This is a genomic window from Vibrio sp. 10N.222.52.C3, assembly GCF_041474195.1.
Lineage (GTDB): Bacteria > Pseudomonadota > Gammaproteobacteria > Enterobacterales > Vibrionaceae > Vibrio > Vibrio crassostreae_C.
The window spans coordinates 1-57,671 of the sequence record NZ_JBFRTQ010000118.1; the positions used below are offsets into that span (position 1 = coordinate 1).

Annotated in this window: 46 protein-coding genes (1 of these 46 running past the window's edge); 22 read left to right on the plus strand and 24 right to left on the minus strand. The window is 44.4% G+C overall.

Annotated elements, in window-relative coordinates:
• Nucleotides 1–103: 103 nt before the first annotated feature.
• Both AB4517_RS17435 and AB4517_RS17440 read right to left on the minus strand, forming a co-directional pair.
• Complete coding sequence (locus tag AB4517_RS17435) at nucleotides 104–634, minus strand: 3'-5' exonuclease (protein WP_017060438.1); 531 nt, start codon at nucleotides 632–634, stop codon at nucleotides 104–106.
• A gap of 87 nt (nucleotides 635–721) precedes the next feature.
• Nucleotides 722–2,260 carry a sensor domain-containing diguanylate cyclase gene (locus AB4517_RS17440; protein ID WP_208774093.1) on the minus strand — a complete coding sequence of 513 codons (1,539 nt, stop codon included), beginning with the start codon at nucleotides 2,258–2,260 and terminating at the stop codon, nucleotides 722–724.
• Between the two features lie 348 nt (nucleotides 2,261–2,608).
• Here AB4517_RS17440 and AB4517_RS17445 point away from each other — a divergent pair, with 348 nt between their 5' ends.
• The 3 genes from AB4517_RS17445 (at nucleotide 2,609) to AB4517_RS17455 (ending at nucleotide 8,223) form a co-directional block, all read left to right on the plus strand.
• Nucleotides 2,609–3,241: a DUF2760 domain-containing protein gene (locus AB4517_RS17445; RefSeq protein WP_017060436.1), complete on the plus strand. Its 633-nt coding sequence runs from the start codon at nucleotides 2,609–2,611 to the stop codon at nucleotides 3,239–3,241.
• Complete coding sequence (locus AB4517_RS17450; RefSeq protein ID WP_372148977.1) at nucleotides 3,241–5,229, plus strand: Hsp70 family protein; 1,989 nt, start codon at nucleotides 3,241–3,243, stop codon at nucleotides 5,227–5,229. The genes AB4517_RS17445 and AB4517_RS17450 overlap by 1 nt, the downstream gene beginning before the upstream one ends.
• Before the next feature lie 153 nt (nucleotides 5,230–5,382).
• Nucleotides 5,383–8,223 (plus strand): Hsp70 family protein, encoded by a 2,841-nt coding sequence (locus tag AB4517_RS17455; RefSeq protein ID WP_372148979.1) that lies wholly within the window; start codon nucleotides 5,383–5,385, stop codon nucleotides 8,221–8,223.
• A 171-nt stretch (nucleotides 8,224–8,394) separates the two neighbouring features.
• Here the strand turns inward: AB4517_RS17455 and AB4517_RS17460 are convergent, their stop codons facing one another.
• From AB4517_RS17460 to AB4517_RS17495, 8 genes are all read right to left on the minus strand, one after another.
• Nucleotides 8,395–8,610 carry a hypothetical protein gene (locus AB4517_RS17460; RefSeq protein WP_017065431.1) on the minus strand — a complete coding sequence of 72 codons (216 nt, stop codon included), beginning with the start codon at nucleotides 8,608–8,610 and terminating at the stop codon, nucleotides 8,395–8,397.
• Nucleotides 8,611–8,878: 268 nt separating this feature from the next.
• Nucleotides 8,879–9,352, minus strand: coding sequence for a DUF2947 domain-containing protein (locus AB4517_RS17465; protein WP_017060433.1), 474 nt, complete (start codon nucleotides 9,350–9,352; stop codon nucleotides 8,879–8,881).
• 152 nt (nucleotides 9,353–9,504) lie between these two features.
• Nucleotides 9,505–10,092, minus strand: coding sequence for a ribosomal protein S5-alanine N-acetyltransferase (gene rimJ, locus AB4517_RS17470; RefSeq protein ID WP_017060432.1), 588 nt, complete (start codon nucleotides 10,090–10,092; stop codon nucleotides 9,505–9,507).
• An 18-nt stretch (nucleotides 10,093–10,110) separates the two neighbouring features.
• Nucleotides 10,111–11,655, minus strand: a complete 1,545-nt coding sequence (gene tyrR, locus AB4517_RS17475; protein ID WP_136974821.1) for a transcriptional regulator TyrR — start codon at nucleotides 11,653–11,655, stop codon at nucleotides 10,111–10,113.
• A gap of 123 nt (nucleotides 11,656–11,778) precedes the next feature.
• Complete coding sequence (locus tag AB4517_RS17480) at nucleotides 11,779–12,831, minus strand: YcjF family protein (RefSeq protein WP_102333205.1); 1,053 nt, start codon at nucleotides 12,829–12,831, stop codon at nucleotides 11,779–11,781.
• A 14-nt stretch (nucleotides 12,832–12,845) separates the two neighbouring features.
• Nucleotides 12,846–14,219, minus strand: coding sequence for a YcjX family protein (locus AB4517_RS17485; protein ID WP_017067718.1), 1,374 nt, complete (start codon nucleotides 14,217–14,219; stop codon nucleotides 12,846–12,848).
• Nucleotides 14,220–14,418: 199 nt separating this feature from the next.
• Nucleotides 14,419–14,604, minus strand: coding sequence for a hypothetical protein (locus tag AB4517_RS17490; RefSeq protein WP_004734731.1), 186 nt, complete (start codon nucleotides 14,602–14,604; stop codon nucleotides 14,419–14,421).
• A 163-nt stretch (nucleotides 14,605–14,767) separates the two neighbouring features.
• Nucleotides 14,768–16,285, minus strand: coding sequence for a fumarate hydratase (locus AB4517_RS17495; RefSeq protein ID WP_017068776.1), 1,518 nt, complete (start codon nucleotides 16,283–16,285; stop codon nucleotides 14,768–14,770).
• A gap of 254 nt (nucleotides 16,286–16,539) precedes the next feature.
• On the opposite strand from AB4517_RS17495, the gene pabB reads away from it, so the two are divergent.
• Nucleotides 16,540–17,919 (plus strand): aminodeoxychorismate synthase component I, encoded by a 1,380-nt coding sequence (gene pabB / locus AB4517_RS17500; protein WP_372148981.1) that lies wholly within the window; start codon nucleotides 16,540–16,542, stop codon nucleotides 17,917–17,919.
• Between the two features lie 145 nt (nucleotides 17,920–18,064).
• Here the strand turns inward: pabB and AB4517_RS17505 are convergent, their stop codons facing one another.
• Both AB4517_RS17505 and AB4517_RS17510 read right to left on the minus strand, forming a co-directional pair.
• Nucleotides 18,065–19,783 carry an ATP-binding protein gene (locus AB4517_RS17505; RefSeq protein WP_372148984.1) on the minus strand — a complete coding sequence of 573 codons (1,719 nt, stop codon included), beginning with the start codon at nucleotides 19,781–19,783 and terminating at the stop codon, nucleotides 18,065–18,067.
• 1 nt (nucleotide 19,784) lies between these two features.
• Nucleotides 19,785–20,327 (minus strand): heme NO-binding domain-containing protein, encoded by a 543-nt coding sequence (locus AB4517_RS17510; RefSeq protein ID WP_017060423.1) that lies wholly within the window; start codon nucleotides 20,325–20,327, stop codon nucleotides 19,785–19,787.
• Nucleotides 20,328–20,630: 303 nt separating this feature from the next.
• Between AB4517_RS17510 and AB4517_RS17515 the strand changes: the two genes are divergently transcribed.
• The 3 genes from AB4517_RS17515 to AB4517_RS17525 all read left to right on the plus strand — a co-directional run bounded on the left by AB4517_RS17515 (nucleotide 20,631) and on the right by AB4517_RS17525 (nucleotide 24,289).
• Nucleotides 20,631–21,230, plus strand: a complete 600-nt coding sequence (locus tag AB4517_RS17515) for a CoA pyrophosphatase (RefSeq protein ID WP_372148987.1) — start codon at nucleotides 20,631–20,633, stop codon at nucleotides 21,228–21,230.
• A gap of 309 nt (nucleotides 21,231–21,539) precedes the next feature.
• A complete protein-coding gene (locus AB4517_RS17520; RefSeq protein WP_048609200.1) occupies nucleotides 21,540–22,793 on the plus strand; it encodes an aromatic amino acid transport family protein in 1,254 nt (417 codons plus the stop codon).
• A 134-nt stretch (nucleotides 22,794–22,927) separates the two neighbouring features.
• Nucleotides 22,928–24,289: an L-serine ammonia-lyase gene (locus AB4517_RS17525; RefSeq protein ID WP_017060420.1), complete on the plus strand. Its 1,362-nt coding sequence runs from the start codon at nucleotides 22,928–22,930 to the stop codon at nucleotides 24,287–24,289.
• A gap of 119 nt (nucleotides 24,290–24,408) precedes the next feature.
• Here the strand turns inward: AB4517_RS17525 and AB4517_RS17530 are convergent, their stop codons facing one another.
• A complete protein-coding gene (locus tag AB4517_RS17530) occupies nucleotides 24,409–25,551 on the minus strand; it encodes an amino acid permease (RefSeq protein ID WP_017065421.1) in 1,143 nt (380 codons plus the stop codon).
• Between the two features lie 81 nt (nucleotides 25,552–25,632).
• Nucleotides 25,633–25,830, minus strand: coding sequence for a hypothetical protein (locus tag AB4517_RS17535; RefSeq protein ID WP_048611631.1), 198 nt, complete (start codon nucleotides 25,828–25,830; stop codon nucleotides 25,633–25,635).
• A gap of 501 nt (nucleotides 25,831–26,331) precedes the next feature.
• Between AB4517_RS17535 and AB4517_RS17540 the strand changes: the two genes are divergently transcribed.
• Complete coding sequence (locus AB4517_RS17540) at nucleotides 26,332–27,954, plus strand: methyl-accepting chemotaxis protein (RefSeq protein ID WP_372148990.1); 1,623 nt, start codon at nucleotides 26,332–26,334, stop codon at nucleotides 27,952–27,954.
• A 94-nt stretch (nucleotides 27,955–28,048) separates the two neighbouring features.
• Here the strand turns inward: AB4517_RS17540 and AB4517_RS17545 are convergent, their stop codons facing one another.
• The gene (locus tag AB4517_RS17545; RefSeq protein WP_372148994.1) at nucleotides 28,049–29,539 is read right to left on the minus strand and encodes a SulP family inorganic anion transporter; all 1,491 of its coding nucleotides are present in this window, start codon (nucleotides 29,537–29,539) and stop codon (nucleotides 28,049–28,051) included.
• A gap of 558 nt (nucleotides 29,540–30,097) precedes the next feature.
• Between AB4517_RS17545 and asnS the strand changes: the two genes are divergently transcribed.
• On the plus strand, nucleotides 30,098–31,498 hold the full coding sequence (asnS, locus tag AB4517_RS17550; RefSeq protein ID WP_017060416.1) for an asparagine--tRNA ligase: 1,401 nt from the start codon (nucleotides 30,098–30,100) through the stop codon (nucleotides 31,496–31,498).
• Between the two features lie 133 nt (nucleotides 31,499–31,631).
• Here asnS and AB4517_RS17555 read toward each other — a convergent pair whose 3' ends face one another.
• Entirely contained in the window at nucleotides 31,632–31,838 is a 207-nt protein-coding gene (locus AB4517_RS17555) for a hypothetical protein (protein WP_004734707.1), read from the minus strand.
• A gap of 127 nt (nucleotides 31,839–31,965) precedes the next feature.
• Nucleotides 31,966–33,327 (minus strand): PLP-dependent aminotransferase family protein, encoded by a 1,362-nt coding sequence (locus tag AB4517_RS17560; protein WP_372149013.1) that lies wholly within the window; start codon nucleotides 33,325–33,327, stop codon nucleotides 31,966–31,968.
• 260 nt (nucleotides 33,328–33,587) lie between these two features.
• Here AB4517_RS17560 and AB4517_RS17565 point away from each other — a divergent pair, with 260 nt between their 5' ends.
• The 3 genes from AB4517_RS17565 (at nucleotide 33,588) to AB4517_RS17575 (ending at nucleotide 37,072) form a co-directional block, all read left to right on the plus strand.
• On the plus strand, nucleotides 33,588–33,887 hold the full coding sequence (locus AB4517_RS17565) for a hypothetical protein (RefSeq protein WP_017060414.1): 300 nt from the start codon (nucleotides 33,588–33,590) through the stop codon (nucleotides 33,885–33,887).
• A gap of 250 nt (nucleotides 33,888–34,137) precedes the next feature.
• The gene (locus tag AB4517_RS17570) at nucleotides 34,138–35,679 is read left to right on the plus strand and encodes an HD-GYP domain-containing protein (protein WP_372148997.1); all 1,542 of its coding nucleotides are present in this window, start codon (nucleotides 34,138–34,140) and stop codon (nucleotides 35,677–35,679) included.
• A gap of 202 nt (nucleotides 35,680–35,881) precedes the next feature.
• On the plus strand, nucleotides 35,882–37,072 hold the full coding sequence (locus AB4517_RS17575) for an amino acid aminotransferase (protein WP_372149000.1): 1,191 nt from the start codon (nucleotides 35,882–35,884) through the stop codon (nucleotides 37,070–37,072).
• Between the two features lie 124 nt (nucleotides 37,073–37,196).
• Here AB4517_RS17575 and AB4517_RS17580 read toward each other — a convergent pair whose 3' ends face one another.
• Nucleotides 37,197–37,838 (minus strand): outer membrane beta-barrel protein, encoded by a 642-nt coding sequence (locus AB4517_RS17580; protein ID WP_372149002.1) that lies wholly within the window; start codon nucleotides 37,836–37,838, stop codon nucleotides 37,197–37,199.
• 150 nt (nucleotides 37,839–37,988) lie between these two features.
• Between AB4517_RS17580 and AB4517_RS17585 the strand changes: the two genes are divergently transcribed.
• Together AB4517_RS17585 and AB4517_RS17590 are read left to right on the plus strand one after the other, a co-directional pair.
• Nucleotides 37,989–39,878, plus strand: a complete 1,890-nt coding sequence (locus tag AB4517_RS17585; protein ID WP_372138985.1) for a DUF294 nucleotidyltransferase-like domain-containing protein — start codon at nucleotides 37,989–37,991, stop codon at nucleotides 39,876–39,878.
• Between the two features lie 5 nt (nucleotides 39,879–39,883).
• Nucleotides 39,884–40,600: a 3'-5' exonuclease gene (locus tag AB4517_RS17590; RefSeq protein ID WP_017060409.1), complete on the plus strand. Its 717-nt coding sequence runs from the start codon at nucleotides 39,884–39,886 to the stop codon at nucleotides 40,598–40,600.
• Nucleotides 40,601–40,810: 210 nt separating this feature from the next.
• Here AB4517_RS17590 and AB4517_RS17595 read toward each other — a convergent pair whose 3' ends face one another.
• From AB4517_RS17595 to AB4517_RS17610, 4 genes are all read right to left on the minus strand, one after another.
• Entirely contained in the window at nucleotides 40,811–42,700 is a 1,890-nt protein-coding gene (locus AB4517_RS17595; protein ID WP_372149015.1) for a GGDEF domain-containing protein, read from the minus strand.
• Between the two features lie 20 nt (nucleotides 42,701–42,720).
• Nucleotides 42,721–43,869: an extracellular solute-binding protein gene (locus AB4517_RS17600; RefSeq protein ID WP_029235305.1), complete on the minus strand. Its 1,149-nt coding sequence runs from the start codon at nucleotides 43,867–43,869 to the stop codon at nucleotides 42,721–42,723.
• Nucleotides 43,870–44,220: 351 nt separating this feature from the next.
• Complete coding sequence (gene serC, locus AB4517_RS17605; RefSeq protein WP_017065411.1) at nucleotides 44,221–45,315, minus strand: 3-phosphoserine/phosphohydroxythreonine transaminase; 1,095 nt, start codon at nucleotides 45,313–45,315, stop codon at nucleotides 44,221–44,223.
• Nucleotides 45,316–45,478: 163 nt separating this feature from the next.
• Nucleotides 45,479–46,741, minus strand: coding sequence for a DUF945 family protein (locus tag AB4517_RS17610; RefSeq protein ID WP_017060405.1), 1,263 nt, complete (start codon nucleotides 46,739–46,741; stop codon nucleotides 45,479–45,481).
• 183 nt (nucleotides 46,742–46,924) lie between these two features.
• Between AB4517_RS17610 and AB4517_RS17615 the strand changes: the two genes are divergently transcribed.
• The 3 genes from AB4517_RS17615 (at nucleotide 46,925) to AB4517_RS17625 (ending at nucleotide 50,187) form a co-directional block, all read left to right on the plus strand.
• Complete coding sequence (locus AB4517_RS17615) at nucleotides 46,925–48,868, plus strand: ATP-binding protein (protein ID WP_017060404.1); 1,944 nt, start codon at nucleotides 46,925–46,927, stop codon at nucleotides 48,866–48,868.
• Complete coding sequence (locus AB4517_RS17620) at nucleotides 48,861–49,358, plus strand: response regulator (RefSeq protein WP_372149006.1); 498 nt, start codon at nucleotides 48,861–48,863, stop codon at nucleotides 49,356–49,358. Before AB4517_RS17615 ends, AB4517_RS17620 begins: the two co-directional genes overlap by 8 nt.
• A 286-nt stretch (nucleotides 49,359–49,644) precedes the next feature.
• Nucleotides 49,645–50,187, plus strand: a complete 543-nt coding sequence (locus AB4517_RS17625) for a hypothetical protein (RefSeq protein ID WP_017065409.1) — start codon at nucleotides 49,645–49,647, stop codon at nucleotides 50,185–50,187.
• A gap of 149 nt (nucleotides 50,188–50,336) precedes the next feature.
• Here AB4517_RS17625 and AB4517_RS17630 read toward each other — a convergent pair whose 3' ends face one another.
• The gene (locus tag AB4517_RS17630) at nucleotides 50,337–50,918 is read right to left on the minus strand and encodes a TfoX/Sxy family DNA transformation protein (RefSeq protein WP_017060401.1); all 582 of its coding nucleotides are present in this window, start codon (nucleotides 50,916–50,918) and stop codon (nucleotides 50,337–50,339) included.
• Between the two features lie 357 nt (nucleotides 50,919–51,275).
• Here AB4517_RS17630 and AB4517_RS17635 point away from each other — a divergent pair, with 357 nt between their 5' ends.
• The 5 genes from AB4517_RS17635 (at nucleotide 51,276) to AB4517_RS17655 (ending at nucleotide 56,832) form a co-directional block, all read left to right on the plus strand.
• Nucleotides 51,276–52,196: an HDOD domain-containing protein gene (locus AB4517_RS17635; RefSeq protein WP_372149009.1), complete on the plus strand. Its 921-nt coding sequence runs from the start codon at nucleotides 51,276–51,278 to the stop codon at nucleotides 52,194–52,196.
• 54 nt (nucleotides 52,197–52,250) lie between these two features.
• Nucleotides 52,251–53,156, plus strand: coding sequence for a lysine exporter LysO family protein (locus AB4517_RS17640; RefSeq protein WP_017071961.1), 906 nt, complete (start codon nucleotides 52,251–52,253; stop codon nucleotides 53,154–53,156).
• Between the two features lie 173 nt (nucleotides 53,157–53,329).
• Nucleotides 53,330–53,857 (plus strand): hypothetical protein, encoded by a 528-nt coding sequence (locus AB4517_RS17645; RefSeq protein WP_017065407.1) that lies wholly within the window; start codon nucleotides 53,330–53,332, stop codon nucleotides 53,855–53,857.
• 118 nt (nucleotides 53,858–53,975) lie between these two features.
• On the plus strand, nucleotides 53,976–55,619 hold the full coding sequence (gene panP / locus AB4517_RS17650) for a pyridoxal-dependent aspartate 1-decarboxylase PanP (RefSeq protein WP_017060397.1): 1,644 nt from the start codon (nucleotides 53,976–53,978) through the stop codon (nucleotides 55,617–55,619).
• Between the two features lie 358 nt (nucleotides 55,620–55,977).
• On the plus strand, nucleotides 55,978–56,832 hold the full coding sequence (locus AB4517_RS17655; RefSeq protein WP_004734686.1) for a MurR/RpiR family transcriptional regulator: 855 nt from the start codon (nucleotides 55,978–55,980) through the stop codon (nucleotides 56,830–56,832).
• A gap of 124 nt (nucleotides 56,833–56,956) precedes the next feature.
• Here the strand turns inward: AB4517_RS17655 and AB4517_RS17660 are convergent, their stop codons facing one another.
• Nucleotides 56,957–57,671, minus strand: partial view of an iron-containing alcohol dehydrogenase gene (locus AB4517_RS17660; RefSeq protein WP_372149011.1) — the 3' portion only. 578 nt of this gene lie beyond the right edge of the window; only the last 715 of its 1,293 coding nucleotides appear in the window; its start codon lies beyond the right edge, outside the window; it ends in the stop codon at nucleotides 56,957–56,959.

Here is a 57,671-nt window from a genome sequence, read left to right on the forward strand (position 1 = left end):
TGCTCGGCGCACAATAAAAGCGACGGGTTAAGAAACCGGTCGCTTTTTTGAATCGGTAAACTGAAAGCTGACTAAACAGGGCTGAGAGGAGCTAAAAATTTAGCTACAACATAGTTAATGTGAGTTTCGCAAGATTATAAGCATCGACATAACCCGAGTGCTGACGACCTTCCCACTCAATATTTTTGGCTTCTTGAGCAGCGCGGTGACCAATGCGTTTGTCTTTCAATCGATTCTGAACTCGATAAAGCGTGGCGATATTCAAGAACTCGCTGAACGGAGGTTCGATGCCTTTCTCAATACACTCTTTGTGTAAGATAAGATCGTCGCGTCCCCACGCTGCATAGATTTTCTTTGGACCACCGAAGTTCTTAATCATCGACTTGATAACAGACTCTAATGGGCGACCCTGTTTTTCGATTTTACGAGGTGTAATGCCCGTTAACTCGGCGCAGAATAGAGAGACTTCGTCTTTTTCGGGCTTAACGTAATATTGCGCGCGCTTCACGATGGTTCCAGATACAAGATCGATCTCAGCAAGACCAATTTCAATGATCTCCCCTGTTGTTCCTACACCGTCTTCGCTCCAACAGCACATTTCCAAATCGAAACACACCACTCGATTGTGATTCATACGTCGCCTAATTCTCTCGTCAAAAATTTCGTGAAATTGTACATGAGCCTAATAAAGAACTCGACCCCAGTTGCATCAAGTGCTCATTTAGCCTGCAATTGTGACTCGATTTCGGCCATTTGACTTACTTAGGTATAACATGCTGTCAGTTTTTTGAAGGAGCGCTTCAATGTCTTCATTAGTGCGGATGGTAGCCCCGATGCTTAGAGTGCAACTCAATAGCTGGCCAGAATGCTCGCAATGAGACTCACTTACCGTCTCTAAAATACATTCTAAATAGCGAGACAACGAGTCATGTTCGGTGATGCTCGAAATGATACCGAACTCATCCCCTCCCATCCGGAATAGGTTATCTCCAGACTTCAAGCTCACTGAGATAACCTTAATCACATGGATAAGTAACGCATCACCGGCTGGGTGCCCAAACTTATCATTGATCTCTTTAAACTTATCAACATCAAACACTATTAAGCTAAACGGCTTATCGCTTTGTATCGATTGACCAAGCATCTTATTAAAAGCTCGGCGATTATAAATTTCCGTTAAACTGTCATGATTGGCAAGAAAACGAAGTTCTTCTGTTCTTTCATCAATCATTCGATATAAGCGCTCTTTCTCTCTAATTTGCAGGTTCACAATATAAGCAAGCAGCAATGAGATAGTGGTACCAACTATGCCGATTCCCGCCAACACTAAGTAACCATTAAATGAAATACATGCATCTATCTTGAAGTCGATAATCCATTCACGGTTAGTTAATGTAATCGTCTTTGTAATGTGCTGCCCAGTTACCGCTTCATAACCATTGGTTTCGAACATTATCGGGGCATCTTCAGCTTCAAAACCGCTATCGGTAACACGCACATAAACGTCCATATCGCCGACAGTAGATGCCAGAAGTTTCTCAAAATAGTATGTGGTACGAACAACACCAATTACAACGCCGAGTAAGTTGTCACTCTCTCCCTCAAAGACAGGGTGATACACCAACATTCCGCTCTTAGGTGTGTTGCTGTCTAAACCGTCTTGCAACAGACGAACTTTGTCTGAAATATTCGCTTCACGTGTTTTTTTAATGTTATCAATGACCAGATTAAACCGCTCACGAGAAGAGTAAAAACCCAAAACACCGTTGTTCACTGGATCATTCGGATAAATATCTGTCGCGATAAATACGGGCTCGCCATCCAAGACATAACCATAAGTTTTTGGCCCATGTTTAGGGATAGTAAACATTCTATAGGATGGGTATTGAGCTTTCATTTTGGCGGTGTGCTCGGCAAGATCTTCTACCGCTACTTTTTGCATCCACTGCAATCCGATCAGGCTTTTCGAGCCGTTAATCGTTTGCTGAGCAAAACGATCAAATCGGTCCCGACTATCGACATCATTAGAATAGAAAAAATTCGCACCGGAACCGATATAAGCAACATCGTTATCAATAAACGCTTTTAAGCTGAGCGTTTGATGCTGAGCAAAGCTATCCAGATTCTCATTCAAAGACCTATTTTGATTCGCCGCAACCAAAACAAAACACAACACCGTCATCAAAAATGTGGCAAAAAAGACAACTAACGGCAAAGTTCGTTTCTTCAACCCTGTTATGGGGTCGGTAGTGTGCGGCATGTGGCTTCCAAATAGTCTCTAATGAGTTAAAAGTATATAACGGAAGGGAATCATGCTCCATTTCTGTTTAGTCTTAAAACTGACATAAAACGGGCATTGTTTACCTTGCCCTCACATCGACGACCAATATTCGACCGAATCTCGACTAAATTTCAAGCTAACACACCAAAAACCCACTTGATTAAAAACATTAAATACCACTCTTAAGCCTTGAATATGCTAGTATCCATCCATATTTATAGCTTGAAAGTGACCGTTTCGGCTTAGTGCCAATGAGTTTCTTTCCAACCTGTATATTCCTTTGAACCGACGAATATACCGTTAAATCAATTTTAAAGAGAAATCACTATGATCGTTGATTTGAACCTAATCCCACAAACGTTTGATATGCTTCACGCAGGCCTAACTGCATCAAGCGTTTTACTACTGTTAATTGCCGTTTCTCGTAAAACCAAAGTGGTTGAGAAAGTCGTAGAAAAACCAGTAGAAAAGGTCGTTGAAGTTGAAAAGCCAGTTGAGAAAATTGTCGAAGTAGAGAAAGTAGTAGAAGTTGAACGTGTGATCGAAAAAGTAGTAGAAGTTGAATCTAAGCTTGCTACAGCACCTACTGATTCAGCAATGCAGCTACTGTCTATCATGCAGCAAGAAGCTCGTTTAATTGACTTCCTAAAAGAAGACCTAACGTCATTCTCTGATGAAGAAGTTGGCGCAGCTGCTCGTGTTATTCACACTGGCGGTCAAAAAGTATTAGCCGATTACGTAACGCTGTCTCACATCCGCACTGAAGATGAAGAAACACGTATCACTATCGCTGAAGGTTTCAATCCTCAAGAAATTCGCCTAACAGGCAACGTAACGGGCAATGCACCATTCAACGGCACATTGGTTCACAAAGGTTGGAAAGCAACTGACATGAACCTGCCTAAGCTTGCTGAAAACTACGATGCATCTGTAATTGCACCGGCAGAGGTAGAGCTATAATGGAACACCAAACTCAGCCATCATCGCACGAGCCTTCTTCTCAAGAACATACGCCGCAGATGCATTCACAAGAGCAAGCGCCTAAGTTCAGTGTTGGTATCGATTTAGGTACCACACACTGCGTTTTGTCTTTCATCGACACAAGTAATGAAGACGCTCGCGTTGAGGTGATGCCAATCCCTCAATTGACGGCTCCAGGTACAGTAGAAACTCGCAGCCAACTTGGCTCGTTCCTATACCAGCCGCACGAACATGAAATGAATGCGGGATCTCGCGTTCTTCCTTGGTCTTCTGAGCCAAAAGCGCTAGTCGGTGCGATTGCTCGTAACCTAGGTTCGAAAACCCCTATCCGTTTGGTAGCAAGTGCAAAATCTTGGCTATGCCACGGTGGTGTGAACCGTCGTGATGCGTTCCTTCCTGCAGGCAGCCCTGAAGAAGTTGAAAAGGTATCTCCGCTTAAGACCACTGAGTTGTACCTTGAGCACCTTAAAGATGCTTGGAACCACGCTAACCCAGAACACAAACTGGCAGACCAAGATGTAACGATCACGGTTCCTGCTTCGTTTGATCCTGCGGCTCGTGACCTAACAGCAGAAGCTGCGCGTAATGTTGGCTTCACTCACCTGACACTTCTTGAAGAACCTCAAGCAGCACTGTATAGCTGGATTGATAACAGCAACGACACATGGCGTGATGAAGTGAACGTTGGTGACATCGTTCTTGTTGTCGATATCGGCGGTGGTACGACTGACCTTTCGTTAGTTGAAGTAACACAAGATGAAGGCAACTTAAGCCTGAACCGTATCGCTGTAGGTGAACATATCCTACTGGGCGGCGACAACATGGACTTAGCTCTGGCTTACCGTCTGAAGATGAAACTGGCTCAAGAAGGTAAAGAACTGGCTCCTTGGCAGGTTCAAGCAATGACTCACGCGTGTCGTGATGCGAAAGAAGCACTGCTTAACGATGCTGAGCTTCAATCTGTGCCAATCGTTGTTCCAAGCCGTGGTTCTAAACTGCTTGGCGCAACACTGAAAACAGAACTGACTCAGCAAGAAGTTCAACAAACATTAGTGGACGGCTTCTTCCCTAAAGTTGCTGTAACTGAACACCCTGTACAAAAGACGCGTGGCGCACTGACTCAAATGGGTCTGCCTTACGCTCAAGACGCAGGTATTACTCGTCACATTGCTGCATTCCTTTCTAAGCAAGCGAACGCGCTTTCTGGAAATAGTGAAACCGCTCAGCAAGATTTCAACCCGTTTGCAAACATGCCCGGTATGCCCGGTACAGAAGCGCAAGGGTCAGAAGCGCCAGCGGCAGACTTCATCAAACCAACAGCGGTACTGTTCAATGGTGGTGTTCTAAAATCTAACCTACTTGCTGATCGTCTTTCTGACACTATCAATGAATGGCTAATTAATGCAGATGCTGAATTTGCTAAACAACTTTCAGGTTTAGACTTAGACCTAGCGGTTGCAAGTGGCGCTTCTTACTACGGCGCAGTTCGTCGTGGCCAAGGCGTTCGTATCCGTGGTGGTATCGCATCTTCTTACTACGTTGGAATTGAAAGCGCGATGCCAGCTATCCCAGGTATGGCTCCTCCAATGGAAGCACTGTGTGTTGCACCATTTGGTATGGAAGAAGGTTCAAGCGTACAAGTACCTAGCCAAGAATTCGGTCTAGTGATTGGTCAGCCAGTACACTTCCAGTTCTTCGGTTCAACCATTCGTCGTGAAGATGAAGCGGGTACGCACCTTGATCACTGGGCGCCTGAAGAGCTTGATGAGCTTCCTGAAATCCAAGTGACATTGCCGGTTTCTGAAGGCCGTCGCGAAGGTGAAGTGGTTCCAGTGACTTTGGCTTCTCGCGTTACTGAGCTAGGCACCTTACACCTAGAAGCGATTGCTACTGACAACGGTCAGAAGTGGCACGTTGAGTTCGATGTTCGTGAAGACTCGAATAACGACTCAAACGAACAAGCATAATGAATCAACGGCACCTTAGCGGGTGCCGTTACTTTATCAATGCATTTCTCAATCTAGTCCTGCCTGTTTCTCAGGAATGACGTTTACGAATAACAACAATAAGACCAAAGCTATCAAAAAACTGGTCATCACTCTGGAAGAATAAGGTTTTGTATGGCAACTCCTCGTTTTTTAGTCGGCATTGACTTAGGTACAACCAATACGGTTGTCGCTTACTGTGAAATCAACGACGACCTACAACATGCTCCCGTTTCTCTTTTCGATATTGACCAACTCATCGGCCCCGGTGAAGTGGTTCGCAAGCCCTTACTCCCATCCTTTCGTTACCACCCAGCACAAGGTCAAATCTCCCCTTCTGACCTGACGATGCCGTGGGAACCAAGCCCCGTTGAAGGCGATATTAAGAACGTTATCGTCGGTGAATGGGCTCGTGAATTAGGCGCTAAGGTTGAAGGCCGCCAAGTATCGAGTGCTAAGAGTTGGCTATCACACCAAGCGGTTGATCGTAACTCCGACATTCTGCCTTGGGCTGGCGCAGCTGATGTCGATAAAGTCTCGCCAATTGTGGCGAGTGCAAGCTACCTCAACCACATTCGCCAAGCATGGAACTACCGTAACCCGAGCAACAAGCTGGAAAATCAAGATGTTGTGGTTACCGTTCCGGCTTCCTTCGATGAGACAGCACGTAAGCTGACACTCGAAGCGGCAGAACTTGCGGGCTTAGGTAAGATTCTATTACTCGAAGAGCCGCAAGCCGTTTGTTATGACTGGTATGCCCGTCACCAACAAACCGCAGCAGATGAACTTCAACAAATTCCGCTGATTCTAGTGTGTGATGTTGGCGGTGGTACCACCGATTTAAGCTTAATTGAAGCCAAATTCGATGCGAACACCGACGGTAATAACGAGCTCGCACTCGACCGTATTGGCGTTGGAGAACACTTGATGCTCGGTGGTGACAACCTCGATTTAGCGCTTGCTCACCTTGCAGAGCAACGCTTCAATCAAAACAAAAAGCTGAATGCTTCTAGCCTAACCAAACTAATTCAACAAACTCGCGCCGCAAAAGAGAGCCTACTTTCTGCCAATGCACCCGATGATGTGAAGATCACCATGCTGGGCAGCGGTTCAAAGCTACTTGGCGGTACTAAGAGTATTGGCTTAACCAAACAAGAAGTTCATCAAATCGCATTGGAAGGTTTCTTCCCGCTTTCTGAGTTTACTGAAACACCCGACAAACGCCGCAGTGCAGTGGTTGAGTTTGGTCTGCCTTACGTGGCTGACCCTGCAGTGAGTAAGCACGTTGCAGAATTCCTAGCAACACACCAACAAGTGTCTAAAGCCGCATTAGAAAACTCAGACTCGATTGAGTTCGATGACACCAAACCTGCAATTCCAGTTGGCGTGCTGCTCAATGGTGGTGTGTTTAACAGTGAACTGGTAACAGAGCGAATTACTCAGCTACTGGGCAACTGGAACGGTTCTCCTATCACAGTGCTTGATAACCCTCATCCAGATTGGTCTGTTGCCCTTGGCGCGGTTGCCTTTGGTAAAGCACGCCGCGGTGCACAGCTGAAAATCGGTGGCGGTGCTGCCCGTTCTTACTTCTTGCATCTGCAAGAGAAAAACAAGATGGGTAAAGCGCTTTGTCTGCTTGCCAAAGGAACCGAAGAAGGCCAAGAGATACGCTTGAACAGCCGTCGTTTCTCGCTGACTTTAGGTGAGCCAGTACGATTTAATCTTCTGACTTCAACACACGATCAAATTGCTCATGACACCGCCATTCAAAACGGTGTGATGGTCAATGTGGATGCCGACTTGTTCTCCCCTCTCCCACCGTATATTTCTACGCTGGAAGGCTCAGGTACTGCAGAACTTCAAGCCAACCAAAAAGAGCGTGTTGAAGTACTGCTCGCTTGTCAGTTAACCGAAGTCGGCACATTGAAAATGGAGTGTGTGAGTATAGAAGATGACTCTAAGCGTTGGTTGCTCGAGTTTGAAGTAAGAAACAAGCAAGGTGATGAGTCTGATACCGCTAAACTTCACCCAAGACTGGATGAATGTAAGGAATTGATTTCTCGTCTGTACAGCGGCAACAAGAAGAGTGCTGAATCAAAAGAGATCAAAACACTATCGAAAGATCTTGAGAAGCGACTCGGTAAACGCGATGAATGGGACTTCACGACCCTTCGTCATCTATTTGATACCTTCTCATTAGGTCGTAAACGTCGTCGCCGCTCAGAAGCACACGAGAAGAACTGGCTACGTTTGGCGGGATACTCGCTACGTCCTGGCTTTGGCGATCCGACTGACTCATGGCGTATCGAACAGATTTGGGGCCTTTACCAACAGAACATTCAGTTCAAGAACCACCAAGGCTGGACAGACTGGTGGGTATTCTGGCGTCGTGTCGCTGGTGGGCTAAACCAAGAGCAGCAAGAGAGTATCTTGGCTGACATCGCTAAATACCTTCACCCAGGTGCAATGAAGAACCCTAAGACAGCCAAAGATGCGCAAGATAATGGTTATGAAGCCATGGTCCGTTTAGCGGCGTCACTTGAGCAACTTGAGGTTGAAGACAAAGTGCTGCTGGCAAGTTGGTTCTTAAGCAAAGCGATCAACCATAACCAATTTGAACAGGCTCACTGGTGGGCGCTAGGACGATTAGCATCAAGAACGCCTTTGTATGGCAGCCAACACAGCGTAATTCCTAGAGAGCAAGCTGAACAGTGGTTACCAAAACTGCTTGAACAGAACTGGCAGAAAGAGCAGATGATTGCCTTTGCAGCGGTGATGATTTGTCGAAAAACCGGTGACCGTCAGTTTGATATCTCTGACGACTATCGCAATCAAGTGATTGAGAAGCTTAAGCAAAGCAAGGTACCTGACTCATGGTTAACACTAGTGAGTGAAGTGACTGAGCTTTCTGAGAGCGAATCTAAGCGCGTATTTGGTGATGCGTTACCAAGCGGATTAAGCCTAATCAATAACTAGGTTTGAAAACGATTAGCTTTCGTTGCTAATGGTAAAGAAGCTAGCAAGAAAAGAAAAAGCCACTTTCGATTCGTTGAAAGTGGCTTTTTTATTGGTGGCTTAAGGCTGGTATGTGTAATCGACTTATAGCTTTTTGGTTAAGAGCCTTAGCCGTGTTGCAGTTCATCATTGTTAATGTTTGGTTCCAGTTGGGTTGATAGGAAAATCCGTATTTTCATAAATGTCAGATAGTTTTTTCGGTTTATTCTCTTTTGCTCCTTTGTTCGATTGATTATGAGTTTCGCTTAAAAGCCATTCCTCATGCATTTTTGCTGAATCCAAAAACTCTGGATCCTCCATTGCTTCCTTGCGAAGTTTATTTACACGTTCGAGAGTATCCCAAATCATAATACTTCACCTCCACTAAGGCAGGAATATAAAGATAGCTCAACCCCATGAAACTTCAACTAACCCAATGAGATAGCGATCTCAATTTCGTAATTCACTCGCTTTAAATGAGTGGATATGGTCACCTTTAGTTGGGCTCAAATAGTGGGTCTTTCCCCATGATCTTCGAAGATCATTAGGCACAAAAAAAGCGAGCTCGATGCTCGCTTTTTGTTTATCTATCTGTTGCTCGGATTACCAGCACTAGCTCGATTAAATCACACCGAGGTTAAGCACGGTTACCAATTTTCACCTTGCCATTGGTAGCAAACCAAAGGGCTTCTGAACGACGACGACCGATTAGAATCGGGCCATCATCGTAGAACAAGAAGTTCTTCCAATGCTTCTTGAAAATCGCCCATTTGGTTTCAAGAACATTGTACTTTTCGTAACAAAAATAAACAGTTACGTCATCTTGCCAATCAATAAAGTTAAGAATCTCTTCTGGCATTTCAGGCTCATCCGCTTCCCAATGCGCCATCCAACTGATCTCTTCATTCCAGTTCGATGCTTTGCTTGGCCAGTCTTGCGAGCTCAGTCGTTCTGCGTCTGGGCTTTGAGGGCTCACGTTCTCTTTCCAGAACTGAGAAGCTCTCGCCTGTGTCATTGGCTTAATCTTTTCCAAGTCCTCTGCCGGCAGCGGCATTGACTGGTGTGTGAAAATCCATTTTCTTTGGTATTCGTCCAAAGTTGTGTATGACATCAAAATTCCTCAAATATCTTCTCAGGCTGATGGATTTACCATGCCTATCTGTTCTTTTTGATGCAGTGACGGTTTCATTTTATCTATGTCGTCACTGCCTCTAAATCTGTATTTACGCTTAATTGGTACTTACGCCTAATGACTATTGATCTCTATACAGCGCGTCTATCTTCCCAGTTTGGGTTAACTAATGCCGTCAGTATATGGTCTTCCCATTTACCGTTAATCTGTAGGTAGTCTTTAGCAAAACCTTCTCGGACAAAACCAAGATGTTCTAATACACCAGCACTGCGTTCGTTGTGAGGCATGTAGCCCGCCATTAAGCGGTGCATGTTCTGCACATCAAACATGTAGTCTTTGGCCATGCTCAAACCTCTGCGCATGTAACCGTGGCCCTGTGCACTTTGCGCCAATGAGTAACCGACATTACAAGCGTAGAACGGGAAACGCGACAAATTACTGAACGATATGGTGCCTAACATTTCATTAGAGTCAGCGTTAATCAATAAACAGTAATAGCCTAGCCCCATTTTATGAAGCTCGTTTAACTTGATCAGTCGCTGCGCCCAACTCGCTCTATCAAAGAACGCGTCTTCGCGAATCGGTTCCCAAGGTTTCAGGTACTCTCTGTTAACCTGAAAGTACTCGCTGATCATGCCAGCGTCATCGATTTCAGCCGTGCGTAAAATCAGATTACCATCATGCTTATAAATGCGCTCTGGTGTACTCAAATCTTCCATAATCTTGTTCTTATTCGATCAGTTCTTTCTGATACCGTAATCACGAAGCTTATTCGCAATTGAGGTATGAGATACATTCAAACGTTTTGCTAGCTTACGGCTGGATGGGAAAGACTGATAAAGCTTCTCTAGAATCTGAGATTCATAGTCTTTCATGATCTCATCGAGCGAGCCGTCTAAGCTCAGGTTCGCCATTCCAGCCGTCATTGTTTCAAGCTGTGGCAAGTGGAATTGCTCAACCGTTAGCGTGTCTGAATCCAACTCTGTTAGTGCGCGTAGAACCATGTTGTCTAACTGACGAATGTTGCCCGGCCATTGGTAATTACCAAGCTGGTCGACTAACTCTTGAGTCAGTTTTGGTTTTAACATACCTAACTGCTGCGCGTACTTTGCAACGAACAGTTCCAACAGTGGCGCTACGTCGTTTGAGCGTTCACGCAATGCAGGGATAGACAGAGTCAGTACATTCAAGCGGTAAAACAAATCTTCACGGAACGAACCCGAGTCGGCTAATTCAGAAAGACGGTGGCGCGTTGATGCAATAATACGAACATCAGCGTGCATCTCTTCTTCTTCACCAACACGACGGAATGAACCATCTTGTAGGAAACGCAGCAGCTTGATTTGTAGATGCGGGCTCATCTCGCCAATTTCATCTAAAAATACGGTACCGCCATTCGCTTGTTCGAAAATACCTTTATGACCTTGCTCATGGTTGAATGAACCCGGCGCATGACCAAACAATTCCGTTTCTGCTACGTCATCAGGCATCGATGCACAGCTTAGAATCAAGAATGGGAAAGACGATCGATTTGAACGGTTATGACACGCTTTCGCCAGCATCTCTTTACCCGTACCTGTATCGCCTTCAATTAATAGAGGCTGATCCAGCATAGCCAATTTCTTAGCTTGGCTGATCAAGGCTTTATGGCGATTAGAGACACCAACAAAGTGTTCAAAACCCAGGTTGTTCTGTTCTGGGATTGAATCTGGCGAGTTCATCTCTTGATTACAAGAACGAATCGTCATTACTGCGCTTGCCAGTACCGCTTCGTTGACATCACCACCAAGGTAAATCGGCAGGATCTCAATAGAGAAATCTAAGCCATCCAACACGACAACTTCACGATGGCGCGTTACATCGCCTTCGATCCAACGAGCAAAGTTAAAACTAGGAACAAACGTCGCGAGCGGTTCACCGATGACTTCATCTTCTTGTTTGTTGAAGAGGCTCAATGCGGCGTGGTTAGCCATATCGACTGAGCCTTTAAGGTCAATCGCAATCACAGGATCAGGTAGGTTTGCCAGCAGAGCAATCAGCTCTGTGTTATGCCTTTCGCTTGGCATAAATTGGATTTTACGTACATCCTTCACACCTGAAATTCGGCGAATTTCAGCCATAAGTTCACTAAAAGCATCAAAATCAATATCAGGGCAGTTTAGATAAATAATACCTTTAACATCAATTTCGATTCCTCTTAAATCAATGCTTTTTGAGGCCAAGATATCGAGCAACTCACGCGTTAAGCCGAGTCTGTCTTCACACAATACTTCAAGACGCACAAATAGTCCTATTATAGGTGTCAGGATAAGTTGACAGTAGTGTGGATTAAGCTCTGAGTTCAGTCAAGAAGAAGAGTAAACATATGTTTACTCTTCTTCTAAAACTATTGAGCTTCAAATGCTTTATTTAAGAGTGATACGCTTTATTTCAGAAAGGACGGCTTTGCGGAGGTCTGCCAGTTTTACTTTTCGTTCGTTATGCCAAGGCATAGGACGCAGCAATGTCATGGCTTTTAAGCCCAGTCTTGCAGTAAGGATACCGACACCTAGCCCCTGCCCTGCTCGAGCTGAGACTTTGCCTGCAAGATCCATCGAGACGAGATCCATACTTGCATCAATCGCGAGCTCACTTGCTCCTGCAGCGGCCATGTTGATTAACACCAGTTTAAATAGCTTAATGCGAGACCAGTAGCCAAGCTCAATGCCATACACATCAGCAAGCTTGTCTATCATGGTGAAATTTCGCCAAGCCACCAACAACATATCAGCCGCCGCCAATGGACTCACCGCGACCAAAGCCGCCGATTCGGTCGAAAACTTAGTGACGATTTGAGTCGCTACTTTGTCTTGTTGACTCACGACTAACGCATCGTACATATCCAACACTTCTGCATCACTGTGTGCAGGGTTAATGCTGTTTCGCCACTTATCGTACGAAGGAGACTCAGCGATAATGCCGCCTTGCTTGGCGATGTTTTCACAGAACGCTTTGCCCTTGCCGACACTTTGACTTTGGAGTAGCTCTTCACTCTGCTCTTGCACACTAAAGTGATCTTTAAGTGAACGCAGTTTCCACAGCTCTTTGCCTATTGCGCCTAAACCCAATGAAGCAATGGCAGCAATGAAGCCTGCCCAACCTAATGCCAGCCAGTCAGCCGATTGAATCGCGGTAATGACCGAATCAATTGCCTGCCATCCAACTAGGCCAGAGAAAGCGACCAATAAACCCGTTCCAAACCACTTCTTCTTTTTGCTCGGTCGAATCACTTGTTCCAATTGCTGCTCAGCTTCACCATCAAGATCAGCTTTCACTTGCGGTGCGACAGGGACAAATTTCTCTTGCTCTGTGAACAGTTGTTGAGCGCCTAAATCCGGGCCAACGTCACTCTTGTCTTGCTCATCAAAAGAGGTCTTCAACGGTTCATTAAAGACCTGCTTTGTTTTTAATTCACTCATTTTGATTGCCTCAATTACTTCAACTTGTCGCCAATGAGATACTCTAAAACCTTGTCGACTCTTAGATGTTGGCAAGGCTCATCGGAATGTTGCTCCATCGGTCTAAAGCTCGTGAAATCAAACTGGTTGGTTTCCCAATACTGTTTATTAGGCAACTTACGCGGCACCTCTCCCGGATACATGGTTTGAGGGACATTATCCAAAGTCACACCTTGCAACGCCGGAACATTGTCTGAACCCGACGAGATATAACCCGCGCTGGTCGCTTGAATAGACGCGATACTCATACAACTCATGTCGATGTGTTCAAACGCCGCCTGCTGCCAAGCTGGATGCACCATCTGTTGTAACAGTGACACCAAGTTCGGATGTTGATCCGGTGTCACGTGGTCAGCTTTTGTGGCTGCAAACAAGATCTTGTCGATCTTCGGCGCGAATAAACGTCTTAAGATATTGCTTCGACCGTACTTAAAGCTCTTAAGTAACTGTTCTAACGCGCCACGCATGTCCATGAAAGAGTCATAGCCCGCATTAAGTGGCTGTAAGCAATCCACTAGCACGATTTGTCTGTCGAACGTCGCGAAGTGATTCTTGTAGAACGCTTTGACGACCTTCTGTTGATACTCTTCATAACGCGCTTTAAGTACCGCATAGTTACTTGTTTTTGAGAACTTACCCTCAGGTGCGATGCACGGGAAGAATTGCAACACAGGCGCGCCTTCAAGCTCACCGGGTAATACGAATCGACCCGGTTGTACCCAATGCAGCCCGTTACTTTTACAAGTATGAAGGTACTGAGTGTAGCTATCGGCAATCGCGACCAGTTTCTTTTCGTCCGCTTCTGCTAGCAAATCGATATCACCACGCATGGCGTTCCACTGTTGCGAGTAAGTTTCTCTGTCGCCTTTCAATGCGGCAAACTGAGATTGGCTCCAGGTATCGAAGTCCATATCCAGTAACGGCAAATCAAGCAGCCATTCACCTGGATAATCGACAATATCGAGATAAAGGGTGCTGTTTTTACTCAGTAGCTTTTTCGCGCCCTTCGCAGGCTTATATTTGATTGCTAGACGAATCTCACTGACATCACGCGTTGGCACTGGCCATTCTGGTGGCTGTGCATTCAACGACTCCATCGCTTCATCATAAGAGAAGCGTGGAATCATCATGTTGTGTTGCGGGATACGCTTTGCGCCAATAATTCTTCCATCTCTCGCCGATGCAAGCAGTGGCAAGTTTTTGTGGGTAGACGTATGCAGAAGCTGATTAACCAGCGAAGTAATGAATGCTGTCTTACCCGCACGAGAGAGCCCCGTGACCGCTACTCGAATATGAGAATCCGTTCCTCTGCTTATAAAGTCACTCATTTCTTGAGTTAGGTGTTTCATTAGAACGACTCCGTGATAGTTAGGCTAGCTGGTTATGATAATAGAGAGGCAAGCCTATGTTCTTTCCCCGTTGGGATAGTTTGTATGCTTTTGCTTATGTTGATGAGTATGCAATACACATTCTTAATGCTAGATGAATAAAAGCCCCTGACTACATTCATAATCAGGGGCTTTAGAATTTTTGTACGATATCCGACGTTTAATCGTCTTCAATCAACTTGTAGATAACAAACAGTGCAATCTCTGCAATTAGCCAAAGCGCACATGTAATCGTCACGTATTTATTATCAAAGATACTGATCCCTTTCAAGATCAGGTCGTAGCCAACAAAAGCACCAATCACCACTGCCAAGATAATCTGTAGGATCTGAATAAAACGAGGCATTCCTCTCTCCTATGTTCTTATATCAAACTATGTGTTTATCACTATATCATTGATAATAAGACAAAAGTGCAGATAATGCTGCACTTTTGTCTTTAACTTTCTGTCAAAAATTGCAATTCAAACGCTGAAGTTAGCGACAATTACGATTTTTGGCGTCGGTTAATTACGCTTTCTCAGCTTCAGCAATCTTCACTTTCCACGTGTCAGGGCCGATCTGGTGTGCGTTCACGCCGTTAGAGTCAACCGCTACCGTTACAGGCATATCTTCAACTTCAAACTCGTAAATCGCTTCCATACCGAGATCTTCAAACGCAACAACGCGTGCTTTTTTAATTGCTTTCGCGACTAAATAAGCTGCACCGCCAACCGCCATTAGGTAAACCGCTTTGTGCTCTTTGATTGATTCAACCGTTGCAGGGCCACGTTCCGCTTTACCGATCATGCCCATAATGCCAGTTTCGTTCAGCATCATGTCAGTGAACTTATCCATACGTGTTGAAGTTGTTGGGCCTGCAGGACCTACCGCTTCATCACCTACAGCATCAACAGGACCCACGTAGTAAATGAACTTGCCTTTGAAATCAACGCCGGCTGGTAAGCCTTCGCCGCTTTCTAGCATGCCTTGAATACGTTTATGAGCAGCATCACGACCGGTTAAGATCTTACCTGACAGAAGAACCGTTTCGCCGGTCTTCCACTCTTGTACGTCTTCTTTAGTCACTTCATCAAGGTTAACACGACGTGTATTTGCGCCCGCTTCCCAAGTGATGTCTGGCCACTCTTCTAACTTAGGTGGCGTTAGCTCTGCTGGGCCGCTGCCATCTAGTGTGAAGTGAACGTGACGCGTTGCTGCACAGTTCGGGATTAAGCAAACTGGCTTAGATGCTGCGTGTGTTGGTGCTGTTTTGATTTTTACGTCAACCACAGTCGTTAGACCGCCAAGACCTTGTGCACCAATGCCAAGCTTGTTTACACGGTTGAAGATGTCTAAACGAAGCTCTTCTTCTGCGTTCTCAGGACCTTTCTCGATAAGCTCTTGGATATCGATGTGTTCCATCAAAGATTCTTTCGCTAGCACAGCTGCTTTCTCAGCCGTACCGCCGATGCCTATACCTAGCATACCCGGTGGACACCAGCCTGCACCCATTGTTGGCAGCGTCTTCTCTACCCATTCTGCAATATCATCAGAAGGGTTCAGCATAACCATCTTGGTTTTGTTCTCAGAACCGCCGCCCTTAGCCGCGATTTGAATTTCAACTTTGTTGCCTGGAACCATATTAATGTGGACAACCGCTGGTGTGTTGTCTTTGGTATTAATACGCTTACCTGCAGGGTCCATTAGGACAGATGCACGCAATGGGTTATCTGGGTTGTTGTAAGCTTGACGAACGCCTTCATCAACCATCTGTTGTACTGTTTGATCCGTTTCCCACCTAACATCCATACCGATGTTCACGAAACAAGTAACAATACCCGTATCCTGACAAATTGGACGATGGCCTTCCGCAGACATGCGCGAGTTGATAAGAATCTGAGCGATCGCATCTTTAGCTGCTTGGCTCTCTTCTTTCTCGTACGCTTTTTCTAGGGCTTGGACAAAGTCTAAAGGGTGATAATAAGAAATGTACTGAAGTGCGTCAGCGACACTGCTGATCACATCTTGCTTACGAATAACCGTCATTGCATGCCTCTTTATTGTTCTGGTTCCATGTGGGTTCACAGTTTGACTATATGTGCCAAATCGAATTAGGTGGTTTAGCTTTTTATTGTGTTGAGCTGTATTTAGTTGCTTTAGCAATCGCTTGCATAGCTTTAAACTAAACCACTTGGATTACTCCGTTCTAATCAAGAACCCATTTTATTTTCAATTTATGATACTCTTGCTTCCTCTCACACGCCATGCAGTGATCGAACTCTTTGTCACAAATTAAACAAATGAATAACAACGAATTTCGCTCTATCCAAATCAAGCCGCTTGAATATCAATCAACTTTAGCTAAACAGCTGTTTTCCCATATTGAAAACCTGCCGTGGGCAATGCTATTACGCTCCGCTTCAGAAAGCCACGTTGATAGTCGATACGATATTTTAGTTGCTCAACCCATCGCCACCTTCGAGACAATCGGTGCAGAAACGACCGTTAATGTTAATGAGACGTGCGAGGTTTCAGACTCTGATCCTTTCGAACTACTCGACCAATATCAGCAACAATTATTGCCTGCGACTAAAGAGCACACTCAGTTGCCATTCGTTGGCGGCGCTTTAGGCTATTTTAGCTATGATTTAGGGCGCAGAGTCGAGACACTTCCATCACTCGCAAAGCGTGATATTGAAGCACCTGACATGGCAGTTGGCTTGTATGAATGGGCTGTTATCGTTGACCACCAATTGAAAACGGCGTGTATTGTCGGTAGCAATATCGATGAACATCATGATTGGCTAATGCAGCAGATGGCTCAATCACACCTATCACATGAGCCCTTTGGGTTAACCACACCGTGGCAATCCAATATGAGCGAAGAGAGCTACGCCACTAAGTTCGATAGTGTTCAAGAGTACCTGTTATCCGGGGACTGCTATCAGATTAACTTAGCTCAGCGCTTCAATGCCCAATACCAAGGTAGTGAATGGCTGGCTTATGACAAGTTAGAACAGTACAACTCAGCGCCCTTTTCGGGTTTTATCCGTTTGGCCGACTGCGCAATCATCAGTGTTTCGCCAGAGCGTTTCTTAGAACTCAAAGACAACGTCATTGAAACCAAGCCAATCAAAGGCACACGACCTCGTTCTGAGGACCCGATGATTGATAATGCCAACGCGCAAGACCTAGCAAGCGCCGATAAAGATCAGGCGGAAAACTTGATGATCGTCGACCTACTTCGTAATGACATTGGCCGAGTAGCAAAACCGGGCACAGTGCATGTACCAAAGCTCTTCGATATTGAAAGCTTCCCTGCCGTGCACCACTTAGTGAGCACGATACGAGCGGACCTTGATGACCAATACTCTGCAACTGACCTTCTGAGAGCCTGTTTCCCTGGAGGATCGATTACTGGCGCACCAAAAGTTCGCGCGATGCAGATCATTGAAGAGTTAGAACCGCATCGACGTTCAGCGTACTGCGGCAGTATTGGCTACATCAGCCGAAATGGCAGAATGGATACCAGTATTACCATTCGTACATTAGTCGCCGAGAACAACACGCTTTATGCTTGGGCTGGCGGTGGCGTGGTATTTGATAGTGATTGTGCTTCTGAATACCAAGAAACACTGGATAAGCTGAGTCGAATTCTACCGGTACTTGAAGATTGCTAAACCTAGTGTCATTAACTGCGAGTTCCGTAGCTTAACAACGGCTAGCAAAAGTTCGATATAAAAAGAAACCGAAGGATCGTAAGATCACTTCGGTTTTTTAGTCTGTAAGTTAGAGTACATAACTCACAACGCTTTATTCGCGTGTTTAAGCGACCTTCACCGCAGAGACACCCCACTTCTTAAGCATCTCTTTCAGATCATTGGCGGTGTAAGGTTTACTCAAAATGTCATCCATCCCACACTGAATACAACGTTCGCGTTCTTCAAGTGTCGTTCCGGCGGTCAGAGCCACAATAGATTTAACGTAACCCTTCTCTCTTAGCTTCTCTGTTGCTTCAAACCCGTCCATAACAGGCATTCTGCAATCCATGAATACAATATCGTATTCATTGTCTGACGCGAGTTCAAACCCTTCGACACCATTGCTTGCGATAGCAGGTTCAATCTCATGTTTACGAAGCATTTGCTGGATGATGATCTGGTTCATCTTAATATCATCAACCACCAGCACTTTAAGTAGTGACAATTTCGCTTCAGACTCAAAGCCCTTGGCGACACTATCACTCTCTGCCGGAACATCGACAACTTGAAGAGGAATCGAGATGGTAAAGGTCGTGCCTGAGCCAACAACACTGGTCACCCCAATATCGCCATTCATCAGAGCCACCAGTTTGCGACAAATCGCTAAGCCAAGCCCGGTGCCCTCATAGTTTCGGCTACTTGAGTTATCTGCCTGTGTAAAAGGTTCAAATAGCGTCTTATGTGCTGATTCAGCAATTCCGACTCCGGTATCTTCTACAGAGAAAACAAATTGGTTTTTGTCCCACTCAATATCAACATTCACATGCCCCTCTTCTGTAAATTTGATCGCATTACCGATTAAGTTTACAAACAGTTGCGTGATACGTTCTAAATCGCCTTGGAAATGAGAAGGTACGTTAGATGCGACACTGATATTAAATTCGATCTGCTTCTCAATCGCGCGATTGACGAAGATACTTTCAATCGTATTTCTCAAATCATGCAACGCAAATTTCTTAGGAATAAGATCCAACATCCCTGCATTGATTTTACTGAAATCAAGCAAGTCATTAATGATGGTTCTGAGAAACTCTCCAGATTGGCTCAGGTTATTCACTATTTCACGCTGAGAACTGCTGAGTTCGGTATCGCTGATCAATTCTGCACTACCTAACAAACCATTGAGCGGAGTTCTTAGCTCATGGTTAATCATGGCCACAAAGTCGCGCGTTGCCCTCTCGGATTCTTCCGCTCGTTTACGTGACTCAACATTTCGATTGATAGCAAGCTGATGAGTTAGTGCACTGCAGATAAGATCGGTCACTAACAACAGTTGGCTTTGAATGAATTCATAGTCTTGGTCTAACAATCTGACCTTCACGATTAACGCGCCAACTATGACCTTTTCGACCTCTAATGGCACCGTTAGCAGGTTGCCTTGCCAATGAGGTTCTTGAATGTATTGCTCTATCACCTCGACGGCTTCGTCACCATAGTCGTAGGTGTGTAACTGCGGGATCAGCTTGGGAGGCAAAATCAAACGACTGGCTTCGATCAAGTAACTGTTGGTCACATTCATCGTCAATTGTGACAACATGACGTCATCGAGATCATTTCTAAGGAACGCGCGCCCGAAATCAATCAACAGGTTGTCGATTTGTTCTTGGAATTCAATGCGGCGTATATTCGCGTTGGAGCGTTTTTCTAACTGACGCAAAGCAAGCTCAAGCTGTTGGTTAGCCTCGAACAGTTCGAGGCTCTTCTGTTCCAACAATCCTTCAGCCGCTTTCCTTGCCGCGATTTGACGCTTAAGCTTCTTCTCTAGGGCAGATGCCAGATCCATATTACTTTTCTACTTTGAGATTAAACCTAACCACGCTTTGGTCATCATTTTGTGGCGTCATCTCCACCGCGATAGATTCACCGTGGTATTCAGCACATCCTTCAATAAGCCCTAAGCAAACATGAGACATACACCTTGCGCTTTTGTAGTCAAAAACAAGTTGTGCTTCGGTCGTGGTGATAAAACTGAATTCAGGTGGCTCAGCATCTGGATAGAGCTTCTTCACTTCAACATGAATGTAACGCTCTACGTGCTGAATAAATTGAAAGGTGGTATTGCTGTGAGCAAGGCTCGCTTTATTCGGTAATGAGGCCAGTAAGTTCTTAAATACAGACTGCCCAAACACGCGTTGCAAGCTTGCCGCATCAATATCGGTTTTCTTACTCAAGTTGATAATCAACCTGACAAGGTCTTTGTGGTCGTAACTGCCGACCGACGTATAGATTCCTTCATCTTCTGACATTTCTAGAACTTCTTCCAAAAGCTCTAGCCCAAACTTGTCTTCAACAAGCTCTAAAAATTCGGTGAATATGATTCCTTTCATCTCATACCTTTTCTTCTATTTCTTTTTAGAATGGTCCACTAAGTTATTGTTATCAAATTCTTAAACAAAAAATCTACGTTTCGTCACCCAATTTTATGACATGGGTAACGCTTACTCGCCTGTATGCACATATTGAATATAGCAAAAATCGTCATTTTGAGGAGATTCATCGGTAAACAGCCTCTCATGACGCCCAATTGATAACTAAAAGAGGGAAAGTGAATGAAGAAAAACTCGATATTGGTAATCAACCCACGGTTATGTCTATACTTAAAATCATAATAATCAATATATTGGCTTGATATGAATAAAGAAAACTTCCTTCAGCAATTCCAACTTAACCCTACCGTTGGCTATCATCCTGAGTCAGTAGAGCGTGTTTCGCACATCAGTGGCGAGCAATTACGTAAAGCGGCAGTGGTGGTAGGTTTAGTTGAAAGAGAAGATGGTTTACATGTCATTTTTACTAAAAGAGCGGCTCATTTAAAGCATCACCCCGGCCAAGTCAGCTTTCCTGGTGGTAAACACGAACTTTCTGACCCTTCTATGCAATTCACTGCACTCAGAGAGCTCCATGAGGAGGTGGGAATTCGATCGGATCAAGTTAAAATTATTGGGCAATTACCAGCATTGAGTACTATTAGTAAATTTTCTGTGACGCCGATTATTGCCATGGTCGATCCTGACTATGAAGCCATCATTGATGAGAACGAAGTTGCCTCAATTTTTGAGGTACCCGCTACCTATGTTTTAGACCAAGCCAAGTTACACAGCCACACTGTTAACTTTAAACAAATCAAGCATCGGGTTTTTGCGATGCCTTTCCAAGAGCACCTAATTTGGGGCGTTACGGCGCAAATTATCCAATCGCTGCAGCAACACGTAGTGCAACGAATCACATAGCAACTACGTTTTGTTTAATCTCTGTTAACAAAATCCAGACTTTCTATGGAACAGATTTATTAATGCAATTTTACGCAAACGTTTCCCTGGTATAAATCTATACAACCCCGCCTTTCGCATAAATAAAACTAATACCAGGCATAAACATAAATCACATGTAGCACGCTATTTTCGTGATCAAAAATTCGTTTTTCGCATATCATGTGACACGCCGTTTCATTACATGATTTAGATCTATTTTTTGCAGAAGAAAATTCTGCAGAATTAGCCCCGACTTATTTCCTGTTCCCAAAAAATGAGTAATTTAACATGAACACAACAACTTCTTCGGCAAATGCCGTTAAAGATTCAAGCAAGTTTAACTATAAAGATTTTACCTGGTGTTTATCACTATTCGGTACAGCAGTTGGTGCTGGCGTACTATTCCTTCCTATCAAAGCTGGTGCGGGTGGTTTTTGGCCATTAGTTATCCTAGCTCTAATTGCGGCACCAATGACTTGGTTCGCACACAAATCTCTAGCTCGTTTCGTACTGTCTGCTAAAAACCCTGAAGCTGATATTACAGACACAGTTGAAGAGCACTTCGGTAAGACTGGCGCAAACATTATTACTTTTGCTTACTTCTTCGCTATCTACCCGATCGTTCTTATCTACGGTGTTGGTATCACAAACACAGTTGATTCTTTCCTAGTAAACCAAATGGGTATGGAATCTATTCCACGTCCTCTTCTTTCTGGTGCACTTATCCTTGCTATGACAGCAGGTGTTGTATTCGGTAAAGAGCTGATGCTTAAAGCAACTTCAGCAATGGTTTACCCACTAGTATTCATCCTACTAGCGCTATCTTTTTACCTAGTTCCTGATTGGAACACTTCAATGATGGACGTAAGCCCAGAATGGTCAACAATGCCTTCTATTATCTGGCTTGCTATTCCAATCATCGTGTTCTCTTTCAACCACAGCCCAATCATTTCACAGTTCTCTAAAGAGCAACGTCGTGTATACGGTGATGACGCAGTTAAGAAAACTGACGCGATCACTGGCGGCGCAGCAATGATGCTGATGGGTTTTGTAATGTTCTTCGTATTCTCTGTAGTTCTTTCTCTATCTCCAGAGCAACTAGCAACAGCACAAGCACAGAACATCTCTGTTCTTTCTTACCTAGCAAACGTACATGAGTCTCCACTTATCTCTTACATGGGTCCTCTAGTAGCGTTCGCAGCGATTACTTCTAGCTACTTCGGTCACTTCCTAGGTGCTCACGAAGGTCTTGTTGGTCTAATCAAGTCTCGCTCAGGTTCTTCAATCTCTAAGATTGAAAAAGCATCTCTAGCGTTCATCGTTGTTACAACTTGGATTGTTGCGGTAGTTAACCCAAGTATCCTAGGTATGATTGAAACAATGGGTGCTCCAATGATTGCAGCTATCCTGTTCCTAATGCCTGTGTTCGCGATGCAGAAAGTACCAGCTATGGCTAAGTACAAAACTTCAGCACCTGTGCAAATCTTTACAGCTTTATGTGGTCTAGCGGCTATTAGTTCTGTAATCTACGGCGCTCTTTAATCTCAAGCCCTTTTTATAAGATGGCATCCATCTTATATCGCGAGATTAGACAAAAAATATAATGATAATAAATGAGCCTCCCTACTCCCCTTGGGAGGCTCTCTTTTTGAGGCTCTCTTTTTGAGGTAATCGCTATGATTAGTGTATTTGATATCTATAAAATCGGTGTTGGTCCATCGAGCTCACACACAGTTGGACCAATGAAAGCGGGTAAAGAATTTATTGATGACCTACGTTCAATGGGAAAATTGCGCGACATCACTAAAATCACCGTGGACGTATATGGATCACTATCACTGACAGGGAAAGGTCACCACACAGATATCGCAATCATCATGGGTCTTGCTGGCAATACTCCTGAGCGTGTTGATATCGATTCTATTGCTGGCTTCATTGCTCGCGTAGAAGAAACTGAGCGCCTTCCTGTTGGCATGCACTGTCATACAGTATCGTTCCCACGCGATGGCGGTATGAACTTCCACACTAGCAACCTTTCTCTACACGAGAACGGCATGAGCATTCATGCATGGGTTGGTGACGAAGTTGCATACTCAAAAACGTACTACTCAATTGGTGGCGGTTTCATCGTTGACGAAGAGAACTTCGGCAAAGAAGAAGAAAACCCAATCAAAGCACCTTACGAATTCACAACAGCTGAAGAGCTGGTTAATCAGTGCAAAGAAAGCGGTCTTTCTATCAGTACACTGGTTATGAAAAACCAAGCAGCGTTCCACTCAGACGAAGAGTCTCGCACTTACTTCGCTAACATCTGGAAAACTATGCGTGAGTGTATGGATCGCGGTATGAATACTGAAGGTATCCTGCCTGGTCCACTACGTGTTCCTCGCCGTGCAGCAGCACTTCGCCAACAGCTAATGACTTCAGAAAAAACAACCAATGATCCAATGTCGGTTGTTGACTGGGTAAACATGTTTGCTTTCGCAGTAAACGAAGAAAATGCAGCTGGCGGCCGTGTAGTAACGGCACCAACAAACGGCGCATGTGGCATCATCCCTGCTGTATTGGCTTACTACGATAAGTTCATCCAAACAGTGACAGAGAAAGATTACATCCGTTACTTCGCAGCTTCTGGCGCGATCGGTGGTCTTTACAAGCGTAACGCTTCAATCTCTGGTGCTGAAGTTGGCTGTCAGGGTGAAGTTGGTGTGGCATGCTCTATGGCTGCTGCTGGTCTTGCTGAGCTTATGGGTGGTAGCCCTGAGCAAGTATGTATGGCTGCAGAAATCGGCATGGAGCACAACCTAGGTCTAACATGTGACCCAGTTGCTGGCCAAGTACAAGTACCATGTATCGAGCGTAACGGTATTGCTGCAGTTAAAGCAATCAACTCGACTCGTATGGCGCTTCGTCGCTCTTCTGCTCCTACTGTTTCTCTAGATAAAGTTATCGAAACAATGCTAGAAACAGGTAAAGACATGAACGCTAAATACCGTGAGACATCTCAAGGTGGTTTGGCTGTTAAGGTTGTTTGTTAATCATTCTGAATTAATAAACCGATAATAAAAAAGGAACGCCGCGGCGTTCCTTTTTTGTATCTGAAGCTTTTGGAGCTAAAGCTTGGTGACTGATTGATTCAACCGACCAAATTGTTTTGTTAAATCACTTGCGAGATAAGCAGGAAACAACCAAACAGCAGTGAGAACAACATCATTGCGCTGCCACCTTCTGCTCGGTATCGGTCATCAGCAACTTTCATGAAGCGCTGCTTGTGAACCATAACCAGAGGAACAAACACCGCTAGGAACACCAAGATGATGCCTGCGTAATTCAGCACTTGTAGGAACTTGTCTGCAGCAAGCAATGAACCCGCCAACGGCAAGATAAAGCTAATGCAGTACGTTACCGCTGTATTTTGGTTGAACATGTCTTTGTTCTGGTTGAACAACGCCATTGCTACGCCAAAGAAAGAAGTCAACAACGCCAAGCCAGTGAAGGTAGACAAGACGTTACCCACCCAAGGAGACTGAGCCTCAAACGCCGCCATCAAATCTGATACGTTCTCAAAGCTACGGAATTGATCTTCACTCAAGTTGCCCACTACCGCAAACAACCAACACAAGTAACACACTAATGGGATCAGAGAACCGATGATCACCATGTTACGCAGCTGTTTGTCTGTCGCTTCGTGGTTGTAAGAAACCAAGGTTGGAATCACCACCATAAAGCCAAAGCTCGTAAACAGGATGGCACTGGTTTTGATTAGGTCAACGTGGTCATGGCTGGTTACCTGCATCAAGTTTTCTTGAGTCATGCTCGGCGCTAAGAAGGCCATGGTTGCAAACAAACTAGCAAGCATCACGAAGAACAATGCTCGATTGAGCTTATCAATCACACCAGTACCACTTGCGACTACTGCGCCAGCAAGCAAGGTAAACACGGTTTGGCTGGTAGTCGCGGTAATTTCGACGCCAAAGTTAGACAGTAACTTACTCAGCAAGTCACCTGCGCCCAGAATGTAAGCCATTAATAGGCAAATCAACAACGCGTATAGCAAGCCGTTGGTAAGCAACTGACCTTGTTTACCCAAGGTTTTTCGGGCAATAGAGTTTAATCCTAGACCGCCACCCGCTTTGATGGTCGCTTCTAGAAGTAGTAATGCTGCGTAAGTCGTACCGAAACAGATCAGTACCATAAGCAGTGTGCCGTAAAGCAATCCGAATTGAGCTAATACCATTGGGATCGCAAGCATACCAGCACCGAGAGCGGTACCAGCGATAATTAGGGAGCTACCCATCATTTTAATATTCATTGTTTTTAACTTATTTGTTTAGTTTTTATAGATGTGAGTCTTCGTTCATCGAGCGGATGACAAAGGAGTTCAGATAGAAATAAAGTTATAAAACGAATAACAATAGGAGCGATAAGCGGTAAAGAAGCGTGCAGAGACGTTGTCGAACAGGGCGTTCAAAGGGGAGCTTGTCTTAAAAGAGGTAAAACGAGAAGCGTGAGTAAGCATTAACTGATGTGGTGAACCTTCCGTAGGTTCAATAATCGGTGATGTAATCTTGAATTTCATGTATGTGTCCAATAAGTCACATTCCATAGTATTTGAAGCAGCGTATCCGTTGCTGCCCTACCTCTATCATAGAGGTCTTTTCATCTTATCGAATGAGCCTCGAAACACAACGCTATAACCACAATTTTTGCTATTAAATTGAACAAAACAACCATTTGGATATAAATTGACCACTAAGTCGTCTAAAACAATAGTCTTTATTGATAAAAGACAAGCGGACAAATACATCGAGCTAATTAACAACCTAGGCTTTTCTAATTATCAGCACAATCAAAACTCGATGCTGCACTTCAATTTTCCCAAAACAACAGTCTGTTTTAAGAACAGCGAGGAGCTTGAAGCGCGTTCCATTTCAACATCAGACACGACACAAACTCGCTACATCACAGAAACATAACCACAACCGGAGTATGGTCACACAATTCGTTATACCCCATAGGTGGTAGGGATTCTTACTAGTACAGTATTTGCGTCATTATAATTAATAAAAACAAACACCTTATGCGCTCAACAATCACCTTCAAAATCCTAGTAGCCCTCGCCATCGTGTTCACCTTTTTGCTGGCAATATCGACCTATTTCCAATATTCGCAACAAAAGCAACTTGTAAACTCAGTGTTAAGTGAGCAGCTTCACGACAAAGCAAGTAACTACTTCGATAGCCTCAATATGATGATGCTCACCGGCACCATGGCACAAAAAGAGACCCTTCGTCAGAAAGCACTGGCTCAAGAAGGCATTGAAGACGTTCGTGTTTTACGCGCCGACGCTGTCAGCAAGTTATATGGCCCAGGTAATGACAACCAAACACCGGTTGACGATATTGATAAACGAGCGCTAGCGGGCGAAACCGTTATCGAACCTTTTTCTGCTGATTGGGGCAAAGGCTTGGTTATTGCTCTGCCAATGAAGTCGAGTGAAGATTACCGAGGAACCAATTGTGTCGCCTGTCATATGGCACCAGAAGGTGAAGTCTTGGGTGCGATTCGTCTCGAATATAACCTTAACCATGTTAACTCGCTGATTAACACTCAAACCATGGCTGCTATTGGCATTATGGCAGTGATCTCGTTTGCCGGATTTGTCCTTACGATGGGATTAATTCGTAAGATTATCGTGCGCCCGCTGCAACAGACTTCTCGCTTTATGACCCAAGTCAGCAACGATAAAAACCTATCCACTCGCCTGCCGGAACAAAGCAAGGATGAGATTGGCACGCTGGCTAACTCCATCAACTCGTTCATGGGAACCGTATCTGACAGCTTAGAAAAGGTACAAAGCACCTCGCACAAGTTAAATGCGTCTGCCAACCAACTGACTAGTGTCGCGCAAATTACCGAGCAAGCCGCCAGTGACCAGCAAAGCGAAACCGCCGAAGTGCAACATAATGTCGAAGGAATACAGGCACAGCAAGTCAATGTAGAACAAGCGACTTTAACGGCTTCAGAGCTTATTAATCACACCGCTGATGTGGCGTGTAAGAGTGCCAACCAAGCACACGAAGCAAGCAGTGAGATAAAAAACCTCGTTAGCAGCATAGAAGAAGTGAAACACAAAATACTGACACTCAATGAGCAAACCGGAGAGGTCTCTTCAATATTGAGTGTGATTCGTGGCATTGCTGACCAAACCAATCTTCTGGCCTTGAATGCAGCAATTGAAGCGGCACGTGCGGGAGAACAAGGTCGTGGGTTTGCGGTGGTGGCTGATGAAGTTCGCCATCTTGCATCACGAACCGCTGAAGCAACAGGCAGTATTGAGTCAATCATTCATCAGTTCCAGCAAGGCAGCGAAGAGTCGCTGACTTCTGCCGATCGCGTTTGCGAACAAGCCCATCAAAGCTCAACCGATATCGACGCACTTTCAATTGAAATGAATGGTGTGGTCGAAGAGATGAAACAGGTGCTGGCTCACGCACAGAATATTCAGCAGCAAACGCAATCCACCACACAAGCGACTCAAGATGTTCAACAAAAGGTTGAAACCATCACCTCTCACGCCAACAACACGTCGCAATCTGCGGCTGAAACTCGCGACATCAGCAATGACTTAGAAGAGCTGTCTGATCACCTTGAGTCACTGATTAATCAGTTTACTTTGTCGAGTACAAAGAAGAAGTCATAGATCGCCAACAAAAAAGCGCTCAACAATGAGCGCTTTAACTTCATAACAATGTCTAGTTCAGGCTTTCAGGCTTTAAAAGTGCCTTAAACCAAGATTAGTGCGTAATGGAAACCGCGGTTAAGTCTTTATGCTTGTGATACATCGCGTGTTTGACTATCAGATTCGCACTCACGCTATCCATTCCTGACACTTCAACGTAAGCCCCTTTTTTACGGAACTTGAACACAACCTTATCAAGCGCCTCGACCGAGGTATTATCTAAGAATGACGCATCCGATATATCGATGTTCACTAAAGAGGTCGCGTTGTCATAATCAAATAAGTCGACAAACGCATCTGACGAAGCAAAGAAGACATGGCCTTTTACTCGGTGAATGGTGTGCATTTCGTTTGTCACGACTTCATCGGATATAAACACCATGGATTTGCTGGCATGTGCATAAAACAGAGCCGACAGCACCACGCCAACCGCAACACCTATTGCTAAATTATGAGTAAACACCACCACCGCCACGGTTGCTAGCATGGTTACATTGGTTGGCAGTGTGTGATCTTTAAGCTCAACAATGGAACGCCATGAGAATGTGCCGATAGAAACCATGATCATCACAGACACTAAAGCCGCCATCGGTATAAGCTTCAACCAATCAGAAACAAACACCACCATTAGCAACAAAACAACCCCGGCGATCATGCTGGATAATCGGGTTAAGCCGCCTGATTTGATGTTGATGACCGACTGACCGATCATTGCACAGCCCGCCATTCCACCAAATAATGAAGCAACGATGTTCGCAACGCCCTGCCCTTTACACTCATTGTTTTTATTGCTTTCAGTATCAGTCAGGTCATCGACTATGGTCGCTGTCATCAAGGATTCCAACAAGCCAACCAGAGACAGAGCAATCGAATATGGCAGGATGGTTGCAAGCGTCTCAAACGTGAATGGAATATTAGGAATCAAGAACACAGGCAGTGAATCGGGAAGCTTGCCCATATCGCCAATCGTTCTCACATCTAAGCCGAAGAGCAAACTAATGATTGTCAGAGCAACAATCGCGACCAGTGGGGAAGGTATTGCACGACCAAACTTGGGAAAATAAGGAAGCAGATAAATGATCGCCAAACCCAAAGCGACTAACACGTAAACGCTTGACGGGAAGTTGATTAATTCAGGAAGTTGAGCCATGAAAATTAGAATGGCGAGCGCGTTAACAAATCCAGTAATCACCGATTTGGAAACGAAATTCATCAGGTTACCAAGCTTGAGATACCCAGCTGCGATCTGAATGACGCCAGCTAGGAATGAAGCGGCGAGTAGATATTCTAATCCGTGCTCTCTCACTAAAGTGACCATTAGTAGCGCCATAGCGCCTGTTGCACCGGAAATCATTCCCGGACGACTGCCAACCAAAGCAGTGACGACACAAATACAGAACGAGGCATAGAGCCCTACTTTATGGTCAACGCCTGCAATAATTGAAAATGCGATGGCTTCAGGGATCAATGCGAGTGCAACCACAATCCCAGATAATGAATCTCCTTTAACGTTTGATAACCAGTGTTTTTTTAAATAATTAAGCATGTAATTCTCTTTTACTTGTACAGCCAGTCCTGCCTTGTTGAGACATAATTTGATCGACTGTTTTTCTTGAATGAGCGAGCGCTCGAAAAGTGCGGGTGTAGAGAGAATGCAGGGGTTAAGGCGGCGTAATTAACACGTAGATATTAAACTCCTCTTGTTGCTTTAGTGGGAAATTAAGAAGGTGATCAAGTCCAAAATGACTGAATCCGCGCCAATGTAGAGTGAGTCTCAACACAATCACACTCCCATTATTGAAAACAAAGGTTTCGATTACGCCATGCTCGTTCAGCAGCTCACATAGGGTGAAAGGTAAGGCTGACGCTAAGATCGAACAAAAAACACACCCTCAAACCTATTTATCGTCAGTAGACACAATATTTCTTTCACCAAGCAAGAATAAAGGTTGAAGCTGTCGGTATGACAGGTAATATGTTCAATCGATTTAAAAAGTTTATACAACTTAATGTTTCGGCTAATTATTGTGCAAATGTATATTTATTTGCAGCAATGCCAGAGACTTTGAGTTGAATTTGTCCCTCAATGGAGAATGAAATCAACATGACTTACGCGCCTGTAACAGACGTACTTGGCGGCAAGCTAGCGGTAGACAGTGAAGTAACTGTTCGCGGCTGGATCCGTTCACGTCGTGATTCCAAAGCTGGAATCTCTTTCCTTGCCATTTATGACGGCTCTTGTTTCGACCCGATTCAGGCCGTGGTTCCTAATAATCTTAATAATTACGAAAACGAAGTATTAAAGCTAACAACTGGCTGCTCTGTTGAAGTAACGGGTAAGATTGTTGAGTCTCCTGCGAAAGGTCAAGACTTCGAACTAGCAGCAACTGACGTTAAAGTTGTAGGCTGGGTTGAAGACGCTGACACTTACCCAATGGCTAAGACGCGTCACTCTATCGAGTACCTTCGTGAAGTTGCTCACCTACGTCCACGTACAAACGTGATTGGCGCAGTAGCACGTGTACGTAACTGTCTATCTCAAGCGATTCACCGTTTCTACCACGAGCAAGGTTTCTTCTGGACTTCTGCTCCGCTTATTACTGCATCTGATGCAGAAGGCGCTGGTGAAATGTTCCGTGTTTCTACGCTAGACATGGAAAACCTACCACGCACTGAAAAAGGCGACGTAGATTTCAACGAAGATTTTTTCGGTAAAGAGACGTTCCTAACAGTATCTGGCCAACTTAATGCTGAAGCTTATGCTTGTGCACTAAGCAAGGTTTACACGTTCGGTCCTACGTTCCGTGCTGAAAACTCAAACACAAGCCGCCACCTAGCTGAGTTCTGGATGGTTGAGCCTGAAGTTGCGTTTGCAGACCTTAACGATGTAGCGAAACTGGCTGAAGACATGCTTAAGTACGTTTTCGCTGCTGTTCTTGAAGAGCGCCGCGACGACCTTGAGTTCTTCGCTTCTCGCATCGACAAGCAAGCAATTACTCGTCTAGAGCAATTCGTAGACGCTGATTTCGCACAAGTTGACTACACTGACGCAATCCAAATCCTACTAGACTCTGGTAAGAAATTTGAGTTTGACGTTGAGTGGGGCATCGACATGTCTTCTGAGCATGAGCGTTACCTAGCTGAAGAGCACTTCAAAGCACCTGTTATTGTTAAGAACTACCCGAAAGACATCAAAGCTTTCTACATGCGCTTAAACGACGACGGCAAAACAGTTGCAGCAATGGACGTACTTGCACCAGGCATCGGTGAAATCATCGGTGGTGCACAACGTGAAGAGCGTCTAGACATTCTAGACGAGCGTATGATTGCTATGGGTATCGACCCTGAGCACATGAGCTGGTACCGCGACCTACGTAAATACGGTACAGTGCCACACGCTGGTTTCGGTCTTGGTTTCGAGCGTCTAGTATCTTACGTAACAGGTATGGGTAACGTTCGTGACGTGATTCCATTCCCACGTACACCACGCTCTGCAAACTTCTAATTCGAAACCTATTCGATATTAAAAGTTAAGAACAAACAAAAACCTCCGCACTTGCGGAGGTTTTTTTATGTTCGGAATAAAACGAGTCCAGATGCTTCTGCGTGCCACTATCTGAGACTCATTATTTCAAAAGCTAATCCACATCTTGGTCGATAGCGTATTTTATTGCAAGACCGCAAATTGCCATCATAACGAATGGGATCGCGGCAGTGGTGTATTCCGCCCACGCCATATCAGCGAATGCTTTTGCCAGCAGTACGTGGCCGAGAATAAGCAGAAGCGCACACACAATAGCGACAATAATCAGCTTAACTTCATTTCCCATAGTCATTTTCAACATAACGGTATCTCCAATATTTGGTCTACCGTTATTGAATCACAACTCTTTGGTCAATTAGGCGTACAGTTACCCCACAAACAACCCGTACAGTTGGAATGATTGTCTTTTTTATGAGGGACTTAAGGTTTTACGAGTGCGTAAGTTGATGTGCCAGTTTGCCAAGCCAGATGAGCGCCTGTTCTTTCTCTTCTGTCAGTTCATAAGAGAAGTTCAATCGTATCGCGTTATCCACTCTGCCATGCTCACTAAACAGATCGCCAGATGCAACGCTAATACCTTGTTCGATAGCCAGTTGATGAAACTGTTGGCTGTCGAATTTTTCAGAAAAGCGAATCCATATCAAGTAACCACCAGCCGGCTCTTCAATCTCTATTGAATGCGGAAAGTACTGCTTAATGACATCGATAAATCGCTCTTTCCTGACGACAAGGTTTTTACGCAGTTTACGAAGGTGATTGTCGTAGCTTTCATGCGTTAAGAAATGAGCGACACCAAGTTGAACAGGAGCGCTACTCGATAACGTAGAAAGAAGCTGTAACTTTTGAATCGCGTCGTTAAAACGCGTGTTCACAACCCACCCTACTCGATAACCAGGACACAAACTTTTTGAATACGACCCACAAAGCAAGACGGAATCGGTCTTATCGAAGGCCTTTAGTGGCTTCGGCTTATGCCCTTCGTAATAAAGATCGCCATACACGTCATCTTCAATAATGTAGGTTCCATGCTGTTCTGCAATCTCTACCACATGGCGCTTTGCCTGTTCCGACAAACTGGTTCCCGTTGGGTTTTGAAAAGTCGTCATCAGCCAACACGCTTTAACATCTTGGTTTTGTAGCGCGTTTTCAAACTGCTCTATATTCAACCCATTGATTGGGCAAACGTCCACTTCGATCGGGTTAAGCCCGAGCCTCTCGACAGCCTGCAGAGCACCATAGAATGCGGGAGACTCAATCACGACGTTATCACCCGACTTGGTGACCGTTTGCAGGCTCAAGTTGAGCGCCTCCATAGCACCCGACGTAATCACGATGTCTTGATGATTAACCGTGATCCCTTGCTGCAGATAACGCTGTGCGATTTGCCTTCTCAAGGACTCACTGCCCGGTGGTAAATTATTTATCACACTCGCGCCAGTCATCTTCCTACCCGCGCTGGCAAGGTTTCGAGTCAAGGTAGGTAACGGGAAAAGGTCGGGATCTGGGAATGCAGAGCCGAAAGGAATCACACCTTCGGCTGAACTCGACTTCAAGAAATCAAATAAGCGGTCATTAATGGCTTTCTTTTCACTAACGAGTGGCTGTGCGTAGTCAACGCCGTCCAGCCTTGGCGCTACAAAGTAGCCCGACTGAGGTTTAGCGATGATCCACCCTTCGCTTTCTAGCAACTGGTATGCTTGTAAGACAGTACTATTGCTGACGTTGTAATTTCGACAACTCATGCGTACCGAAGGGATCTTCTCTCCGGATCGCCACGTATTGTTGGCTATCTAAGTTCGAATATCCTTTGCAAGCTCTTCATAACGCGCCATCTAATTGTACTACCTAGAGAAATTCTGTGAGCCGGTGATTTTATCACTTACGCCAACAACTATTGCTGCTATCCATATGATCGCACCTAATTTCCACAATAGTGTGAATTGGTTCACAGATAACTTTGTAAGCTTTGCTAAGTTTGTACCCAAGGTAGGAGCTAAGTTGGCTTTCTACCTCAATAATTTGATGTAACCCAAAAACATGCGAGATAACAATGAAAAAAATAGAAGCAGACCAATTAAGTTATAAAGGAGAGTCAAACGGTGTTCACAGTTGGACAACACCGAGCGGTCAGCCATATTACTGGCACCCAGATTGGCTCCATATTGCTGAAGATGCGACAGGCTCACATCCAAAGCAAAAGATCGATGTCGAACAAGACCAAGCACCAACGGAAAAACACGCGGTGTCTGCTATTCTGAAACACATCAACCAATGGGCTGCAGACAAACTAGCGTCTCACCCTGAGATTGAAACCGGCTCAATCGAAGCTGAAATCAATCTCAAAAAGTAACGGGTTAAAGTAGATAGCGAACTCAATCACGCGCGATTCTAACCCAATACACAGACTGAATAGCCTCGAACCTCGACCGAGGCTATTCAAGTATCTTCATAAAAATGCTGCAATAACCCCCACCTAGCTAACAAATCTCTAACACAAACCAGTTTCTTGTATCAATCCACGAAAGCTATCGATAGAATTTCCGGTCTTATTCACGTCAGTTATGCTAATCATTCGCAATTCTAAAGTCGTGAATCAATGAATGCGTAAATCTAATAAGAATGAGAACAAAGGCTTACCGATGGATACTTCAAATTACAATCAATCGCTAACGACTAAGTTATACGTCATTGCTGGCGTGCTGTTTGGCACCTATGGCAGTCGGGTGTGCCCTATGCTCGATAGCTTAACGACGTTAGAGATTTTCACACAAGTCAGTATTGTGTTTATCTTATTATGGCTCGCACGTCGTTACCCATTGGCGCAACATACCTTGGTCAAGCAAGGCCGATTCACGCAACTCGATACCCTGCTATTTTTTGCTGCAAGTGTGCCTTTCGCGCTCTACTACAACTTAAGCTATGAATTCACCATAGATAGTAATTTGAAGGTGCTGTTTGGCATGAGTCTATTCGGCTTCTTTACCGGAACCATTCTTCAATTGAATGCCAAGCTCAGCCAAATGGATAAAATGGAGACGACTGGACAATTCGACTTCCAACTGGTTGGTGAAAGAAGTTCACTGGTCAAGCAGATGATAGGCTTGGTTATCGTGCTTCTGGTAACACTGACGACTATGTTGACGATGATTGCCGTTAAAGACATCTTCTGGCTAGAACACAACCCTGACCGCTTATTGGATGGCACCGGCAAGATCAGCGTGATCAAAGAGTTTATTTATTTGGCTGTGGTACTGGGTGGCTACGCGATAACCATCATGACGCTTTGGAGTAAGCTAATTAAGCGTATTCTCCTAAGCCAAGAGCACGCATTAAACAAAGTCACCAATGGTGAGCAAGGCGTTCGCTTACCTATTTTCGGCTACAACGAGCTTGGATCAATGGCATCTATGACCAATACCATGCTTGATAGCCTTGAAACCGCGCAAAACGAAGTGAAAACCACACGTGACGTGGCCATTGTGAGCTTATCGGCATTGGCTGAATCTCGAGACAATGAAACGGGCGCACATATCCTAAGAACTCAAGAGTACGTCAAGGTACTCGCACAAGAGCTCAGCAAATCAGAAACCCACTCAAGCTTGTTGACTCCAAACTACATCGAGTTGCTCTACAAATCTGCGCCTTTGCACGACGTGGGCAAAGTAGGTGTTCCTGATAGTGTGTTATTGAAGCCGGGCAAATTGACGGACGAAGAGTTTGAGATAATGAAAGGTCACCCCGCGATTGGGGCTGAAGCGTTATCTATTGCAGAAAAGCAGTTGGGAAGTAGCTCTTTCTTAAGAGTCGCAAAGGAGATATCTCTGACTCACCACGAGAAATGGAATGGCAGTGGTTATCCTAATCAGTTGTCTGGTGAAGATATCCCGTTATCTGGCCGTTTAATGGCATTAGCTGATGTTTATGATGCGCTCATCTCGAAGCGAGTCTACAAGCCACCCTTTACTCATGAACAAGCTAAACAGATCATCTTAGAGGGCAATGGGACGCATTTTGATCCGCAAGTTGTCCAAGCTTTTCTGGTCGTCGAACAAGCGTTTGTTTCAATTGCTGCGACCTACAAAGATGGCAAAAATGTAGCGAGTGAACCCGAGCGCGAAAGCTTTATTGCTCAACCAGCGTAATCTATTCAAAATCCACTAACTTCTTGCACCCTATAGGTTAATCCGTAGGGTGTTTTGTTATCAAATATCCTCTTTAGTCAATAAATCTGATTGAAATGGATTTTTTTTGGTCTTTCTGTTCACTTCGTATTGTCTTAAAAATTCCATACAGGTATAACTACCCATAGATACTATCCCCTCTCAATTGACATGGATGAAGATTATGTTTGAAAAAGTGTTAGCTGCTCCCGCCGATCCTATCCTCGGCCTTACTGAAGAGTTTAAAAAAGACTCTCGTGCAGAGAAAATCAACCTTGGCGTTGGCATCTACAAAAATGAAGATGGTCAAACACCAGTACTTAAAACAGTAAAGAAAGCAGAAGCTGCACTTCTTGAAAACGAAAAAACCAAATCTTACCTAACGATTGAAGGTACAGCTGAATACGGTCTAGCGGTTCAGAAACTTCTTTTCGGTTCAGACGCAGAGATCGTTGCATCTCAACGCGCTAAAACAGCACAAGCTCCAGGTGGTACAGGTGCACTTCGCGTAGCGGGTGAATTCATCAAGCGCCAACTGGGCGAAGTGAAAATCTGGATCAGTAACCCAACTTGGGCTAACCACAACGGCGTTTTCGCAGCTGCGGGTATCAAAACTGCTCAATACAGCTACTACAACGCTGAAACTAAAGACAAAGACTTCGCTGGCATGGTTGCTGACCTAGAGAAAGCTTCTGAAGGCGATATCGTTCTTCTTCACGGCTGCTGTCACAACCCAACAGGTATCGACCCAACAACTGAAGAGTGGGAAGTTCTTGCTAAACTGGTTGCTGAGAAGAAACTGCTTCCTCTATTCGATTTTGCTTACCAAGGTTTTGCAAAAGGCGTTGAAGAAGATGCTGCTGGCCTACGTATTTTTGCTCAATACAACAAAGAGATCCTTGTTGCTAGCTCGTTCTCTAAGAACTTCGGCTTGTACAACGAGCGTGTTGGTGCATTCACTCTGGTTGCTGAATCAGCAGACGTAGCAACGACAGCATTCTCTCAAGTTAAGAGCATTATCCGCTCTATCTACTCTAACCCACCAGCCCACGGCAGTGCTGTCGTTACTCACATCCTTGGTGATGCTGATCTACGTGCTGAATGGGAAGCAGAAGTGGCAGAAATGCGTGACCGTATCCAAGAGATGCGTGAACTATTCGTAACGACACTGAAATCAGAAGGTGTTGATGCAGACTTCACATTCATCGAACGTCAAAACGGCATGTTCTCGTTCTCAGGTCTAAGCAAAGAGCAAGTAACTCGCCTAAAAGACGAATTCGCAATCTACATTGTTGGTTCTGGCCGTATCAGTGTTGCTGGTATGACTAAGTCAAACATGGGTCCTCTATGTAAAGGTATCGCTGCGGTTCTTTAATCGAAAAGCGAAACCTGTATTTGCAGACCAATAGATGTGTAAAAGCCAGCAATTAAGCTGGCTTTTTTGTGTCTGTCTCTTTGTATATAAGAGCTATTAGTGCACTTAGCCTTTTCGTTACTGGCTAATACTCTAGGAAAAATTCCACTCCTAGCTCGTGAGTACGCTCGCTACGAATTTTACCTTCACCATCTCGATGTTGGTATGACCCACCAATCGCAAACTTATTGGTCACTAGATAGCGTAAACCTAAGTGATAGATCTCTTCATCAAACAGGTCACTTCGATTCACTTGCACGCTGCCGTTGGCAATCCAACGTTTCGCAAAGCCATAGTTAAGCTCAGCTTTTACCCCTTGGATGAACTCAGTGTCTGAAGATTCAGTTCGGTTGGTGTCATTATTTTCAACCTTACCTTTAGTGATACCAAGCAGGTAGTAAGCCACTATATCTAAATCTGTCTTAATGCTGTAACGGTAACCAACACCTGGCATCAGTGTATCAATTCGAGTTGTGGTGTCATCAGGGTGAATGAAGCGTGCGCTATAGTCTCCCAGCAACAACCAATCATCCGTCATCGCGTAACTGACGCCTAATCCATACGACGAGGCATTGTTATTACTGCCTGCATCTTCATTTAAACTGCCCGAATGCGCGGTGGCATAAATATGGTCGTAATCCAAAATATCCACCGCGTTAGTGTCCGCCCACAAACTTGGAGAAAACATAAAAACCGCAGATACAAAACTAAGCTTCCACTTCGACATTCCTATCATCCTTAAACTGTCACTCCATTAATTGAAAGGTTAGTCTATCCATAAGACTTTAAAAAGGTTTTAGCTCACAGATTGATTTGTGACGGCAAAATATTATCAAATGTTGTACCATGAAATCATACAAACCAATGGATGATCATTATGGATGCTGAGTTATTAGAGATTCAAAACTTTCTGGCACAATACCCCCCTTTCACAGAACTCCCTGAGGAGATGTTGGCGAAAGTGACCAGTAGCGTGGAAATTTCTTATTACCGCCAAGATACCCCTATCATTCACTTTGGTGATCAAATTCATGACTTATACATCGTTCGAAGTGGCGAAGTCGAAGTCTACCGCCGTAAAGGCGAACTCTATAACCGCCTGGATGAAGGCCACTTGTTCGGTCAAATGGGCCTACTGACCAACAACAAGGTGCGTTTCCCAGTTAAAGCCACCGAAGATACCCTGCTTTACTGTATTCCTGAGCCTATCTTCCAAGAGCTCTACGACAACTACGACTCCTTTGCCGATTTCGTAGAAGTAGAAGATAACGCGCGACTGCGCCAAGCCAACTCAGACAGCAACGACGCTAACGACTTAACGACATCCAAGGTAAAAACGCTACTGACTAGCGAAGCGCCGATGATCGAGAAGACTCGTACGATACAACAAGCCGCGACTATGATGGCCGAAGACAATGTCTCTTCCCTGCTGATCATTGATCCAGAAATCGTTGAAGATGATGAAGATGACTCAACACCCGTGATTGGCATCATCACCGACCGAGATTTATGTACTCGCGTTTTAGCTGAAGGGCTTGACCCATCGGATGAAGTCTCTAGCGTAATGACACCGGAGGTTATCTCTCTCGATCACAATGCTTACGTATACGAAGCTATGATGACCATGCTTCGCTATAACGTGCATCATTTACCAGTGCTTAAAGATAAGAAGCCGATTGGTATTATCGAAGCGACCGATATTGTTCGTTATGAGTCTCAAAACTCGCTGTTATTGGTAAGTAGTATCTTCCAACAACAAAGTATCGAAGATCTGAAGGTGCTTTCCGAGCAAGTAAAAGACAGCTTTGTGCGCTTAGTTAACGAAGATGCCAACGCCCACATGGTGGGTACTGCAATGTCGGTAATTGGTCGTAGCTTTAAGCAGCGAATTATCGAACTGGGCGAAGAGAAATTGGGCAAGTCGCCTATTCCTTACTGTTTCCTCGCACTGGGCTCTATGGGGCGTGATGAGCAGCTGCTGGTTACCGACCAAGATAACGCAATCATTCTTGATGATACCTACGACGAGAAAAAGCACGGTAAATACTTTGAGGAGCTGTCGACCTTTATTTGTGATGGCTTAGATCAGTGTGGCTATGTGTATTGTACTGGCGATATCATGGCGACTAACCCAACGTGGCGTATGACTCGTCGACAATGGGAAGAGTGCTTTGCCGATTGGATTGATGATCCAAACCCGAAAGCACTGTTAAATGCTTCAATCTTCTTCGACTTAGATGGCGTTTATGGTCGTCTGAAATGGGCCGAGCAATTGAACAGCTTTATTGTTCGACGCGCACGTAAGAACAATCGCTTCTTGGCGTGTCTTGCACGTAACGCACTCAACCGTACACCTCCGCTCGGCTTCTTCAAAGATTTCGTGATGGAGAAAGATGGCCGTCACAACAACTCTATCAACCTTAAGCGTCGTGGTACTGCGCCACTCGCCGATTTGATTCGTGTTCACTCGCTCGCGGTAGCGTCTCGCTCTAAGAACTCGTTCGAACGCTTAGATGACATTATTGACGCCGGTATTCTGCCAAAAGGCCGAGCTCAAGATTTGAAAGATGCGATGGAGTTTATCTCTCTGGTTCGTATTCGCCACCAAGCACACGATGTCGACAACAACATCGAGCCTGATAACAACATCGAGCCAGAGAACCTGTCTGACTTCGAACGACGTAACCTAAAGGATGCATTCCAAATATTAAGTAATGCGCAAAACTTCCTTAAGTTCCGTTATCAAGCCAGCAACAAGTTTAAGTAGGGCCTATGAACAAACTATTCAGATCACCTGCGGTCGATTGGCCATTTAAGTTTGCTCAGAAGCTTGAACGAGCGAGAGACGAGCGCTTAAAGCACTTTTATAGCCAGCCTCTTCCTGCGCCTGATACGCCACTTTCAGAAGTGATGTTTTTGGCTGTCGACTTTGAGACAACGGGGTTAAACCCAAACAAAGACGGCATCATTACCATTGGTTTAGTGCCATTTACGCTCAATCGCATCTACTTGCGACAAGCCAAACACTGGACTCTAAGACCAAAACAGAAACTTGAAGAAGAGTCTGTCGTGATTCATGGCATCACTCACAATGACATCATTGATGCGCCAGACCTTAGCGAAGTGTTGGGCGAGATCTTAGAATCAATGGCGGGACATATCCCTGTGGTTCACTATCGTCGTATCGAACGTGACTTTTTGGACAATGCATTGAAAGTGCGACTCGGTGAAGGCATTGAGTTCCCAGTCCTCGACACGCTGGAGATTGAATCTCAGATCCAAAATAAACTGGCTGGCGGCTTGTGGAACAAGCTGAAAGGTAAGAAGCCAGCTTCAGTGAGACTGGGTCAGAGTCGTCGTCGATACCATCTGCCCGACTACACGCCGCATCATGCATTAACTGACGCTATTGCGACCGCTGAGCTACTCCAAGCGCAAATTGCTCATCACTTTGACTCTGAGATGCCTCTGAAGAGTTTCTGGCTCTAGCTGAGTTACGTAAGCTAAATACAAACACAAAGCCCATCAACTTCCATTGGTGGGCTTTTTCATTTTTATCGTCTGTGTTTAAGCAACGGTTGGCCCGACTAAGCGCATTTCCCATAAGCGTTTAAACATATTATAACGTCACACCGCAGCAGTTCCGCTCTAATGGACGTCGAAAATCGTGATCGCTATTTGTCAGCGCGATTGGCATTATTACTTCCCAACCACAGACAACGTTTGGTAATAAAGACGCTTTTGCTGATACATATTCTCATCAGCGACTGAGAACAATTGCTCAACGTCTGTTGAATCACTAGAGGCTGCACCAATCGAGAATCTGACAGGAATAGAGATACCCGCTTTAGTCTCGATTGCCTGTTGCTCCTGAGCAATGTACAACTGCTCAGTCATCTTTGCGACATTGAGCGAACTCGACTCACCAGGCGTTAAGGTAAGCACCGCAAATTCATCTCCACCCAAACGGTATAGATTACTGGCAGGTGTCAATTCGTGGCTGATTACGTCTACGCAGCGCTGTATCAGCTCATCCCCGGTCTCATGCCCATGAACATCATTGGTCGTTTTCAAGCCATTGATATCAATAATGATCAAAGAAATCTGATTTTGATTGTCGTTAATGCTGCGTTTACTGAATTCGAGATCTTCATTAAAAGCTTTACGATTCAAACAGCCAGTCGGCATGTTAATCCGTGTAATATTTTCGAGCTCTAGCCAACCAGCTAACTGTTTTTGGTACATGTCAAAAATCAGAAGATCTTCTTCACTGAGGACATCAAATGAACTTGAACAAAAATACCCGATCGCCGTCCCCTGTGAGTCACAGAGTATCAGGTCAGCCTCGCCAGTCCGGTTAAAATGAAACTGAATCGAATGTTGAACAAGTAATGTCTTTAACTCTTGATCGACCATTTGAGGAATCAACCGATATTCAGCCGCGTGTCTTGATGATGCAAACTGAACGATCTTCAAAATACGATGCTTCTGGGATTCTTCACGCGCGAGCGAATTAGTTAACTTGCTGGTTTTCTCTTCGACTAAGTCCTCTAGCTGAACATTAAATCTTTCGAGTTTATCGTTACTTTCGGTAAGCTCACGGACTTGATATTGTATGCGACCCCACAAGGTTTCCAATAAACGACTCAGCGTGACGAACTCTGTAAAACGATGTTCATCCACACTATGAGTCGGTGACTGGTTATGCGAATACGACGTAACAGATTCAGCCAACAAGTTTAACTGCCCTGAGAACCAGCGGCTTAGGAACAGAGCAAACACAATCGAGATGGCAAGCGTCGCCACCAATATTCTGACAAAGACCACCTGAGCTTGTTGCATCTCTAATAAACGCTCACTGTCGGAAATATGATGTTTGACGTTCAGTACCAATTTGTCGGTAAAGAATGTGCTGTCGATAGAGATAATGTTCGCACTTTGTTCAGAAGATTGAGCATCCGTTGAATCAATATAGTTAAACTCAACCGACTCATTTTGATAAAGGAAAGGCGTCACTTTAGTCTTAAGTCTGTCATACCCCATAAGAACCACAAGATAACCCTGCGGCGTGTATGTAGAACCTTCTATCAAACGATAAGGTAAAATCGGCGCGACAAAAGCGATACCTGCAGCGGCATTATCCGCCACTTCAGTTTCGGTAAACTCGGTGTGGAACAATTTCCCTTGCCCATAAACCGATTGAGGACGCTTCAAGCTTTCTAATAACTGGCTCTGCTCAAAATGGTACAAGCTGCCTTTGCTGTCATAAATGGGCTTCCAGTTTTGGTCCAGAATATAAGTCGCGGACACACTCTCCGCTAGCGCATTGAAGCTATCCATCTTGTCCCAAACAACACTCGAGAAAAAGATATTACCACCCGCTTTAATCAATGATCGGTCATGCGAATACCATTGAGTTAGGCTCGCCGTCAGCTTAATTTGCTCTTGTACGGTTTGACGAATACCGGTCGTAGAGTTGTCCAGCTTGGTTTCTTTTTGCTCTAAAGAACTTTGGTTTTGTTTATTGAGAATCAACTGTCCCGCTAGGTAAACAGGAAGCATTGAGCAAGCCAGCAACACCAAGCCCATGGTGTATTTTAATGATAGCTTCAATCTCTTACCCTCATATTCGCCGAGTAATATTGAACAAAATCATTGTAAAACTTATGCAGTTCACTCTTTGGCATCCCTGACTTGTAACGCTGATACGCCCGAGCCGATGCCTCCCAAACGATCGCCATCTTGTAGTCACTCGACATCATTTGCGATGCTTGAAACTCATCGTACATATTTGAAAGTGTCTGGTTACCTTCCTCAACACGGCGTTGATTAACCTCATAAAACGGCGAAACCATGGCACTCGAGTGAGCTAAATAGGTGAAACTGTTTGATTGCAGGTATTGAACGACTTCTTTCAAAGCCAATTTCTTATCTGGGTTTTGCATGCCTTTTTCCGTGACAGCAAAAACCTTTGCGCCACTAAATGAAGACATACTTTCACCACGATAGGTCGGCAACGAATTGATGTACAAATCTCGACCAAAGGCGGCATCGAGTTCGCTGAACGCCCAATCACCGTCAATCAAAAACTCGACTTCCCCATTGATGAACCTCTGCCTCGCGCAAATATCGCTGCACGATGATTCGATGACTTTTTTCTGCTGCAACATGTCGATGAAATCAAAGATAGCAACTAACCCTTCACCATTAACATTCTTCGACGATAATAAGTCTTCAGAAAAAAGCTGATAGAAAGCTAGATAGAAGTACATGTTTGGATTGGGAAAAAGCACGCTCACTTGATCGGACTGAGCAGAGCGTTCAATTAGGCTCTCCCATGTCACGACTTGCGCTTGAGGCTTGCTCGAATACAGAACGACTTGGTTTCCAATACCAACCGGTAACGCCTTAAGCTCACCGTTGATGACCACTGCATCAAGCGCTTTTTTCTCATAGCGTTGGGTATCGACCCAAGCATCAGGAAGCGTCGCTAAATCGATATATTCAGTTAGACCTAAGAAGTCAGAAGGAACCCAGATGGCGTCGGGAAAGGTATTGTCTCTAGGATCAGCAACAAGCAGTTCAGAACGAATACTGTTGACGTCAAACGAACGAATTTCTACACGATGATCAGTCATCGCTTCGATATGTTCTTTTACATAATCGGCCGTTTCATAATTAATACCAGCCCATATTTCAAGTGTGGACGAACAAGCAACGGCCGGAAATAGCATCGCAAATAGACTCAATAACCTCACACTTGGTTCCTTGTGGTAAAAATTAGACGTTGGATTTTAATCGCCCATCAATAAACCGGGCGATGCGGCTTATCGCTCACTGCTCATGATTAGAGACCTAGCTTTGGGCGACACGTTATATAGTAAAAAGTGCCTAAATAACAGTTGATACTCTCGCTTTAAGAGAAAGGTCTGCTCATTCTGATACATCCGTCATATCTCTGGATGACTGTTCTTACAATAAATCAACATACCATACCCTTTATTATTAACGACAAAAAAAATGCCGCAAAAGCGGCATCTATCTCGTTCGGTGCATTCGACACAATAAAAATCAAATAAGCAATTTATCAGTCAAAGCCCTATCATCGATTAAGCGTATTTCTCTTCGAAATCTTTCATGAAGCTAACCAGCGCTTGAACGCCTTCCAGAGACATTGCGTTGTAAAGTGAAGCTCTCATTCCACCTACTGCTCTATGGCCTTTCAGTGATTTCAGACCTGCAGCATCAGCCAATTCTAGGAACTTGCCATCTAACTCAGGTTTCGCCAGTTGGAACGGCACGTTCATTCTAGAACGGTTTGCAGTGTGGACATCGTTTTTGTAGAAAGCTGAGCTATCGATTGCATCGTAAAGCAGCGCTGCTTTCTCTTTGTTCACCAACTCCATCGCTTCAACGCCACCTTGAGCTTTCAGCCACTTGAACACAAGGCCTGATAGGTACCAAGCGTAGGTTGGTGGTGTGTTGAACATTGAGTCTTTTTCAGCAAGTACTTTGTAGTTCAGAATACTCGGCAACACGTCGTTTGCGAGTTCGAGTAGATCATCACGTACGATTGCAATGCAGATACCCGCAGGGCCGATATTCTTTTGCGCGCCCGCGTAGATAACACCGTACTGAGACACATCAATCTTACGAGACAGAATGTTAGATGACATATCCGCTACGATTGGCTTATCCGTTTGAGGAAGCTCGCTGATTTCAATACCATCGATGGTTTCATTCGGACAGAAATGTACATACGCAGCTTCCGGGTCAATTTTCCAATCTTTAGCTGGAACAACCGCTGCTTTACCATCAATTGACGTCTTCGCGTTGAATACATCGATTTCGCAATATTTGCTCGCTTCAGTCACTGCACTTTCTGCCCAGTAACCCGCATCAATGTAAGTCGCTTTCGTCGCATCACCTAAAAGGTTTAGAGGAACAGCAGCGAATTGAGCACGAGCGCCCCCCTGACAGAAAAGAACTTTGTAGTTGTCTGGGATGTTCAGAAGATCACGTAGGTCCTGTTCGGACTCGTCAGCAACTTGAATAAATTCCTTGCTGCGATGGCTGATTTCCATCACGGAAGTCCCTAAACCATTCCAATCAATAAAGTCCGCTTGCGCTTGTTTCATTACCGGTTTAGGCAGTGCAGCTGGGCCAGCACTGAAGTTGAATACGTTATCTAATGTAAGTTCCATGGGGATGATTGCTCCTGCTAAATAATAACTATGCAAGTAATACCATGTTTTACCCAACATAAAAACAACAAAAGAGGTCTTAAGACCTCTTTTGTTTTGTACCGTATAAAATGTTTAAGCTTAACCTGCTAAATCACCCTATCAGTATTCACGCCTGCTCTGTTTATTGAACAAAAACCGGCATAAGTAGAGCGATTAATGGAATTTCTTGTCCATTTTCGAACACTAGGTTTCCATTTTCTAAGTCAGCGCTGATTTCATAACCACTGTCTGTTTCCTTGATCATTTCCATCACAAGCAATTCATCGATACCTTCACGGATGAATGGATACTCTTCAACAAGTTCATTTGAGAAGCTAGAGTGAACGTTGCCCGTTAATGCAGGCATGATCATCGAAGGGTTGCTGCTGATGTTTTCGGTCCCTTCCGGCACGCTCACCAACCACTTAGATTCGAACTGTCCCTTACCTAACTCTAACGACATGTTGTTCATTGAAAGGTCGAAACCTTTAGCAAACAGGATATCGATAAATGGAATGATCTCTGCAACGTCTTCTTGCGTCATCACAGGATTAGATTGGTAAATCTCAAAGATTTTCTCAAACGACTCGCTATCCAACTTCGACATTTCAAAATCGACGTTTAGGTTGTTCAACTGGCCTTCACTGGTCTCGATGTTTGCGATATCCAGCTTGAGGTTGCTGCGCAGACGCTTAGTTGCTTCATCTAGATGTGATTCAAAATCGTACTTAGAATTTTCAATGGTCATGAAAGGCTGCATTGCAGAATCTGAAACCAAGAAGCTATCGATAGTAAAATTCTGAGTACCTAACCAGTAGCCTTTCGCTTGTTGGCCTGAACCCACACCTTTCAGATTAGACAGCGTTACCTCTTCACCGGTTTCAAAATCAATTTGAACTGAAGGGATTGAAAGCTCGTAATCAACTTGGCCTAAAACAGTCGCATGGCCAGAAAGATTCGATTTAGTGATCGAGACCGAAGTCCCATTCTCATCAGAACCTTGGTGATTGAACTGGCTTAACTCAAAGTTAAAGTCAGTGTTGCCGTTTAGCTCAGTACTAGTGGTCAGAGTTAAAGGCAGAATATCGGTATTCTCAAACGTCGACAGTGCATTTAGACTCACCAAACCATGGCTAACCGCACTATTTATGACAAACTCACTCGGCAACCCATCAATCGCAAGTTGCTCTTTCAGGTTTTCATCCGTCACAGTTAAACGAGTGGTTACGTTGGAAGACAAGTAACCTCTATCGTATTCCACGATCTCAGCTTGAATGCTTGAATTGTTAAGCTTTGCAACGCCATCGGTAATCGCATTTTGTCCAATTTGCCCAACCGCTAGCGGCCAACAAAGTGCCAGTGAGATTGCTCCGCCAATAGCACCAATTTTTCTTAACTGTTCCATGAGTTCTCTTTCTACACGTGTCTATTTTTTTTAGTCTAACCCATCAGTAGCAAACAAGAAACATTGAGTTAAATCAGTCTATTGCTCGATACTTCGATTGCCTCAATAAATTAACGGCTAGCTCTCATCCTTATTCGGCGGTTCTTGCTAGGCTAAAGACGTCGCTACTATTAAGGTTGAGCTGTGAATCAATACGCTGTTATCTGTTTGGACAATAATCCGGTTAGCATTGAAAGAATACGTTCGGAGCTGGCTCCGTTGGCTTCTGTATTCGATATTTATACTGCCGAGAACATAGAAGACGCACATCACGCATTAGAAGATATTCATGATCACAACCAAACCGTTGCCTTGGTGATCACTCATCATCATTCTGAATTTAATGGCGTGCAATTCCTGATTGAACTTCAACAGCTGCCCCATAGTAATACCGCAAGAACGATATTAGTCAGCGCTTCGTCAGACATTCAATCCATTTTAACCGCTGTGAATGAAGGTAGGCTCAACCACTGTTTAACCAAACCGGTTCAAGATCAGGTTCTGTTCAAATCAGCGCAAAAAGAGCTGACCTCTTTTGTTATCCAATACGACTCAGAAAACCTGCTCTCTTACAGCGATGCATTGGATCAACAACGCTTACTCAGAGCGCACATTGAGCAAAAGATTCACTCTTTCCAATCGGGTTTCATTCACGACTACCACCAGCTTTCTGATAATGCCCTTGCAGAACGTGTCGTCAGTGCCTTACAAGATGTGTTTTCAAAAGATGACAAAACTAAGGCCATTCGTGACTATTCCCCCGAGCATCTACTCACTGTGGAAGGCGAAGACAATCGCTTTTTATGGCTGATCATTGAGGGTGAAGCAGCTCTTTATAAGAAAGATGAACTTGGGCAACAGCGGGAAGTGGTACGTCACTCCAAAGGGAACATTGTTGGCGGGATGTCATTTGTAACAGGCGAGCCTTCGTTTTCTACGGCGATCACCCTAACGCAGACTCGCGTTATCAAACTGGATAAAGATAGCTTTGCTCAGGTGATGCATTCAAACAATACCCTGCTGCCTTTATTTACCAATCTATTGCTCCGTCATTTTAATCGACGTTTGCAACGCAGCATCACCAATAAGATCAAACTGCAGCAGACACTAGAATCATTAGAGTCTGCACATCAACAACTGATCGAGAAAGAGAAAATGGCGATGCTCGGGCAGCTAGTCGCGGGAGTCGCACATGAGCTGAATAACCCGATTGCTGCCATATTAAGAAGCATCGAAACTCTGTCAGACCATCTCGACCAAATATTGGCTAACCTATCCGTTCCAGAGTCCAATAAAGGGACTGACGTACTGGCACATTCAAAGTTAGCTAAGCCACTATCAACAGCCCAAGAAAGACAGCTCGTAAAGCATCTTACGTCGACGATTAATGACCGTGCTTTAGCAAAAAAAGCCGTGAGACTAAACCTAAGCCAAGACTCTACGGTTCTAAACACATTAAAGGCGTCCCCTGTCGCAGGCAAAGAGCTGCTCAATGACTTAGAGCATTACCATTATGTTGGAAACTCCATCCGCTCAATTCAAGTGTGCAGCAAGCGTATTGCCGATATGGTCAAAAGCTTAAAAAGCTATGCTAGAGAAGATGAAGAAGTTCGCCACTACACAGATATCCACGAAGGGCTTGAAGATACCTTAGTGATCTTCGAAAACAGGCTTAAACACCACCAACTCGAAAAGCATTACGATACCGACTTACCGCCTTTATTGTGCCAGTCGCTCTCGCTGCAACAAGTGTGGACCAACCTTATCTCCAATGCGCTCGATGCCCTATCTGAACGAGGAAAAGTGACCATCACCACTTCTCAACAGACAAAAGGCGACGACGCGTTTCTTGTGGTGCAAATCTCCGATACTGGCCACGGCATTGCCAAAGAAGACATCAACACCATTTTCAACCCAAATTTCACGACTAAAAAAGAAGGCAACTTTGGTTTAGGGATTGGGTTATCCATTTCTCAACAAATCGTTTCGGCTCATCAAGGGTTTATTTTGGTGGAGTCAGAGGTAGGCAGCCATACAAACATGCAAGTGTGGCTTCCATTCAAACAAGAAGGAGCACCTCATGAATAAGTACCTAATTTTATGTGTCGATGATGAACCTGAAGTTCTCAATAGTGTCCTTCAGGACTTGGCGATATTTGAAGAGAACTTTCTGGTTGAAGGTGCAGAGTCGGTCGGTGAAGCCAAGCAAGTAATCAAAGAAATGGGACAAGATGGTATTAAGCTCGCGTTAATCTTGTGCGACCACATCATGCCAGAAGAAACCGGCATTGATTTTCTGATCGAACTCAATCAACACGACGCTACTAAACCAACACGTAAGCTGCTGCTCACAGGGCAAGCAGGGCTGGAAGATACCGTCACGGCCATTAACAACGCTGCACTTGATTTCTATATTTCAAAACCTTGGCAAGGCGATCAACTGAGAGACACGATTACTCAACAATTGACTGACTATGTCATTGCCAACGACAAGCAATTGCTAAACTGGACTTCCATCTTAGATACCGAGCGCATACTGACTTCAATGGCGGATAAACGCACCAGTTTTGGTGAATAGCACTGATTGGTTAATGGATACTGAGAATAGCGTCATCCGATATAAAAACCTTCCGAATGTATACAAATTTTGGATAATTCGCTCGTCTATTTTTCTCATTCGCCCTAAACATGAGATCTCCGTTACATACTGATCCTTAATTTGCTTGTTTTTTAACTAAATGAGTAAGGTTTTACATTTTAAAGGATTACTTTTCCGTGAGTTAGATTAAACTGTCTCAATGTTTATGGTTTGCCGATTTGTCTCAAACCAAAGGAATTAACACTAATATAGGTTTACGGTCGTTATGCGCAAAATTCTACTTACTACCGCTATGCTATTGGCTTCTGGTCAAGCACTAGCTGTTGATGAACAACCACAGGTAATGAGCAACTTTAACTATGATTACTTTGAAGCACGTATCGGTGCTAGCCCAGTAACATTTGGTGGTGCGTTCAGTAAGTCCATTCACCCGAACGCTCACGCTATAGCACGTATCGATTCAGAATTTGAAAGCGATTACGACTCAGCTGTAGGTCTTGGTTTCCACGCTCCATTAAACAACTGGGCAGACCTAACAGGTGAAATGCTAGCTCGTATCGTTCAACCTGAGAACTCAAGCTCTACTGATATCGGTATGGAAATCAACATTGGTGTTCGCCAATGGCTTGGTCCACAACTAGAAGTTGGTGGTAAAGGTGGTTACGTTTCTATCGATGACAACGATGATTGGACAGGTTCTGTTTACGCGCGTTTCCACTCTACAGAGCTTTTCTCTCTAGGCGCTGAAGCTCGTATTAACGACTTCTACGGTGACCAACTTATGTTCACTGCTCGCTTCAAGTACTAATACTTAAAGCCAAGCTAGCTCTTAACGAGCACTTAGCCTTTTGATACTTAGTCTTTTAAGAAATCCGACTAAGACAGAAACAAAAAAACCGAGGACATTCCTCGGTTTTTTTTATTGACAGTAATCTTAAGCATATAAGGCAAACTTCTTTAGTGGCAGCTCTTCAGTAATTGCTGCTTGCGTGGCTCTTGTAATAGTTTCCAGTGAATACCATCAATTGCACCCGCAAATTTCCAAAGTAGTTTTAGGTCAACATCGTTTCCGTACGCTTCGCGAACCTTATTAAACACTTCAGGTGCGCCCAACTGCATAAACATTGAAACATCATCCACACCCGCCTTTTTAACCATGCGCTCTAACGTAAGCTGCATGTTTGGTAGATCTCTTAATCTACGGCTAGCTGATGACTTCTTGAAGCTACGCTGCTGAATTGAATTATCGATTGAAGTACGAATAATACTATCCAATTCAGGATGTTCACAGGTAAACAGATCCGTAATGTCGTAATAGTTTACGGTTGCTGTTGTCTGCTTCTTTACATGACGATACTTTTCACAATCAAGATCGGTCAGTTTTTTATCTAATGATTTTCCACCTCTAATGAATAAACAACCTTCACTCAATAAAGCGAACATAGCGTCATTTTGAAAGAGGCCAATACCTCCGAACATAGAACGTTTTTGATGCTCACCAAATTGATTCACGTAATTAATAAATGCTGTCTCGGTCATATCCGTTGATCCTTAATCAAATTACCCCGATTAGGTTGATCACCAGACAAGCAGCTTGTTATGCGAAAATTTTAAATCTATTTTGTTATTCTATAGGTGAATATTATGGTTTCGTTTTTCACCTTTAAATAAATCATACTTCGAAAAGAAAAATAAGTCTGGACTTAGTTCACATCAATCAATTGAGTGTTCCGGTTTTTCATGATTGACTTCACAGTAAACTATCAAACCATGCTTGAATTTGGACACCTAGTGATACACCGGTTCAAATTATTAAAGGTTATGTAGACGGGTGAGTATTGCCTCGCAGCATCGTGGCTTGTAAAATGGCAGGACAGACCTGTTTTTACTTTTTATATGAATCATTTATCGTTTTTCTGGCTACCTCAAAATAAGACTCTTCTCTTAAAGGGTCTAGAATCAGAGTTTGCCCAACTTGTTGGACATTCTATCTCAGCGGGAAAAATAACACTTCCTCCTATCCCTAACGTTGTACTGAAGATTCAATCGCTTTGTACCCTTGAATCAACTGGGATTGCTGACGTTGCCGAGTGCTTACTCGAAGACCCAGGCCTCGCTGCTATTGTCATTCGTGTGGCTAACTCTGTCGTCTTTAACCGACGTAATATTACTTGTGTTGATATTATGACGGCGGTGTCGCGCCTTGGCATATTAAGAGTACGTGACATCGTGACGGCTCAGGCTATTGGGCAACTCAAACACTCAGTCAACCTCAGTAAAGAATGTAATAAGGTATTGGTTCAGAGCGCTTCTGTATCAAAAGAGCTGGGCGCTACTATGGTGCTTGTTACCAACAGCTTCAAAGAGCTCTCCCCTACTGAATACCGTTACCTTGAGCATGAAAAATCGCTGCTTGTTGGATTACTGGCTGATATTGGTTTGTTCTGTTTGGTTAGCGAATACCACCTCTACCTCGAAAATGGCAATTACCTAGATCACGACATCGCTCTACAAATCTTCCAAGGCCAATGTTCTGCTACCAGTAAATTGGTGCTTAACCGTTGGGGCTTCGACAGCGACTTTATTGATGTGTGCAGCAATACCATCAATAACCACGAACAGCGTGAAGTCTCTTACTTAGATATCGCTCGAATCGCTAACCACCTGCTGATGTTCAGAAACAAGGATGAGAACATCGATGATCACGAAGTTGAACTTAACGTGACAGGTGCAGAGGTGCTTTATAAATTAAGCAACTTGAGCAAGCATGATTTTAATGCAAAGCTAAGCGACGTGATCAATACTAGCGGCTTCTAAGTCACTGTTAAATTACAAGTAAGTGTAATATGAAGTAAATGCAATGGGGAAAGCATGTTTACAGGGATGATCTTTATATTTGCGCCACTCGTCGTGGGGTATCTTTTTGCAATTTCGAACGCTCAGACATTAGAATTTATCAACCGCTCAACATCGCGGTTGATCTACGTGATTCTGGCGTTAATGGGACTAAGCTTAGCCGCCCTCGATAACCTAGGCAGTAACCTGCAGACAATCCTTCTATATACCGTCACTTTCTTTGTCTGCTTAAGCGTATGTAACCTAATGGCACTGCCCGCTATTGATAAGTTATTGCCACTCAAAACCGACAGTAGCAAGAAGAAGCTTCCCCTCTCTTCTATGGCGATGGAATCTGCAAAACTCATCTTAGTGGTAGGTTCAGGGCTAATCGCTGGCTTAGTGCTGCCTATTGGCCTTGATTGGGTTGATACCGCAAGCGAATGGATTCTGTTTGTTCTTCTATTCTTTATCGGCATTCAGCTGCGTAATAGCGGACTCACACTTCGTCAGATCTTACTCAACAAGCACGGTATGGTTATCGCAATCACCATTATCATCACCTCAATGTTAGGTGGTGTAATCGCGGCTTACATCCTAGATATCCCTCTGTTCAAAGCCTTGGCAATGTCTTCTGGATTTGGTTGGTACTCTCTGGCTGGTATCTTAATGGGTGACGCCTTTGGTCCTGTCTATGGTGGCGCTTCTTTCATGCTTGAGCTGTTAAGAGAGTTAGTTGCCTTGGTACTGATTCCAGTGCTAATTCGCAGCTACCCATGCACTTCCATTGGTTATGCTGGTGCGACTGCGATGGACTTCACCTTACCGGTCATTCAAACAACAGGCGGCGTTAGATGTGTGCCTATCGCTATCGTCAGTGGCTTTATCCTCAGTTTGCTTGTTCCGATATTGATGTTGTTCTTTGTATCTCTTGCTAACTAGATCGCAGGAATAGCGTTTGTTTTAGATTAGAATGCAACTCGAATACCAATGCCCAGACACCGATACAGTTACCGAAATAAAAAGACACTAAGTGTCATTGCTCAACAAATAACGATCACGGTAACCTGTAACGACAAAGTTATAAAAAGAATAAACTTACAAAAGGAACCACTATGAAACGCCTTTGCGTCGCATTACTGCTAGCTTCAACTTCTACTTTCTCTTTTGCAGCAGATTCAATGTCTGAGACAAACCAGTGCCAAGCAAAAAAATATGATGCGTACATCGACGCTTCTTTGAATTGGTATGCCGACCTTGCTGCATTAACCTCTGAGCAATATCCAGAGCTAACAGAAGTGAGTGAGTGGTTCCTAGAAGGTCGTAAGCACCACTTTGAGCTGAATCGTGCTGCGGTTAACTACTACCTTGTGAACGATTCAAGCAAAGTGGCAACAGAGCAGCCTGTAGAAGGCTGGTTGCAACTTGAGCAACACGACATTAAAACGCTATCAACACGTGATGATGAGCTTGGTAAAATCGCGAAAACAACGTTCGATGACCGCCAATCAACGCCTCACGCTCAAAACTACGAACTACGTTCTGCCTTTGCAGAGCTGCTTAGTCACCCTAAGCAAATCGACTCAGCGCTACAGCGTTACAACCAGTCGATCAGTAAACTTGAAGCGATTAAGTGTAAATAACCCCGCATTTAATATGCTTTTTTGAGAAGTTGGATTTCATAATTAAGACGGGACATTGTTCCCGTTTTCGTTTAGATTGTCCCGCTCGCGTCAATATTAGAAAAATAACTCGCTTGCTATGGTTACGGAACAAAAAACAGCAGATGTTAGCTTCGACAGTCTTCTACGTATCTTCACGGTACCTGAAGGCCCAGATTCAACACTCACTCAAATTGAAGACAAACTTTCACGAAACCTGAATCAATTCTTACGTGAACATATTGTGGCTGAAGAAAAGCCGCTGCGTGAAATTGAGAAAGATTTTTCAAATGCTCATATCCCAGAGCAGCCTGAGTTTGTTTCTGAACATACTGAGCATCTCCTCGATTCTCTTGTGTCTCATTCGGTTCACACGTCTTCGCCAAGTTTTATTGGCCACATGACCTCTGCGTTGCCGTACTTCCTGATGCCGCTTTCAAAAATCATGATTGCGTTGAATCAGAATCTAGTAAAAATCGAGACCTCAAAAGCGTTCACTCCCCTAGAACGTCAAGTTCTGGGCATGTTACATCGCCTGATTTATCAAGATAGTGACCAGTTTTATTCTCGTTGGATGCACAGCGCAAACCACTCTTTAGGTGCGTTTTGTTCTGGCGGTACCATCGCGAACATTACAGCGCTCTGGGTTGCACGTAACAACGCACTAAAAGCGCAAGGTTCGTTCAAAGGTGTAGAAAAAGAAGGCCTGTTTAAAGCCATGAAGCACTACGACTACGAAGGCCTTGCCATCTTAGTCTCTGAACGTGGCCACTACTCTCTGAAAAAAGCCGCGGATGTCCTTGGTATTGGTCAAGAAGGTCTAGTGTCTGTTAAAACAGATAACGACAACCGTATTTGTACTGATGATTTAAGACTCAAGATCGAGCAGCTCAAGCAGAACAAGATCAAACCTTTCGCCGTCATTGGTGTGGCTGGTACAACCGAAACCGGTAATATCGACCCGCTAAGAGACATTGCTGAGGTGTGTGCCGAATCCGATTGTCATTTCCACGTTGATGCAGCTTGGGGCGGTGCGACTCTGATGTCTAACAATCATCGTCACCTACTTGATGGTATTGAACTGGCGGATTCAGTCACGATTGATGCGCATAAACAGCTTTATATCCCTATGGGTGCGGGTATGGTTCTGTTTAAGAAGCCAGATGCGATGACTGCGATTGAACATCATGCTCAATACATTCTTCGTAAAGGCTCAAAAGATTTAGGCAGCCATACGTTAGAAGGTTCTCGTTCAGGTATGGCAATGCTGGTTTACGCCGCAATGCACATCATTAGCCGCCCAGGTTATGAACTGCTGATCGACCAAAGCATCAACAAAGCGCGCTACTTTGCCGACCTAATTAAAGATCAGAGCGACTTCGAGCTGGTTTCAGAACCTGAGCTTTGCCTACTGACTTATCGCTATGTCCCTGAGTCAGTCAAAGCGGCACTGCTTAAAGCTGAGCCTGAACATCGTGTCGAACTGAATGAGTTGCTCAATGAGCTGACTAAGTTTATTCAGAAGAAGCAGCGTGAAACAGGTAAGTCTTTCGTGTCACGTACACGCTTAAACCCTGAAGCATGGGTACATCAGCCAATCATCGTTTTCCGCGTGGTATTAGCAAACCCACTAACAGGCAATGACATTCTTTCGTCAGTGCTTGAAGAACAGCGTGAGATCTCTAAACTAGCACCAAACTTGATGGGCAAAATCAACAAACTGGTTACGCAAATCAACGCATAGTCATTCAATTTTAGTTGCATCAAATTGAAAATTTCTTTCTTTTTGATGTAACTAAGCTGTCAGTTCATACCCATTTTGCATTCTTTTTGCTCAAACTCTCTTCCAATTCTGTAGTTTTCTAAAATTTTGTTGAGGTTTGTCATATTCTTAAGCATTCATGCCCTGTTTTTGTATTAGTAAATAGTATGTTGGGTTTATACTGACTCTATGGTGCTAGTTAGCTTGATATCTATTTGACGCAGCAGTATTTACGAAACCGAATATACATCGGCTTTGTGTTTACTGATATTTGCTTCAGCCATACCCCCTGGTAAAAGATATTAACTAGCAAGTTGTTCTCTATACCCTTGTGAACACTATGAATACATTAGAAAAAATACAAAAAAACCTGGAAAATTTCAGCAAGTCTGAGCGCAAGGTAGCCGAAGTAATTATGGCTTCCCCTCAAACTGCAATTCATTCTAGCATTGCTACCTTAGCTAAAATGGCTGACGTGAGTGAGCCTACAGTTAACCGCTTCTGTCGTCGATTAGACACAAAGGGCTTCCCTGACTTCAAACTTCACCTAGCTCAAAGCTTGGCAAACGGTACACCTTACGTGAACCGTAATGTTGAAGAAGATGATGGTCCAGATGCTTATACGCATAAGATTTTCGAATCAACTATGGCTTGTCTAGACGTTGCTAAAAACAGTCTAGACGCGATGCAAGTAAACCGTGCTGTTGACTTGCTGACTCAAGCAAAACGCATTTCGTTCTTCGGACTGGGTGCCTCTTCTGCTGTCGCCAAAGATGCTCAAAACAAGTTTATTCGTTTTAATATCCCAATCACATGTTTCGAAGACATCGTGATGCAACGAATGAGCTGCATTAACTGCAGTGATAACGACGTTATTGTTCTTATCTCTCATACTGGCCGCACTAAAAGCCAAGTTGAGATTGCAAACTTAGCGCGTGAAAACGGTGCGACAGTTATTGCTATCACAGCAAAAGATTCTCCACTGGATAAAGCGAGCTCGTTGTCTATTTCTCTGGATGTTCCAGAAGACACTGACGTTTACATGCCAATGGCAAGTCGCGTTGTTCAGATGACGGTTATCGATGTGCTAGCGACAGGCTTTACGCTACGTCGTGGTTCTGGTTTCAGAGAGAACCTAAAGCGCGTCAAAGAGTCACTTCGTGATTCACGTTACGAGAAGTACTCTCAGTTCTAATCTGCTTAGTCATGAACTGAAAACAGATGACCAGAGAACAAGTTGAATTAAAAAAACGGAGCCTAGAGCTCCGTTTTTATTTGTCTGTATAAAATGACTTATACAACGAACAAGTTTAAGACCGTTAGATAGTCCAACTATTGCCCTTCTCAACCACGCTGTTTTCGGACGCATAAGAATTGATAATGGTAAAGCTCGACTCGACAGCTGGTTCTTGCCCAATTTGATTCATTGAAGCTCCCTCATGATGCCCTTCTCTACAACTGCACTTCTCGCATACTTGCTTCAAAATATGCACGAGCCTCTCTTGGTTAAGCGGCAAAGGGTTTCCTTTAATCGCCACTGATTTGAGCGCGTCGGCAGACACCTCATCAAACAGGGCTTCACAGACACCAAATTCCAACAAGTTGGGTAACTTAAGCGTATCAAGCACTTCCGATAACCAAGAAATTGCCTCCTCTTCTATTGCTTCTACGTTACCTGTTACTATCTGAGCGATTCGCTGATAACGCGCTAGGATGTCGCTTCTTTGCTGCTCTTTTGCAACGGCTATGTTCTCCAACATCACAAACGGCGCTAAACGCGCGGTAATCACACTATGAGACGCAGAAATCTTACCTCCTAGTGCGGAGGCTAAACCATGGGCTGCGCCAAGCTTGGCATTAGTTATCGCCATACCACCGAGCATAGAAGCGAAAGCAAGATCAGAACGCGCTTGAGGCTCATCATAAACACACGCTTTAACCACAGAACCACTCAACTTACGCAGCCCTTCTTCACAAATCATATCGGTTAACGGATTCGGTTCACCACACACGTAGGCTTCCATTAGATGAGTA

Bases quoted from the DNA above. Each gene is read 5' to 3' on its own strand.
- AB4517_RS17435 (WP_017060438.1), bottom strand. From the start codon at position 634: ATGAATCACAATCGAGTGGTGTGTTTCGATTTGGAAATGTGCTGTTGG.
- AB4517_RS17440 (WP_208774093.1), bottom strand. From the start codon at position 2,260: ATGCCGCACACTACCGACCCCATAACAGGGTTGAAGAAACGAACTTTG.
- AB4517_RS17445 (WP_017060436.1), top strand. From the start codon at position 2,609: ATGATCGTTGATTTGAACCTAATCCCACAAACGTTTGATATGCTTCAC.
- AB4517_RS17450 (WP_372148977.1), top strand. From the start codon at position 3,241: ATGGAACACCAAACTCAGCCATCATCGCACGAGCCTTCTTCTCAAGAA.
- AB4517_RS17455 (WP_372148979.1), top strand. From the start codon at position 5,383: ATGGCAACTCCTCGTTTTTTAGTCGGCATTGACTTAGGTACAACCAAT.
- AB4517_RS17460 (WP_017065431.1), bottom strand. From the start codon at position 8,610: ATGATTTGGGATACTCTCGAACGTGTAAATAAACTTCGCAAGGAAGCA.
- AB4517_RS17465 (WP_017060433.1), bottom strand. From the start codon at position 9,352: ATGTCATACACAACTTTGGACGAATACCAAAGAAAATGGATTTTCACA.
- rimJ (WP_017060432.1), bottom strand. From the start codon at position 10,092: ATGGAAGATTTGAGTACACCAGAGCGCATTTATAAGCATGATGGTAAT.
- AB4517_RS17480 (WP_102333205.1), bottom strand. From the start codon at position 12,831: ATGAGTGAATTAAAAACAAAGCAGGTCTTTAATGAACCGTTGAAGACC.
- AB4517_RS17485 (WP_017067718.1), bottom strand. From the start codon at position 14,219: ATGAAACACCTAACTCAAGAAATGAGTGACTTTATAAGCAGAGGAACG.
- AB4517_RS17490 (WP_004734731.1), bottom strand. From the start codon at position 14,604: ATGCCTCGTTTTATTCAGATCCTACAGATTATCTTGGCAGTGGTGATT.
- AB4517_RS17495 (WP_017068776.1), bottom strand. From the start codon at position 16,285: ATGACGGTTATTCGTAAGCAAGATGTGATCAGCAGTGTCGCTGACGCA.
- pabB (WP_372148981.1), top strand. From the start codon at position 16,540: ATGAATAACAACGAATTTCGCTCTATCCAAATCAAGCCGCTTGAATAT.
- AB4517_RS17505 (WP_372148984.1), bottom strand. From the start codon at position 19,783: ATGGATCTGGCATCTGCCCTAGAGAAGAAGCTTAAGCGTCAAATCGCG.
- AB4517_RS17510 (WP_017060423.1), bottom strand. From the start codon at position 20,327: ATGAAAGGAATCATATTCACCGAATTTTTAGAGCTTGTTGAAGACAAG.
- AB4517_RS17515 (WP_372148987.1), top strand. From the start codon at position 20,631: ATGAATAAAGAAAACTTCCTTCAGCAATTCCAACTTAACCCTACCGTT.
- AB4517_RS17520 (WP_048609200.1), top strand. From the start codon at position 21,540: ATGAACACAACAACTTCTTCGGCAAATGCCGTTAAAGATTCAAGCAAG.
- AB4517_RS17525 (WP_017060420.1), top strand. From the start codon at position 22,928: ATGATTAGTGTATTTGATATCTATAAAATCGGTGTTGGTCCATCGAGC.
- AB4517_RS17530 (WP_017065421.1), bottom strand. From the start codon at position 25,551: ATGATGGGTAGCTCCCTAATTATCGCTGGTACCGCTCTCGGTGCTGGT.
- AB4517_RS17535 (WP_048611631.1), bottom strand. From the start codon at position 25,830: ATGAAATTCAAGATTACATCACCGATTATTGAACCTACGGAAGGTTCA.
- AB4517_RS17540 (WP_372148990.1), top strand. From the start codon at position 26,332: ATGCGCTCAACAATCACCTTCAAAATCCTAGTAGCCCTCGCCATCGTG.
- AB4517_RS17545 (WP_372148994.1), bottom strand. From the start codon at position 29,539: ATGCTTAATTATTTAAAAAAACACTGGTTATCAAACGTTAAAGGAGAT.
- asnS (WP_017060416.1), top strand. From the start codon at position 30,098: ATGACTTACGCGCCTGTAACAGACGTACTTGGCGGCAAGCTAGCGGTA.
- AB4517_RS17555 (WP_004734707.1), bottom strand. From the start codon at position 31,838: ATGTTGAAAATGACTATGGGAAATGAAGTTAAGCTGATTATTGTCGCT.
- AB4517_RS17565 (WP_017060414.1), top strand. From the start codon at position 33,588: ATGAAAAAAATAGAAGCAGACCAATTAAGTTATAAAGGAGAGTCAAAC.
- AB4517_RS17570 (WP_372148997.1), top strand. From the start codon at position 34,138: ATGCGTAAATCTAATAAGAATGAGAACAAAGGCTTACCGATGGATACT.
- AB4517_RS17575 (WP_372149000.1), top strand. From the start codon at position 35,882: ATGTTTGAAAAAGTGTTAGCTGCTCCCGCCGATCCTATCCTCGGCCTT.
- AB4517_RS17580 (WP_372149002.1), bottom strand. From the start codon at position 37,838: ATGTCGAAGTGGAAGCTTAGTTTTGTATCTGCGGTTTTTATGTTTTCT.
- AB4517_RS17585 (WP_372138985.1), top strand. From the start codon at position 37,989: ATGGATGCTGAGTTATTAGAGATTCAAAACTTTCTGGCACAATACCCC.
- AB4517_RS17590 (WP_017060409.1), top strand. From the start codon at position 39,884: ATGAACAAACTATTCAGATCACCTGCGGTCGATTGGCCATTTAAGTTT.
- AB4517_RS17595 (WP_372149015.1), bottom strand. From the start codon at position 42,700: ATGGGCTTGGTGTTGCTGGCTTGCTCAATGCTTCCTGTTTACCTAGCG.
- serC (WP_017065411.1), bottom strand. From the start codon at position 45,315: ATGGAACTTACATTAGATAACGTATTCAACTTCAGTGCTGGCCCAGCT.
- AB4517_RS17610 (WP_017060405.1), bottom strand. From the start codon at position 46,741: ATGGAACAGTTAAGAAAAATTGGTGCTATTGGCGGAGCAATCTCACTG.
- AB4517_RS17620 (WP_372149006.1), top strand. From the start codon at position 48,861: ATGAATAAGTACCTAATTTTATGTGTCGATGATGAACCTGAAGTTCTC.
- AB4517_RS17625 (WP_017065409.1), top strand. From the start codon at position 49,645: ATGCGCAAAATTCTACTTACTACCGCTATGCTATTGGCTTCTGGTCAA.
- AB4517_RS17630 (WP_017060401.1), bottom strand. From the start codon at position 50,918: ATGACCGAGACAGCATTTATTAATTACGTGAATCAATTTGGTGAGCAT.
- AB4517_RS17635 (WP_372149009.1), top strand. From the start codon at position 51,276: ATGAATCATTTATCGTTTTTCTGGCTACCTCAAAATAAGACTCTTCTC.
- AB4517_RS17640 (WP_017071961.1), top strand. From the start codon at position 52,251: ATGTTTACAGGGATGATCTTTATATTTGCGCCACTCGTCGTGGGGTAT.
- AB4517_RS17645 (WP_017065407.1), top strand. From the start codon at position 53,330: ATGAAACGCCTTTGCGTCGCATTACTGCTAGCTTCAACTTCTACTTTC.
- panP (WP_017060397.1), top strand. From the start codon at position 53,976: ATGGTTACGGAACAAAAAACAGCAGATGTTAGCTTCGACAGTCTTCTA.
- AB4517_RS17655 (WP_004734686.1), top strand. From the start codon at position 55,978: ATGAATACATTAGAAAAAATACAAAAAAACCTGGAAAATTTCAGCAAG.